At 53.3% G+C, this 57,671-nt stretch carries 46 protein-coding genes (1 of these 46 running past the window's edge); 25 read left to right on the top strand and 21 right to left on the bottom strand.

Annotated elements, in window-relative coordinates; translation table 11 throughout:
• Positions 1 to 488, top strand: the 3' portion of a protein-coding gene (locus tag MK110_19055; protein ID MCH2213405.1) for a c-type cytochrome. 2,593 nt of this gene lie to the left of the window's left edge; the window shows 488 of its 3,081 coding nt (coding positions 2,594-3,081); the start codon falls outside the window, past its left edge; its stop codon occupies positions 486 to 488.
• Positions 489 to 804: 316 nt separating this feature from the next.
• On the opposite strand, the gene MK110_19050 is transcribed toward MK110_19055, so the two are convergent.
• Together MK110_19050 and bioB are read right to left on the bottom strand one after the other, a co-directional pair.
• Complete coding sequence (locus MK110_19050) at positions 805 to 1,809, bottom strand: zinc-dependent alcohol dehydrogenase family protein (protein ID MCH2213404.1); 1,005 nt, start codon at positions 1,807 to 1,809, stop codon at positions 805 to 807.
• A gap of 124 nt (positions 1,810 to 1,933) precedes the next feature.
• Positions 1,934 to 3,016: a biotin synthase BioB gene (gene bioB / locus MK110_19045; protein MCH2213403.1), complete on the bottom strand. Its 1,083-nt coding sequence runs from the start codon at positions 3,014 to 3,016 to the stop codon at positions 1,934 to 1,936.
• 543 nt (positions 3,017 to 3,559) lie between these two features.
• Between bioB and MK110_19040 the strand changes: the two genes are divergently transcribed.
• A complete protein-coding gene (locus MK110_19040; GenBank protein ID MCH2213402.1) occupies positions 3,560 to 4,723 on the top strand; it encodes a site-2 protease family protein in 1,164 nt (387 codons plus the stop codon).
• Between the two features lie 34 nt (positions 4,724 to 4,757).
• Here MK110_19040 and MK110_19035 read toward each other — a convergent pair whose 3' ends face one another.
• The 5 genes from MK110_19035 to MK110_19015 all read right to left on the bottom strand — a co-directional run bounded on the left by MK110_19035 (position 4,758) and on the right by MK110_19015 (position 13,152).
• Complete coding sequence (locus MK110_19035; GenBank protein MCH2213401.1) at positions 4,758 to 5,489, bottom strand: HAD family phosphatase; 732 nt, start codon at positions 5,487 to 5,489, stop codon at positions 4,758 to 4,760.
• A 97-nt stretch (positions 5,490 to 5,586) separates the two neighbouring features.
• On the bottom strand, positions 5,587 to 6,093 hold the full coding sequence (locus tag MK110_19030; GenBank protein ID MCH2213400.1) for a CoA pyrophosphatase: 507 nt from the start codon (positions 6,091 to 6,093) through the stop codon (positions 5,587 to 5,589).
• Positions 6,094 to 6,495: 402 nt separating this feature from the next.
• On the bottom strand, positions 6,496 to 9,972 hold the full coding sequence (locus MK110_19025) for a hypothetical protein (GenBank protein MCH2213399.1): 3,477 nt from the start codon (positions 9,970 to 9,972) through the stop codon (positions 6,496 to 6,498).
• Between the two features lie 603 nt (positions 9,973 to 10,575).
• Complete coding sequence (locus MK110_19020; protein MCH2213398.1) at positions 10,576 to 11,058, bottom strand: phytanoyl-CoA dioxygenase family protein; 483 nt, start codon at positions 11,056 to 11,058, stop codon at positions 10,576 to 10,578.
• Between the two features lie 522 nt (positions 11,059 to 11,580).
• A complete protein-coding gene (locus MK110_19015; GenBank protein ID MCH2213397.1) occupies positions 11,581 to 13,152 on the bottom strand; it encodes an exo-alpha-sialidase in 1,572 nt (523 codons plus the stop codon).
• 358 nt (positions 13,153 to 13,510) lie between these two features.
• Here MK110_19015 and MK110_19010 point away from each other — a divergent pair, with 358 nt between their 5' ends.
• The 5 genes from MK110_19010 (at position 13,511) to MK110_18990 (ending at position 17,228) form a co-directional block, all read left to right on the top strand.
• On the top strand, positions 13,511 to 13,912 hold the full coding sequence (locus MK110_19010) for a hypothetical protein (GenBank protein MCH2213396.1): 402 nt from the start codon (positions 13,511 to 13,513) through the stop codon (positions 13,910 to 13,912).
• Complete coding sequence (locus tag MK110_19005) at positions 13,912 to 14,370, top strand: hypothetical protein (GenBank protein ID MCH2213395.1); 459 nt, start codon at positions 13,912 to 13,914, stop codon at positions 14,368 to 14,370. Before MK110_19010 ends, MK110_19005 begins: the two co-directional genes overlap by 1 nt.
• A 226-nt stretch (positions 14,371 to 14,596) precedes the next feature.
• The gene (locus tag MK110_19000; protein MCH2213394.1) at positions 14,597 to 15,694 is read left to right on the top strand and encodes an amidohydrolase; all 1,098 of its coding nucleotides are present in this window, start codon (positions 14,597 to 14,599) and stop codon (positions 15,692 to 15,694) included.
• Entirely contained in the window at positions 15,675 to 16,046 is a 372-nt protein-coding gene (locus MK110_18995) for a Rieske (2Fe-2S) protein (protein MCH2213393.1), read from the top strand. Before MK110_19000 ends, MK110_18995 begins: the two co-directional genes overlap by 20 nt.
• A 114-nt stretch (positions 16,047 to 16,160) precedes the next feature.
• Positions 16,161 to 17,228: a cobalamin-independent methionine synthase II family protein gene (locus tag MK110_18990; GenBank protein ID MCH2213392.1), complete on the top strand. Its 1,068-nt coding sequence runs from the start codon at positions 16,161 to 16,163 to the stop codon at positions 17,226 to 17,228.
• A gap of 19 nt (positions 17,229 to 17,247) precedes the next feature.
• Here the strand turns inward: MK110_18990 and MK110_18985 are convergent, their stop codons facing one another.
• Positions 17,248 to 18,216 carry a hypothetical protein gene (locus MK110_18985; protein MCH2213391.1) on the bottom strand — a complete coding sequence of 323 codons (969 nt, stop codon included), beginning with the start codon at positions 18,214 to 18,216 and terminating at the stop codon, positions 17,248 to 17,250.
• Positions 18,217 to 18,373: 157 nt separating this feature from the next.
• Here MK110_18985 and MK110_18980 point away from each other — a divergent pair, with 157 nt between their 5' ends.
• Together MK110_18980 and MK110_18975 are read left to right on the top strand one after the other, a co-directional pair.
• Entirely contained in the window at positions 18,374 to 19,279 is a 906-nt protein-coding gene (locus MK110_18980) for an acetamidase/formamidase family protein (protein MCH2213390.1), read from the top strand.
• Positions 19,280 to 19,397: 118 nt separating this feature from the next.
• Positions 19,398 to 20,582 carry a RidA family protein gene (locus MK110_18975; GenBank protein ID MCH2213389.1) on the top strand — a complete coding sequence of 395 codons (1,185 nt, stop codon included), beginning with the start codon at positions 19,398 to 19,400 and terminating at the stop codon, positions 20,580 to 20,582.
• Positions 20,583 to 20,646: 64 nt separating this feature from the next.
• Here the strand turns inward: MK110_18975 and MK110_18970 are convergent, their stop codons facing one another.
• On the bottom strand, positions 20,647 to 21,939 hold the full coding sequence (locus MK110_18970; protein ID MCH2213388.1) for a Gfo/Idh/MocA family oxidoreductase: 1,293 nt from the start codon (positions 21,937 to 21,939) through the stop codon (positions 20,647 to 20,649).
• A 303-nt stretch (positions 21,940 to 22,242) separates the two neighbouring features.
• Here MK110_18970 and MK110_18965 point away from each other — a divergent pair, with 303 nt between their 5' ends.
• Positions 22,243 to 23,646 carry a DUF1501 domain-containing protein gene (locus MK110_18965; GenBank protein MCH2213387.1) on the top strand — a complete coding sequence of 468 codons (1,404 nt, stop codon included), beginning with the start codon at positions 22,243 to 22,245 and terminating at the stop codon, positions 23,644 to 23,646.
• A 17-nt stretch (positions 23,647 to 23,663) separates the two neighbouring features.
• Here the strand turns inward: MK110_18965 and MK110_18960 are convergent, their stop codons facing one another.
• A complete protein-coding gene (locus MK110_18960; GenBank protein ID MCH2213386.1) occupies positions 23,664 to 25,130 on the bottom strand; it encodes a PQQ-binding-like beta-propeller repeat protein in 1,467 nt (488 codons plus the stop codon).
• Between the two features lie 51 nt (positions 25,131 to 25,181).
• Positions 25,182 to 26,513 carry a M24 family metallopeptidase gene (locus MK110_18955; protein MCH2213385.1) on the bottom strand — a complete coding sequence of 444 codons (1,332 nt, stop codon included), beginning with the start codon at positions 26,511 to 26,513 and terminating at the stop codon, positions 25,182 to 25,184.
• A 261-nt stretch (positions 26,514 to 26,774) separates the two neighbouring features.
• Here MK110_18955 and MK110_18950 point away from each other — a divergent pair, with 261 nt between their 5' ends.
• The 3 genes from MK110_18950 to dprA all read left to right on the top strand — a co-directional run bounded on the left by MK110_18950 (position 26,775) and on the right by dprA (position 29,088).
• Positions 26,775 to 27,281 carry a hypothetical protein gene (locus MK110_18950; protein ID MCH2213384.1) on the top strand — a complete coding sequence of 169 codons (507 nt, stop codon included), beginning with the start codon at positions 26,775 to 26,777 and terminating at the stop codon, positions 27,279 to 27,281.
• Positions 27,282 to 27,438: 157 nt separating this feature from the next.
• Positions 27,439 to 27,927 (top strand): hypothetical protein, encoded by a 489-nt coding sequence (locus tag MK110_18945; protein MCH2213383.1) that lies wholly within the window; start codon positions 27,439 to 27,441, stop codon positions 27,925 to 27,927.
• A gap of 39 nt (positions 27,928 to 27,966) precedes the next feature.
• A complete protein-coding gene (gene dprA, locus MK110_18940; GenBank protein ID MCH2213382.1) occupies positions 27,967 to 29,088 on the top strand; it encodes a DNA-processing protein DprA in 1,122 nt (373 codons plus the stop codon).
• Between the two features lie 190 nt (positions 29,089 to 29,278).
• Here dprA and MK110_18935 read toward each other — a convergent pair whose 3' ends face one another.
• Complete coding sequence (locus MK110_18935; protein ID MCH2213381.1) at positions 29,279 to 30,151, bottom strand: TIM barrel protein; 873 nt, start codon at positions 30,149 to 30,151, stop codon at positions 29,279 to 29,281.
• A 147-nt stretch (positions 30,152 to 30,298) separates the two neighbouring features.
• Between MK110_18935 and eda the strand changes: the two genes are divergently transcribed.
• Positions 30,299 to 30,961, top strand: a complete 663-nt coding sequence (eda, locus tag MK110_18930; GenBank protein ID MCH2213380.1) for a bifunctional 4-hydroxy-2-oxoglutarate aldolase/2-dehydro-3-deoxy-phosphogluconate aldolase — start codon at positions 30,299 to 30,301, stop codon at positions 30,959 to 30,961.
• 138 nt (positions 30,962 to 31,099) lie between these two features.
• Positions 31,100 to 32,191 (top strand): sugar kinase, encoded by a 1,092-nt coding sequence (locus MK110_18925; GenBank protein ID MCH2213379.1) that lies wholly within the window; start codon positions 31,100 to 31,102, stop codon positions 32,189 to 32,191.
• 22 nt (positions 32,192 to 32,213) lie between these two features.
• Here the strand turns inward: MK110_18925 and MK110_18920 are convergent, their stop codons facing one another.
• The 5 genes from MK110_18920 to MK110_18900 form a co-directional block, all read right to left on the bottom strand.
• On the bottom strand, positions 32,214 to 33,353 hold the full coding sequence (locus MK110_18920; protein ID MCH2213378.1) for an AI-2E family transporter: 1,140 nt from the start codon (positions 33,351 to 33,353) through the stop codon (positions 32,214 to 32,216).
• 101 nt (positions 33,354 to 33,454) lie between these two features.
• Entirely contained in the window at positions 33,455 to 34,246 is a 792-nt protein-coding gene (locus MK110_18915) for a hypothetical protein (GenBank protein MCH2213377.1), read from the bottom strand.
• Positions 34,243 to 35,211 carry an ABC transporter ATP-binding protein gene (locus tag MK110_18910; protein ID MCH2213376.1) on the bottom strand — a complete coding sequence of 323 codons (969 nt, stop codon included), beginning with the start codon at positions 35,209 to 35,211 and terminating at the stop codon, positions 34,243 to 34,245. Before MK110_18910 ends, MK110_18915 begins: the two co-directional genes overlap by 4 nt.
• Positions 35,212 to 35,242: 31 nt before the next feature.
• Positions 35,243 to 36,211, bottom strand: a complete 969-nt coding sequence (locus MK110_18905) for an ABC transporter permease (protein ID MCH2213375.1) — start codon at positions 36,209 to 36,211, stop codon at positions 35,243 to 35,245.
• The gene (locus MK110_18900; GenBank protein MCH2213374.1) at positions 36,198 to 37,127 is read right to left on the bottom strand and encodes an ABC transporter ATP-binding protein; all 930 of its coding nucleotides are present in this window, start codon (positions 37,125 to 37,127) and stop codon (positions 36,198 to 36,200) included. The genes MK110_18905 and MK110_18900 overlap by 14 nt, the downstream gene beginning before the upstream one ends.
• Positions 37,128 to 37,915: 788 nt before the next feature.
• Here MK110_18900 and MK110_18895 point away from each other — a divergent pair.
• From MK110_18895 to MK110_18875, 5 genes are all read left to right on the top strand, one after another.
• Entirely contained in the window at positions 37,916 to 38,905 is a 990-nt protein-coding gene (locus tag MK110_18895) for a DUF1571 domain-containing protein (GenBank protein MCH2213373.1), read from the top strand.
• A 232-nt stretch (positions 38,906 to 39,137) separates the two neighbouring features.
• Positions 39,138 to 42,464, top strand: a complete 3,327-nt coding sequence (locus MK110_18890) for a PSD1 and planctomycete cytochrome C domain-containing protein (protein MCH2213372.1) — start codon at positions 39,138 to 39,140, stop codon at positions 42,462 to 42,464.
• A gap of 308 nt (positions 42,465 to 42,772) precedes the next feature.
• Positions 42,773 to 44,158, top strand: a complete 1,386-nt coding sequence (locus tag MK110_18885) for a DUF1501 domain-containing protein (protein MCH2213371.1) — start codon at positions 42,773 to 42,775, stop codon at positions 44,156 to 44,158.
• A 338-nt stretch (positions 44,159 to 44,496) separates the two neighbouring features.
• Positions 44,497 to 45,222 (top strand): peptidylprolyl isomerase, encoded by a 726-nt coding sequence (locus MK110_18880; GenBank protein MCH2213370.1) that lies wholly within the window; start codon positions 44,497 to 44,499, stop codon positions 45,220 to 45,222.
• 98 nt (positions 45,223 to 45,320) lie between these two features.
• Positions 45,321 to 45,854 carry an adenine phosphoribosyltransferase gene (locus MK110_18875; protein ID MCH2213369.1) on the top strand — a complete coding sequence of 178 codons (534 nt, stop codon included), beginning with the start codon at positions 45,321 to 45,323 and terminating at the stop codon, positions 45,852 to 45,854.
• 48 nt (positions 45,855 to 45,902) lie between these two features.
• On the opposite strand, the gene MK110_18870 is transcribed toward MK110_18875, so the two are convergent.
• The 3 genes from MK110_18870 to MK110_18860 form a co-directional block, all read right to left on the bottom strand.
• Positions 45,903 to 46,106, bottom strand: coding sequence for a hypothetical protein (locus tag MK110_18870; protein ID MCH2213368.1), 204 nt, complete (start codon positions 46,104 to 46,106; stop codon positions 45,903 to 45,905).
• A gap of 45 nt (positions 46,107 to 46,151) precedes the next feature.
• Positions 46,152 to 47,582 carry an adenylosuccinate lyase gene (gene purB / locus MK110_18865; protein ID MCH2213367.1) on the bottom strand — a complete coding sequence of 477 codons (1,431 nt, stop codon included), beginning with the start codon at positions 47,580 to 47,582 and terminating at the stop codon, positions 46,152 to 46,154.
• A 540-nt stretch (positions 47,583 to 48,122) separates the two neighbouring features.
• A complete protein-coding gene (locus tag MK110_18860) occupies positions 48,123 to 49,301 on the bottom strand; it encodes an HRDC domain-containing protein (protein ID MCH2213366.1) in 1,179 nt (392 codons plus the stop codon).
• A gap of 348 nt (positions 49,302 to 49,649) precedes the next feature.
• Between MK110_18860 and MK110_18855 the strand changes: the two genes are divergently transcribed.
• Together MK110_18855 and MK110_18850 are read left to right on the top strand one after the other, a co-directional pair.
• A complete protein-coding gene (locus MK110_18855) occupies positions 49,650 to 50,690 on the top strand; it encodes a hypothetical protein (GenBank protein ID MCH2213365.1) in 1,041 nt (346 codons plus the stop codon).
• Positions 50,691 to 50,847: 157 nt separating this feature from the next.
• Positions 50,848 to 51,084 carry a DUF1501 domain-containing protein gene (locus tag MK110_18850; protein ID MCH2213364.1) on the top strand — a complete coding sequence of 79 codons (237 nt, stop codon included), beginning with the start codon at positions 50,848 to 50,850 and terminating at the stop codon, positions 51,082 to 51,084.
• Positions 51,085 to 51,210: 126 nt separating this feature from the next.
• On the opposite strand, the gene MK110_18845 is transcribed toward MK110_18850, so the two are convergent.
• Complete coding sequence (locus MK110_18845; GenBank protein MCH2213363.1) at positions 51,211 to 52,548, bottom strand: amidohydrolase; 1,338 nt, start codon at positions 52,546 to 52,548, stop codon at positions 51,211 to 51,213.
• A gap of 227 nt (positions 52,549 to 52,775) precedes the next feature.
• Here MK110_18845 and MK110_18840 point away from each other — a divergent pair, with 227 nt between their 5' ends.
• The 3 genes from MK110_18840 to MK110_18830 form a co-directional block, all read left to right on the top strand.
• Entirely contained in the window at positions 52,776 to 53,774 is a 999-nt protein-coding gene (locus MK110_18840; protein ID MCH2213362.1) for a Gfo/Idh/MocA family oxidoreductase, read from the top strand.
• A 105-nt stretch (positions 53,775 to 53,879) separates the two neighbouring features.
• Complete coding sequence (locus MK110_18835) at positions 53,880 to 56,963, top strand: PSD1 and planctomycete cytochrome C domain-containing protein (GenBank protein MCH2213361.1); 3,084 nt, start codon at positions 53,880 to 53,882, stop codon at positions 56,961 to 56,963.
• Positions 56,964 to 57,019: 56 nt separating this feature from the next.
• On the top strand, positions 57,020 to 57,671 hold a 652-nt coding region (locus tag MK110_18830; GenBank protein MCH2213360.1), incomplete at its 3' end, for a DUF1501 domain-containing protein.

Genomic DNA, 57,671 nt, shown 5'->3' with positions numbered 1-57,671 from the left:
CGTTGTCGGACGCCAAAGCCGGAGAGAAGCTTTCGTCTGTCAGTGAATTGATGGATCGCAGGGGTGACCCCCAAAATGGCCGTCTGATCTACAATACAACCGGTACCTGCCACAAATGCCATGTGGTCAACAACATTGGTCGCAATCTCGGTCCCGATCTTTCAGAAATCGGCCGCAAGCTCAGCCGACAGGCGATGCTGGAATCCGTCCTGTTTCCCAGCGCCGGAATCAGTCACAACTACGACACGTGGACACTCCTGCTGGCCAATGGCACCACTCTGACAGGACTGATCTCCAGCGAAACCGATGACAGTATCACACTGATCGACAACGAAGCCCGGATGCATACGGTGTCAACGGCTGATATTGAGGAAAAGATTCGCCAGTCCGTTTCGCTGATGCCGGCCGACCTGCAGAAGATCATGTCATCACAGGAACTGGTCGATGTCGTCGCGTATCTGCAAACGCTCAAAAAAGCGGCCGAGTGATTCACCTCGCCTAATTTTTACGGAAAACCGCCGGTCAGCCGACGATTGGACCCGTGGATCCGAATCCGAGCGTCGGATGACACAGTGCTCGTCAGTCGGACTACGGCTTAATTCCGCCTCACCGGGCTCATCACACCGCAGCACAGAGTGTGCCGTTAACATCTCCGGATATTAATGCGAACACAGGACGACTTCGATTCGCTGCGCACAAGCCCGACTGACCTTCTGTTCACCAATCGGCATTGAAGCACCCGTCCGGGGTCGGTATTCAGACGCGGGACATGATGTGCGCCGTTCATCAGCCACAGCGTTGTTTTCACGAACATCGCAGCACGATCTTTCCGGTGACGTTCTGGTCCTCGGAACCTCGCACTGCTTCGGTGATCTGATTCAGTGAATAATGATGGGCAATTTCTGTGGCCAAAATCCCGGACTGGATGAGTCCGGAAATTTTCCGTACCAGTTTCAACTTGAACAACAGCCCCTGCCGCGCCATAAAATTCCCCAGCCAGAATCCGGAAACGGATGCGTCGGCTTCCATCAGTGAACGCGGAGCGAATTCAACCGGCTGTCCACTCAATGTCCCAAACAACAGCATTTTCCCGCGTTCACCCAGGCATGTCACCACAGCTGAAGCTGTCCTTCCACCGACAGGATCCACGGCGTAACGTAAATCATCCGCTCCTGTAACAGCACGGACACGTTCATAAAGTGCCTCCGGCGGATCTGTGGCGGGATCGAATACCACGACAGCGTCTGCGCCGGCTCGAGTGAGTGATTCACGACTGGCCGATCGACGGACGACACACAAGGTTCTGAATTTACAGTGTTGGCCAAGCCTCACAATCATGTGTCCCAAAGCGGAACCGGCAGCCGTCTGAAGTAACCATGCATCCTTTGGAACTTTGAGAACTTCCTGCGTCATGATCCATGCCGTTGCCGGGTTAACGAAAAACGTCGCAGCCTGATCATCCGAGAGACCGCCGGGGATCGGAATGATCTGGGTTGCGGGCACCACAGCCTGTTCGGCCCAGTTGCCTCCGGCCGAATTCATGACGACCACACGTTTGCCCTGAAACAGCCTGCCTCTCACTCCTCCGCCGGATGCTTCCACGACACCAACACCCTCGAAGCCGGGAGACTGCGGACATTCCGGCCTGACGCCGTAAATGCCGCGCACAAACATCATGTCCGACGGATTGATCGGGCTGGCAATCATGCGAACACGCACTTCACCGTGCCCAGTTGACCGCAGTTTGGCGTCGCCGCAGCCAAGAACCTCGTGAGGTTCGCCTGGAGAATCAAAGGTAACGGCTTGCATCAGTGAAACGGTTCCGGAATGAAGTCGTGCAACTTTGGATTTGCAGATCACCTACCGTGTCACAACTGATTCAGTGACACTCCAGTTCTAAAGCTGCAAAAGAACATGAGTCTTTCCCTGGGATTCAACGAGGATCATGAATCTCGTCGGTATTGCGATCACCGGCGGTTTTTCCCAGCCGTTCCATCAGCTGTGCTGACTCATAATCACCAGCAGTGATTTCGAACCCAAGATCCTGAATCATACGAAAGTCATCTTCAGCCGTTTGCCCGGCGGTGGTCAGGTAGTCACTGACGAACATCGAATTAGCGGCATACAGTCCCATCGCCTGCATTGACCGCAAATTTCGTTCCCGACCTCCGGCGACGCGAATTTCGGTATCGGGATTCGTCAAGCGGAACATGGCCAGAACCTTGAGACAGTATCGAGCGTCCAGATTTTCCTGCCCCTCCAGCGGTGTCCCGTCAACCGGATACAGAAAATTGATAGGAATCGATTCGACTCCCATGCCGGCAAGCTTGATCGCAACATCAACAACATCTTCCCGCGTTTCACCCATCCCAACAATCATCCCGGCGCACAGTTCCAGCCCGACATCACGACACGCCTGCAGGGTATCGAGTCGATCCTGAAACGAGTGAGTTGACACAATGTTGTCGTGAAAACTCTGGCTGGTGTTCAGATTGTGGTTCACGCGATCAACACCCGCCTGTTTGAGCCGCATGGCCTGATCCGGCCTCAGCAGCCCCAGACAGGCGCAAATGTGCAGACCGAATTCCTGCTTGATGTCTTTAACCACACTGCAGACATGGTCCACTTCCCGTTCGGATGGTCCTCGTCCACTGGCCACAATACAGTAGGTTCGAGCGTTGCTCTCATATGCTTGGCGTGCTCCTTCAATCAGTTTTTCTGCATTCAGCATGACATACTTGTCAATGGGTGCAGTACTGTCCTTTGACTGTGAACAATAAGTGCAGTCTTCCGGACACAGGCCGCTTTTCGCATTCTTCAGGTAGTACAGCTGTACAGACTTGCCAAAATAGTGACGTCGCACGCGATAAGCAGCATCCAGAATTGAAAGCAACTGATCGTCATCGGCTTCAAGAATCTGCAGGGCGGATTCTCGTGACAGCGACTCGCCGCTGAGGACAGCATCAGTCATGGACAACCAGGAAAACTCGCAACTCAGAATGTTCTCGATCGACATCCCGGATAACTCCAGACAACCAGGCGGAAATGGGCCCAAAGTCTATCGCTGGACCGGCCTGCTCAACAGCGTGTGTGATAAATTCAGTCAATTCCGACAGGATTCCTGTGGGAAATATTTCATCAATACTCCGTATTCTGCGTTGTGACGTGAAGTACGGCCCCTCCCGTGAACTCACATTGTCTTATCTGAGCCAACTGGATCATAAATTCGGCAACGAAACGCCGGAATCGAACAATGAATTCGCATCAATCACGAATGGCAGGAAGTACAAAATGACGGTTTAAATCGTCACTGTCTCCGGGTCTGATTTGTGACGTTCGCCATTATCAAACCTTGCTGTGGTGATGCACAAGAGTAGGTCGAACACCGAATCCTGATTGATTCTCCGACCGGATGGCGACTGGTATTGCAGAGAAACACCTATTAGAACACGGTGACTGCTCAGCCAACCACTTATTGCGTGGTTCTATTCGCTGCAGTCCGCGATCGGAGCCAGTCCGACCACAACGACAGTACCAGCCTGAACGACTCTCGTTATTTATGTCTGACTCAGATTCTCCCCTGCCACCGAATGAGCCTGCCCCGGCTTCTGCCAAAAGACCGGACGAAGACCTGTCCAGCCTGTCGCCGCAACTGAATCCCGGAAAGATGGAGGAAAGTCGTCAGTTTGAGGAACGCGGGTTTACGGAAAACTCCTTCCGGGTGCCTTCGGCACCGGTTCTCAGTCATCACGAAGCAGCGACTAAGTACCGTCACAGACGACGTCGACAGCTGCGACTTTGCATCTTTCTGTTTCTATCTACCTGGGTAAGCACCACACTGGTTGGTTCGGGATTCGTCCCCTTAGTTGCATTGCCAGGATTCTTCGACACAGAACTTCAGGAAACAATTCTGGCCGATTTCAGCAAAGGTCAGATTTCTCCGTCCGACCGGAATCAGGTTTTCAGTGAGTGGTATTCAGGTCTGCTGATGCAGGGATTTTCCTACAGCATTCCATTGATGCTGATACTCCTGTGTCACGAAATGGGACATTTTCTGCAGGCAGTGCGGTATCGCGTCCCGGCATCGTTTCCATTTTTTATTCCACTGCCGATTCCACCACTGGGAACAATGGGGGCCGTCATCGCCCAGGGACGCGGAGCAGCAGACCGCAAACAGATGTTTGATATCGCGGTGAGTGGTCCTTTGGCCGGTCTGTTTGTGACACTGCCGATCCTGTATTTCGGAATTGAAGCGTCACATTTCGAATTCGAGTTCCTGATGGCCGGCAGATATGTGGAATTCGGAGAACCACTGATTATCCAGTGGTTCATCACATGGATTCACGGCCCGACACCAAATGGACAAATCCTCGTGATGCATGGGATGGCTCATGCCGGATGGGTTGGCATTTTTGTGACCGCACTCAACCTGATTCCGATCGGACAGCTGGACGGTGGTCATCTCGCGTATACGCTGTTGGGAAAGCCTGCTCACTGGATTGCCTTCGCTGTCGTCTTTGCTGCGGCGGGATACATGATCGCAACGGGAACTTATTCGTACATTCTGTTCCTGATCCTGATCCTGGTGATGGGAATGCGCCATCCCCCCACGCGTGATGATACGGTTTCACTGGGAACTTTCCGACATGTTCTGGGCTGGCTGACACTGGCCTTCCTGTTGATCGGATTCACCCCGACCCCCATCGTCATCGGACAGGGATAATTTCGGTTTGGTCAGGGATTACGCAGACATCCGGTCAATTTTTCGAATCGAGCCTCCGGGAATCATCATTCGGCTGTACAACGGTTTGGGCAATCAATAAATGCAGTTCCGAACTGCCCAAACTGTTGATTCGCATCGACGCCTTACTGAAATCACCGAATGCCGTGTGTCGATTCGGAACCGCCACAACAAACGCACCGGCAGCTACTGCGGCTCGGGTTCCTGCTTCGCTGTCTTCCAGCACCAGCATGGACGACGGTTCAACATTCAGACGTTCAGCGGCACTGAGATAAATCTCCGGATCAGGCTTTCCCCGAATCACGTCTTCCGACGTCAGAGTTGTGTGGAAACGCTTCAGAAGGTCAAACTGCGACAGCAATGATTCCATATGGTCACGAGGCGACGACGTCGCCACTGCCAGAAGCAGCTGACGATCCTCAATCGCGTCCAGTAAATCAAAAAGTCCAGGCATACAGGCCAGATGCACCTTCGCAAATTCTGCAAAAATCTCTCGGGTTTCGTGCATCAGGTGTTCAACAGGTTCGGTAATTCCCGTGAGTTCCGTCAGTGCCGCGAATGCTTCAGCCGGGCGTCGACCGATCATGCGACGGCGAATCCGGTCAGTCATTTGTTTTCCGCGACGTACCAGAAGCTCCTGACCGGCCAGCTCAAAAACGTCTTCCGTATTCAGCATCAGCCCGTCCATATCAAAGACCACAGCTTTGATGGACACCGGAACGTCGGAAGCAGCAACTGGATGATTCATTGTAAACGGACCGCACAGTCAGCCGGGTAAATGATTTGCGACCAATGATACGAATACATTTGTTCAGCTGCGGTGTATTGGCATATGAAGTTGGAGTTCATGATTCGCAGGCCGGAAACGGCTGGTGCATCAGCCGTGCAAAACTGTGAAGTAACTGCAGCGTCAGACCCCAAATCACGTGATCATCAAACCGAATGCCTGGTAAATCTTTCTGATTTCCCTCATGTGAATATTCAACTTCGGTCACAGCAAGCGGGTCAAACAGATGTCTGAGCGGAACCCAGAACACACAGGCAACTTCCTCCGGATTTCCGACGACAGCCTGTGTCCGCATGGAGTGCTCTGCGAAATAGACAAATGAAAAAAGTGTCAGACCACGGCGTATCTTCTGCATCATCGGCAGAGTTCCAATACGGTGTGAGGCATTTAGAGAAAGACCGATTTCTTCACGTGTTTCACGCTCGGCAACCTCGTATGCAGTCCTGTCACCGACCTCAGCACGTCCGCCAGGAAACGAAACATGACCGGACCAGGGATCGCTCTGTCTCTCTGCGCGGCGAATAAAGCAGACGTCCAGACCATCGGCACCTTCAGCAACAATCATAGCCACGGCGGCATGACTGATGGTGGGCGCAAATGTGTCCGGGTCATATCGAACCTGGCTTAACGCACTGCTTATTTGATCCGGGTTGAACACACAATAAGATTGGCGATACTGGATACACGCGTCAAGCTGGATTCCCCGGAGGACAAAGTCTCACCAGGGCTCATATTTTCTCAGGTCCTGCCGGTCTCAAATTCAGGTTTGATCGAGTGACTGGGGGCCAGACGTCGTGTTTTGAACCCTCAGCACATGCCGGGCGTGGATATTCCTGTTTGCAGAAACATGCCTGATTCGAACAAACGGCCAGGACCCGGTCCGCTCATTTCACAGGTCACAGAAGGTCATTCAAACCTGAAGAAATCCCTGTACCAATCGTTCGTCAGAACCAGCATCACCTTTGATTCAACTCAATCGATCGGCCCCGAGAGTGCCGTGAAGGTCCTGCAGGTAATCCGAACCGGAGACCCTTTCAAGTTCCCGCTGAGCCAGTTGCAGTCGGGCATCGAGGTCGAGTTCTGCAACATCGGCTGAGAACTCCGGCTGATTCAGAAAACTCCGCAGATACTTCACATGGTCCTGCCAGCGTGACCGGTCGCGTTGGCGGCGAGTCTTCAGCCGCTCCTTATACCACTCTGAACTTAACATCGACGGTAAAGTAAACAGCTCACGAATCTCCGGATCATGCACCGTTTTCCCGCGATAATTTCCTTCCGCCATGATATGGATCAATGCTCGCAAAGGGGGACATGCCAGATCAACAGATCCGTCTTCCAGATAATTCTTCGATACCCGTTGATGAGCTTCCGTGATGTACAGAATGCCGTCGGCAAAGGCGGCTTCATCCTGACTTTCCGGTCGCAGAATTGCATCATCGAATACCTTACGAGGATTATCAAAAACCCGCCCCGCGAAGGTACGGATAAACCGCGATGTAATACGGTACCCCAGTCGGCTGGCTTGAATGCCTCTGCCGTCAAATTCGTAGTCGTCCAGTTTCTCCAGCAGACCTTCCCGAAGAAGTGAACCGGGCTCACGTTCTTCAGGAGTCAACCGACACCAGATCTCAGGAATTAACAGACTGATATCATGATCGACACGAACATTGGAACCGATGTGTCCTGCGGGGGTTGAAAAACCGGCGAGTCCGGTCAGCAGGTAGCTGACCAGTGCTGCATTGAGGTCCGTGATTGGTAACAGAGCATTGAACGGTCCCTTGGTCAGTGCGCCTTCACTTCCGGCACCTGTTGTGGAAGGACTCTTTCCCGTCAGTGCACAAATGAAGTCCATAAACAATTCGGGCAGTTCCTGATAGTGAATCGGATTGTAAACAGCCAGCGGCCGGATTCCGTTGTCGTAATCCGCAGGGTTGTTTCGACGTCCGATCAAAACAGAGTGAACGGGCTGATACACGGGTTCGTCCGATGGGACCGCTCTCGACAGTCGAGCGCCAATTTCACCGACATAGCGGTCAAACGGGTTGATCAGGTCCAGTCTTGACTGCAGGTAGCGAGGATTTCTACTGGGCTTCCCGTCGATCATGCGCGGAGTTGCCGAACAAACCACATAGCCGTGATCTTCATCCCGGGCATCCCGCAGCAGTTTCTGCATGGGCTGCGTGAATTGACTGAGATCAACGGCCCGGTCGCAGATGTCTCGTATGCGATCGCGTGACAGCGGCTCGAAATTCACAATAAAATTATCGTCTCGCGCAAGGTCCGCTTCGGTCTGCCTGTCCAGACCTCGATGAATCGCATCGTCAGGACGCTGAAAAAGCCGGTACTCACAGTTCCGAACAAATTTGCAGCTGATTGGGTCCCCGGTGCGAGGCCCGAGATCTTTCAGCTGATTCAGAGGCACCACCACCGATACACTAATATCGTCTTCTGTCTGAATTTTCTGAGCCGGTGCAAAATCCTGGCGCAGTTTATAGGTCCGCCATTTCTTTTCACCGAGTAATCCAACTCGCAGATAGGTACCAACCAGTTTTCGGCCACCGTATTTCAGCTCATGTCCGGAATGACCATTCACGATGTCCACAGTGAACTGTTGTTTCCAGTCTGTATCATCACCACCACGATGCATCCGCTTGATGATGAACACAATGGCATAGATGTAACCCGGAAGTGACTCAAGCCAGCCATTATATTCGTCCGTGTAATCGACCGAGGGTGTGAGCAGTTTAACCACGCTTCCCAGGGAACGTTTGGGATCGAGCAGCGAGCGTGACGGTTCGGTCTCGTAGTCCGGATGCACTGTCCCTGACGGACTCCAGCGGTCCGAGTAGTCACGATCGAAAATCTGCTGTACCAGCTCAAGATCCGAATCAACATCTGCCACGAAAATCGGACCGTGGAGCAGATAGTCAGCAATCGACTTGCTGATTTCACTTTTGCCGCCTCCGCTGACCGTACACGGTTTGTGACAAAACACACCTTCCGCCACCGTTCCGATCAGCCTCCACGTGGGAGCTGCCGGGTGTTTCTCAAGATGAACCTTATAACCGGACGGAGTGATATAAACGCTGTCCGGCATCAACGGAATCGAATGGCGGCCACTTTCATTTGTCCATGACACGGTCTGATCGTGTACGGTCGCAACACAGTTCTCCGGAACATAGATAAGTTCCGGATACGTTCGATCAACTGCCCAGCCTTCCCTTCGCACATCCAGTCGGTCGCCATAGTCATCGATCACATTCTGAAACGTACGTGTGTTACCACGATGAGCTTCGGCAATAAACTCGTCTCCCAGACTGAAGCTGGCGAAAGCCAGTGTGCCACCTGCATGTTCTTCTTCGTAATTTCCCGCAAGATTACTCGCATAACTAATTTGTGTTTTGACTTCTTTTTTACAGTAGCCGAAATAATTGTCGGCAATCAGCGTGACAATCACACCATCGGTGTTCCGACAGGTGACCTTGAAAGGAATGCCATCATTGTAGCATTCATCTTCCGCCGTCCAGCACATGCCGTCACGGCGCTGTCGTTCACTTGCATCATCGTGATGAGGAAGCCCGAGATCCTTCTTTGTCAGACCGGTCAGATGCGGCGCGAGAATGACGCATCCGGTGTGACCACTCCAGTGTTCAACGTCCAGGCCTGCATCGTTTGCCGGAAGAAACGGATCACCCGCATTACCAAATATAGATTCGACAAAGTCCAGATTGCTGACCAGTGTACCCGGAGCAAAAAAACGGATCTCCATCGTCTGTTCACTGCAAACGTTTTTAACTTCCGGGCATACCAGTGGACGCATCATTAAAGACACAAACACTTCGGCCTGATTCTGTTCTTCAACGGTGAACGGCAAATGCATCAATTCGGCAGATGGATTCACTGCCGCCCGAAACATATGCACAAAGGTCTGTTTTGGTACCGAACGTTTGTCATTCGGGACCGGAAGTCCTCCTTCGACGACGTGAAACGTTCCTTTCGTGGTGCGTCGGTCATGTCGAGGATTATTAAGGACACCGTTCCGAACACGATATGACGAGACAAGCTCGTTGACATAATGATCGCCGTCAAAGGGCAATGACAACTCGCGGGCAATCCCGTGACGATCCAGCACAAATGTCGTATCCGGCAGTTTCAACTCCTCGACAAACTCGAAACCCTCAAAGTGTCGGGCCAGGTAACTCTCGATTCTTTGGTCTGCCGGACACCGGAGATTTTCCAGATGCCTGAGACGCTGGAAGTGAGTCGCCAGAATCCGTTCGGCGCCAAGCGGATCGGATGTCTTCAGGTTTTGCGGGACCGGCTGTCCTGCCGCAATGAGTTTCAGTGCAATGAACTCAACAATGTCTTTTCGATGCTGATCACGTTCCCGAGTCGTACGCCGGGGAACGAATCCAAGTGACTCCTCCAGGTTACAGACTGTCATGAGTTCCCGTTTTGCGGCCGCAGACGGCACAATAACATAGTTGGTGACGAAGTGTGTTGAGTCTCAGTTGCAGTGATGGACCAACATATTAACAAAAACACAGGGTTTGACAGCTCTCACTGATCATCTGAGGAACGTGTTGACAGGATCCGGTGAAACAACAAGGAACCCTGCTGTCCACACAGAGCAAACTCTGCAGGTCTAAAGTACTCTGTGATGAACCATACTCTGCGATGAACCATACTCCGCGATGAACCATACAGTGAAAAGAATCCGTGTGATGTTCTTCTGTCAGGCAGTCCGAACACGTTCAGCTGGTCACTGATTTGCCAAGGTTTATCAATATACGAACGTATGTCCCTCGTTTCCTGCATCAGCTGTCAAATGCGGAAGCCGCGCGTCCCATGCCTCTGATCAACGGCTTTAAATTCTCACGAAAATCCGCGTAACTAATGCCACTGACAGTCGTGAGTACGGCCACCGACCGCTTGAGTAGCCAACACGGAGAAACAGTACCGGAAGAAATGGACAAACATCACACCAGATGGCCTTAACATTCCCTGTGTCTGTCATTTTCGTTCAGGGCCCGCTGAGTATCAAAACCTACATCACCCCGAATTGTTTGAAAACATTTTCCTTATACGCCTCCTGCTCTGCACTGGCGTTTTGGTCCGGTTCCGCGCTGCCGGCCCTGTAATCCATTACGAACCCACGTCGATTATGGTCTGTCCGGTTTGGTCCACTGCGATGAACGGTCAGAAAATGATGCAGTGAAGCATCACCTGGATTTAAAAGAACGGGTGTTTCAGGATGGTGAGTCGGATCGGGTGTCGTCATAACAGCTCGGCCAAAACGTGGATTTCCGGTGTGATTGTGGGGCAACTGGCCGAGCCGGTGCCATCCTCTGGAAAAATGCACGGCACCGTTGGCAAGAGTCACCTGATCCAGGGCAATCCAGACAACAAACCCGTACGGCGGCAGGAAATTGAAATAAGCATTGTCCTGATGTGGAAGTGCCGGACCACCTACGTGGGCCGGCTTGTAAAACACGCGGAAGTTACCGGCTCCACGGAAGTACCACGGCACACCTCAGCCAGTTCTATCGTTCTGGCGTGTTGAAAAAATCCTCTGAAAAAATCGTCGTACAACTCCATTCGGGAGAAATGCTTCAACGGCCCGCTGCTGCCGGATTCATAAAATTTGTGAGTCCGCGGTACGGACGGCAGAACCTCTTCGATCTATCGACGGATCTGCCGATCCAGCTCAGCCAGTTCGTCTGCTTCAAGCAGCGAGCGGACGATGACGAATCCATCCTCCTGAAACGAGGACACAGTATCAGCAAGGTTACAGGCCACAAGAATACGGATTCTTCCAGGACATGATCTCGTCAGCTCATGACTTCAGTTATTGAGAGTACATCAGCATGATATCGTTGAGTCAACGTGCCCGACGCCGGATCGAAACAGACAGCCTGGGATACCAGTGGAAGTACGAAGCTGGTTTCATAAAGCAAAACGTACGGTTCGGATTTCCCGCTGCATCACACAGGCACGGCCTCTGTGCCTCGAGATATTCCACAGCGTGGTCCGGACTTCGCAGGTAACTGTGTCAGCCCTGAGGCTTCAGCAGTTCGTCAATCGAAAGCTTCTCAAATACCAGGTGCGAACCACTCCCTTCATATACAATCCCGATGTGTCGGTCATCAACGCGACTCAAACTGGGGTAACCGGCACCACGCCCCTCGTCAAGCAGCGTTCGGTACTCCGGTGGCCATGTTCTTCCCTCATCGAAACTCAGCTGAATGCTGTGATGCGTCCGACTCTTCTGTGAATGCGGATTCGCGAACAGCAACACAGACTTTGTTTCACTGCCGTCCCGGTAGTCGAACCGATAGGTACTGCCGTTACAGTTGGGCTCAATAATATCCTTACGACTGGTGGAGTGCGGATTCCAGGTTTGGCCAAGATCGTGTGTAACAGCCACTGTGCGAAATTTTGTAGGCCTCTCTGTGCGACAATTCAGCATGATCGAACCGTCTGACAACTGAACGGCCTGGCATTCCGTATTGCCATAAGACGCCGCGGAACTGACGGTCCAGGACTTCCCATGATCCTGACTGACAAGCAGGTTGGAAAAACGTCGATCCTGTGAGTCGCGTCCCTGAGTTGGCATCACCAGTGTGCCGTCTCTCAGTGCAATACCCTGTTGCGGCGATGGTGCGTACAAAATCCAGCTGGGATCCTTCCAGATACGTGTCATATTCTGTGGCTGCGACCACGTCTGACCATCGTCTTTCGAAGTCACCATCATGAACTGGACACTTTGATCAATCTCCAGACCCGTTTCAGAACCGCCTTTTGTCCACTGATGCGTACCGGCCCTGCCGTTCGTCCAGAGTGCAAAGCAGAAGATTTCACCGGTCGACGGATCGACGATGATCCCCGGATCACTGCATCCGTTCAATTCCTGTGGCAATCCGCCAAACGTATCCATATCCATGATGACCTGCGGAACTGTCCAGCTACGACCACCGTCAGTGCTTCGTAACAGACCAATATCAATATCCTCCTGCAAATCCCGGCTCATTCGCCGCCGCATGTCATACACGCAAAGCAAAGTGCCACGGGGAGTTGTGGCCAGCGCCGGGATACGGCAGGTGTGCACGCCATCGTCCCAATGCCGCCGAAGGGCTACACCGATCCGTCTGCTCACTTGAGGGGTTTCTTCACGGGGCACGATTCGACCGGCAGACGTCTCAACAGCTTCAACGGAAGCACTCACTCGTCGCGACAGATCTGCATTCGTCCTTGCGCGACAGGACAGCCAGAAATGATTTGTCCCGGCGTTGAGGCGTGCGTGGCCTCCGAACACGATCATCGGTTCCGGTTTAACCCGATCGCCAAACGTCTTCTCGCTCGAGAATTCAGGCTTATCGCCGGAGAAATAAAACTGAACAGATTCAAGTTCAGCAGCCCCTTTGAACGCAATCGTAATGGAGCGGACCTGAACAAACGGCTCATCTGTATCGATCGTCAGCTGCAGTAACGTGTTGTGCTCGTTACGGACCAGCACGGGCCTTACCATCTGCCGAACGACAGCGTCAGGACTCGCTGCATGTGAAAATCCTGGCACCAGTAAGATCATCGACAGGATGATTACCTTCAGAAATCTGTTTCTCATACTGGTTCTTCTCGCTCCATGGCAAAACAGACGGTCACCGAGTTTCGGAGGAACCATCTGGTGTATCAGTTCGGGTGGTTCGATCAGAATTCCCGCGATACCAGGATGGCTGCGGATTTACCCGTTTTTTTTCTACACCTTCACATTTGCAGTCAAACCAAATCGGCAGATTGCATTCCCAGTATACTGTGTGCACCGATGTATGTTGAACAGCTGTCTGGAGAAACGATAACAAACTCAGTCACTTTCATTGTTGGCGGTTTCACGTCTGCGATTGTGCCTTCGGCGGTGTCAGAAAACGCAGACGCGCCAACCGTCAACCCATTTGATCGGCCTGATCATTGGTCGGTCAGATCCGGTGGAAGATATTGGACCATTCGATGTCACAATTGTCGTCATCTACCTGGTGTTTGCAGCCATGTTGGGACTGTATTTCTCGCGGCGGCAGAAGCCCACAGAAAACTACTTTCCTGCAGGTCGGAATATCCCGGGACGGGTGGTCGGGGTTTCGTGTCTGGGGACCATCGTCAGTAGTGCGACTTTTGTGGGACATCCGGACAACGTGTATCACAAAAACATGTACCTGGTCCCCACGCACATTGTGCCGTCCTTCGTGATACTGTTCGTCACAAAAGAGTTGGTCGTTTTTTACCGCCAAACACTGAAGAAGACAGTCTATACGTATGAAGTGCTGGAGGTCCCGGACAGAATCCTCCCCTATTTCATCAAGACACGTTTCCCGGGGACCTGCAGGTATTGATGCTGGCGGCGTGGATTGCAGCGGCCATGTCTTCGCTGGATTCAGATCTGAATCCAGCGGCCCAGGTTGTTGTCAGCGACTTCTACGGCCGGTTGCGTCCCCAGGTATCCGACCGACACCGCCTGTTTACAGGAAAACTGTCCGTGATTTTACTGGGCGTCGCTTCCGTCGTGTTAGCACTGCAGTGGACACAACTTGAAGATCCATCGCTTGTGGAATTTATGATAACAATGGCTATGATCGTGACCGGAGGTATCCTTGGACTGTTTGCCCCTGGAATCCTTTTTCCCTGGACAACGGCCCGTGGTGCCTACCTGGGAATTCGGGCTTGTTCGATTTTCACCCTGTGGGCCACATTGACCACCATCACGCTGCCCGGCAAAGATTTACCGGTTTTTGACGTGGCAGATTCAATTGTCCCCTCAGTCCCTTTCTCATCGGTATTTCCGGACACGTGATTCTGGTGACCGTGGGATTGATGGCAAGTGCATTCCGGCGGGGTTCACCACCGAACACGGCAGGTCTGACTTTCAAAGATGTGATTGCGAGTCAGTCAAAGGCGGTTTAGGCAACTGCCGTCCGAATCACACATACGCCCTGACAGCGAACCGGAAAATGAATTTTGAGACCCGGTTAGCTGCAGAAGATTATTTCCACCATTGAATCGAATAGAGGATTGAGTAAATGGAACAGACCGTCGATACGGCAGCCTGCGATCCTGCAGGATCTGCAGTAACTCTGATCGACTGCGACGTTCACAACGCTCCGAATTCGATCAGCGACCTGCTGCCATTCCTGTCAAAAAGATGGCAACAATACATCAGTGATTCGGGATTTGATGCTCCACCGGGTCCCACCTATCCCAAGGCGTTTGCAAGGGCCGCACGTCGTGATGCGTGGCCGCCGGATGGTGGCCTCCCTGGAGGCGATCCGGATTTTGCCCGCCGCCAACTGCTTGATGCCTGGGGAATTAACTTCGCGATCCTCAATCCGCTTTACAATGTTGCAGCTGTACACAACATCGATTTCGCAGTGGCCCTGATGCAGGCCGTCAACAACTGGACGGCCGAAATATGGCTGTCTGATGATCCTCGATGGCGGGGCTCAATGGTGATCACGCCGCAGGATCCGGCTGCCGCGGCGACGGAAATTCGGCGGCTGGGACGAGATGGACGGTTCGTTCAGGTGTTGTTGCTGGTCCGTTCGGAGGCGCCTTACGGCAGGCGTCAGTTTCATCCGATCTTTGAAGCTGCGGAGGAAGTCGGCTTACCAGTCGGTATTCATTTTGGAGGCAGCGGACATCCCATCACACCTTGTGGGTGGCCGTCGTACTACCTGGAAGACCACACAGGGATGTCACTGGCCTTTCAGGCTCAGATGACCAGTCTGATTGTCGAGGGTGTGTTCGAAAAATTTCGTGGCGTTCGCGTAACTCTGATCGAGGGCGGATTTGCCTGGGTTCCGCCACTCATGTGGCGGCTGGACAAGAACTACCGTGCACTCAGAGATGAGGTCCCCTGGCTGACTCAGCTACCGAGCGAATACATCCGTGAGCACTTCCGTTCAACCACACAGCCGATCGAAGAACCTCCCAATCCGCGACACCTGATGGAGATCCTCGACATGATCGGGTGCGACGATTTCCTCATGTTCGCCACTGACTATCCTCACTGGGACTTTGACGCGCCGGACCGCGCGGTTCCCTCCGCTGTTCCCGACGACCTGCGCAGGCGCATCATGGCCACCAACGCAACGGATTACTATGACTTCGCACGAACATGACATCGGTCACATCACGGACTATGTTCAGGGAACAGTTCGCAGTGTCACAGTGGCGGGACGGTCTCTGGCAATTGTGCGGAATCATGACGGATTCTATGCTGTCCGCGACACGTGTCCTCATCAGGGCGCTGCTCTGTCAACCGGGTCAGTTGCCGGCGACGTGTCGCACTGTCCGGTCGGTGAAACACAGCAGTACACCAGAGAGGGTGAAGTTCTGCGCTGCCCCTGGCACGGCTGGCAATTCGACCTGAGTACAGGCAGATCACTGGTCGACCCCGAACGTACACGGGTCCGCAGCTACCCTGTTCGGGTCGAGCATGAACGAGTGCTGGTTGCGCTCCGTCAATCGTGACATTGTATCGAAGACAGTGTGTTGTGGTGACGTCTTTGCGACTGTGCAGACCTGCCGTTATTTTTCCACTCTCCAAGTCTTTCACAACGGTCACGAATTTCCGGAACCACATCCATGTCAGATCCTCTACCACTGTTTCCAACCGCCGTAATCGGAAGCATGCCGCGTCCCCGATACGTGAAGGATCTGCTGGCGGCCGGGACACAGCACGGGCAGGGACTTAACTCCGATCTCAAACAGCGAACCGATGACGCCGTTCGATTTGTTGTTGGCCTGCAGGAGCAGGCAGGCATCGACATTGTCTCTGATGGCGAGTGGCGCAGGGAGACTTATGTGGACATCATCGCAGAAGTGCTCCACGGGTTTAGCTGGATCGACCGCGAACTGTTTGGTTACCACCAGGTGGTCACTCAGCGTGTCTCAATGAAACGTCCAGGTGTGGCTGCAGATGAAGCTCATTTTCTTCGTCAGTGCACTGATCGTCACATCAAAGTCGCCTTACCATCTCCCTATCTGATCGGGCAGCGGATGTGGGAACCGGATTATTCCCGCGATGCCTACCCGACCCGGGAAGCATTCTGTGAAGCTCTGGTGCCCGTACTGCGTCAAGAATTACTGGCGATTCGCGAGGCCGGCGTGGATATGATTCAACTCGACGAACCACACTTATGCGTGCTGGTCGATCCCGACGTCCGAGCTCAGTTCGACGATCCCGAAGCCGAAATGCGACGTGCAGTGGACTGGATTAATGAAATTGTTGACGGCGTGGAAGGCGTGACACTCGCCGTTCACTTGTGCCGAAGAAACTGGGCCAGACGCGGCTGGGGTGCAGCAGGGGGTTACGAGGCGATCCTTGATCACCTCAAACAACTCCGAGTCGAACAATTGATGATGGAATTCAGTATCCCCGTCGCCGGTGACGTGGCGGTTCTGACAGAACTTGCAGACGATGTGCAAGTCGGTCTCGGTTGTGTTGATGTGCGTTTTCCCGAAATCGATTCGGCGGAACAAATCGTCGAACGCGTGGATAAAGCATTGCAGTATGTCGCCGCTGAACGGCTGACTCTGACTCCCGACTGCGGATTCTCTCCCAGCAAAGATCATGGGATTCCGCTGGATGAATCATTTCAAAAACTGCAACGTCTTTCGGAAGCGGCCGTCCTGCTGCGTCAGCAGGCATGAGCCGTCGCGTTCAAATGACTCATGTCACAATATTTCGTGGCCGGCCTTCCAAAAAAGCAATGACGTTGTCCACGACCCCTTCGTTCAGAAGATCCAGCCCTTCCGGCGTTTGATCAGCGGCGTGTGGTGTGAGAACGAGCTGTTCGCAATGGAGCAGGGGATCGTCACTCGGCAGCGGTTCAGCTTCAAAGACATCAAGCGCTGCCCCCGCCAGTTGACCGGAGTTCAAAGATTCAACGAGAGCGTTCGTATCGACGACCGCTCCACGAGCTGTGTTGACAAGTAAACCACCAGGCTTCATCAGCTCCAATTCACGTTTACCGATCATGTGCCGGCTTTCTTCCGTCAGCTTAACGTGCAGGCTGACGACATCGCTGGTCCGCAGCAGTTCGTCAAGCTCAACGAACCGCACTCCCAGATCTTCAGCTCGCTCGTCCGTTGGATTAAACGTCCAGGCAATGACGTGCATTCCGATTGCTCTGCCAAGCTTCGCCATATGACTGCCAATCGGACCGGCACCGACAATCCCGAGCGTCTTTCCTGCAAGCAGAATATTTTCCTGTCTGGTCCATCGGCCCTCCTTAAGCTCCGCAGTTTGAAACGCAACTCGTTTCGCCGCTGCGCACATCAGGCACAACGAGTGTTCAGCAACCACCGGCGCCGTTTTGCCTGGAATATTGGAAACAACGACACCCTGTTTACGAGCTGTCTGCAGGTCGATGGGATCGGTCCCGATACCACAGACGGTGATGAAACGCAGTCGCGGCAGACGGTTTAACACGCTGCCAGGCCATTTGACGGCCCCGCGCGAGTTGATCAGCACGTCGGCATCGTGCAGACGGCGGACCTTTTCTTCATCCGTCTCGGGCCGGTCGGAAAAGATGACAATCTCACCAAATTCTGACAATCGGTCGAGGTGCGGAGACCCGGTGATTTGCACTGGATCATCACCGGGTACTACGATTTTGGGCATTGATTTTGTTGTCACGGGCAACTTTCTCAGAGAAAAGTCAACGCTAAACGCTCATGTGGTCAAACGTAGCGAATTTCGCACTGACTTTCGATCGCATCGCGATCCTGTTCCTCCTGACTGCGGCAACCACTTCAGATCGACCAAACCGTCAGTCGCAATCGGAGTACTCAAAATGGAACATCGATTTACGCCATCCCGTTACTACACCACGATGGGACCACACGAGCCGGTGCTGCACGTTGGCAACGGAGACACCATTGTCACAACAACGGTCGATGCCCGCGGCTTCGATCAACATCGCAGGCAGGTGACACCACGAGGCAATCCTCAAACCGGGCCGTTCTATGTTGAAGGCTGCGAGCCCGGAGATACTCTGGTCGTCGAAATCAATGAGGTTCGGCCCAATCGTCGATACGGTTTTTGTCGCAGCGCAGTTGCGCCAAATGTTGTTGACCCGGACTACGTCGTTGAATTGCCGCAGACCGAACAGGCAGACTGGGACGTGGACGTCGATACAGAGACTGCGACACTGATTGCCCCCGAGTCCAACCTCGGACGACTGAGTATCCCTCTGGAACCCATGCTGGGATGTTTTGGTGTGGCGGCCGCCAGAGGGCAGGCGATCTCGACCGCGACCTCTGCCGAACACGGCGGCAATATGGACTACCGTGGTTTCGTTGCCGGCACGACGGTTCATTTCCCGGTGTTTGAACCCGGTGCTTTGTTTTTTCTGGGGGACGGACATGCAGCTCAGGGAGACGGCGAAATTGTCGGATCAGGCGTCGAAATATCCATGGACGTACGCGTAACACTGCGACACATCAGGAAAAAATCCATCGGCTGGCCACGTGCGGAAAATGAAGACTGGATCATGACGGTCGGCAACGCCCGACCACTGGATCAGGCCGTGCAGCATGCCACCACCGAGATGCTCCGATGGCTGCAGACAGACTACGGCCTCGACGCCGTCGGCGCCAACCTGCTGCTGTCGCAGTGTGTTCGATACGATTTGGGAAATATTTTCGACCCCGCCTACACAATGGTGTGTAAGCTGAACCGAAAGTGGCTTCCGAAATAGTCAGAAATCGTGGGCACTCATATCGGCCGGTCGCCGCAGCCACACTGGTCGTCTGCAGCAGCACGTCATCATCACAAATTCGACTCACGCCGAGTGAGATACAATAAAGAGCACCAACATGTCTGACAGAAATCCGGCAGGACAGTCCTTATTCGCCGTTTGGGCAATCATCGGCTGCCAGCTTTCGGTACTGAATCATCAGACCACAGTTGCAGAGGAGACCCCGGTTTTCAGAGCGACGGTTCGCATCGGAGAGACTCTGTACGTTTCGGCACAGGGCAGTCGAAATCCGCAAACAGGTGAACAACCCGCAGACATCGAGTCAGCCACCACGCAAACGATGTTGAACATTGATCGTGAACTCAGTCGAGCCGGTTTTAGTTTTTCGGACGTTGTTTCTGTCCAGGTGTGGCTTACAGATCTGGAAAAGTATCACGAAATGAATAGTGCCTACCGGTCATTCTTCAGGCAGCAGTTTCCCACAAGAACAACGCTGGGGGTCACAGCCCTGCCGGACGGATCGATGGTACAAATTGCGATGGTGGCCGTGAAAGGCCCAAAACAAGTCATCCGTCCCGCAGGGACGACTGCGTCAAATCTTCCGTTTAGTCCGGGAATTCTGGCAGGCGACACTCTGTATTTGTCGGGGCATGTTGGAATCAATCCGGAGAGCGGAAAACTGATCGAAGGTGACATCGGTGACCATGTTGTGCAGACACTCAAAAACATCCAGGATGTCCTGAAGGCTGCCGACATGGATCTTTCACATGTGATCTCTGCGTATCTGTACATGAAGAATGTGGAAGAGTTTGCTGCAGCCAGTAATGCATACCTCACCATGATCACTGAGGAACCACGACCGGCGCGGCTTCCTATGGGTGTGGCAAAATTGCCGCTCGATTCCCCTGTAGAAATCACGATGATCGCCAGCCGAAAGCCCCGCCGGGCTGTTATTGGAGAAGGCCAGCCTCCCAGCGGGAGCTACAGTCGAGGACTCCTCAGCAACAACGTGATGCACCTGGCAGGCGTGTTTCGCAGGGAAGGCACAGTTCAACACCAGGTCAGTGAGGGGATCGAATGGCTGACTGCAATTCTTAAGGCTGGAGAGATGCAGCTTAAGGATGTGGTCGAGGTGCGTGTCTATCTGTCCGATATCGGTGATCACGCGGCATTGACCGCAGCATGCCGGCAGTATTTTTCAGACAGCGGTCCGACGCTGGCGATAACTGCCGTTCCGCAACTGCCTGCCAGGTCAACCATCATGCTCGGACTTGTTGCCGCGAGGCGCCCGGTTTCAGAGTGACACAGGCATGGCACGGTCAACCTATTGCCATGTTTCGAAGAAATGACGTTTAAGCCCCTGCGAATTAGCTAACGTCAGGCAGTTCGTAACCTCGGCGATGCTCCCGACCGAGATACTGGTTGGCAATCGGGTCATCGAACATTTCTGTCTCCGCATCCAGTCGCAGTTTTTTACCAGTTCTCCAGGAAATGTTGCCGGCATGGCACATCAGGCTGCTGACGTGCCCGGAATAGATTTCCTGATTCAGTGATTCACGTTTTCGGCTGCGGATGGCATCGAGGAAATTTCGGGCATGAGCCTGCATGCCGTTGTCACCGGTTCCCTGAGCAACCAGCTTACCGTCAGCATCCCAGGCCTTCCAGGCCCGGTTGGTCACCAGGACCCAGCCGTTCTCCCCATAGATCGCTGCCCCTTCGGAAACACCGAACAGTTTCGGGTGGGACCACAGCCGCATTTCGTACTGCAGTATCCTGCCTGGGTATTCGTAGTTGATGAACATGGTATCGGGCCACTGCTGATCATCTTCAAAGAAGAACTTACCCCCGGAACAGGAAATCGCCTCGGGCATCGTTTCCAGCCCCATCACATATCGGCAGAAGTCGATGCGGTGGACACCGTCATTCCCCAGATCGCCTGTACCGTAGTCAAACATCCATCGCCAGGCGCTTCGGACAATGGCCTCGTTGTAAGGTCGTTCGAGTGCAGGGCCCTGCCAGATTTCATAGTCGATAGCTGCTGACGGCTCCCCGTCCGGCGGAAGATGAACAGGGCTGTTGCGACTGGTCTCCCAGGCTTTCCCAAAGATCACTTTGCCGAGCGCACCGCTTTGGACGTAATCGGCCGCCTCTCGCAAAAAGGAAGCACTGCGAATTTGTGTTCCCATCTGTACCATACACTGGCGGTTACGTGCGGCCATCACGGTCGTTTTGCCTTCAACGATATTGTGACTGGCAGGCTTTTCAACATAAACATCCTTGCCGGCCAGACAGCCTTCAATCGTCAGCAGGGCATGCCAGTGGTCCGGTGTTGCAATCATAAACGCATCGATCGATGGATCATTAAGCAGATCGTGATAGTCGTGGACCAGTTGGGGCATACGCCCCGTCATCTCCTTCATTTCTGCGCCCCGCTGCTGGCGCACTGATTTCCGGATATCGCAAATATGGGTGATGTCGCAGTCAGCTTCCTCAGCAAAGCTGCGCATCACCGAATTACCACGTCCGCCAACACCGATACAGGCCACACTGATCCTGTCGTTGGCAGCCACATTGCCACGACTACTGCCGGCAACCAGGCCCAGACCGCTTCCAAACACAGCAGATTTTCGGAGAAAGCTGCGGCGCGTACTTCGAGACATGGGAAATTTTCCCGATATGGTAAAAACAAGTCCTCAGTAGCACATGACCATATCGTGACGAACATAAACATCAATCATGAACCGAAATCTCTCAGGCCGGCGGCAATCGATATTACGCAATCCTTTTTCAGCACGTAATTACGGTTCCAAACACTCAGGAGCGTTCCTGACAATATCAGTGAACATGAGATCTGTGTGCGATGCCGCCGATTCTTTTTCACGCTGGACGTCAGACACCGACAGCACTCATAATAGAGTCTCAATTGATTAAAATTCGTTCACAGATACGAATTGCGGTATCCAATGAATCTGTTTGAATCTGCGACCAGTTCACGGCGTGACTTTCTGCGTACCACCGGCACCGGCCTGGGTATGTTGGCATTGCCGTCGCTGCTGCAGGCAGCTGACAGTCCGCTGATTCCAAAGACTTCGCACTTTCCGCCACGTGCTAAACATGTCATCCATATTTATCTGAATGGTGGCCCGTCGCAGGTGGATACATGGGACCCTAAACCGGAACTCACTCGATGGAACGGTAAGCGATTGCCTTTGGGCAATCTGACAACGGAACGAAAAACAGGAGTAGCACTCGCATCACCATTCAGATTCGATCAGTACGGAGACAGCGGACTTTGGTGCAGTGAAATATTCCAAAAGACGGCCGCAGACCACGCTGATCGAATCTGTGTAATCCGGTCAATGTACGCTAACACGCCGAATCACGAGCAAAGTATGAGGCTCATGAATACCGGCGATGAACGATTGTCGCGTCCGAGTTACGGATCGTGGCTGACATACGGACTCGGATGCGAAAATCAGAGTCTGCCTGGATTCGTGGTCCTGTGTCCGGGGTTGCCGGTCGCTGATTCATCCAACTGGCGCAGTGCATTCCTGCCGGGGATTTTTCAGGGCACTCACCTGGACACTCGGAAGATCAAAGTCACAGAACTGATCGCAAATATAAAAAATTCCCGTCTCGATTCCGCGGAACAGCGCCAACAGCTGGATCTGCTGGCCACATTGAACCGACAGCATCAGGAAACCCGCAAAGAAGATGCGGGCCTGGAAGCCCGGATTCAGTCGTTCGAACTGGCGTATCGAATGCAGATCCAGGCTACCGACGCTTTGGATATCACAAAGGAAACAACCAACGTTCAGAAACAGTACCGGTCCGACACCATGCACGGGCGGCAGTTGCTGATTGCTCGCCGACTGATCGAACGTGGTGTGCGAGTCGTCCAGTGTTATCATGGTAACGGACAACCATGGGATTCTCATGGAAATATCGCCCGGGAACACAGAAACCTGGGTCAGCAAGCGGACGGTCCGATTTCAGCACTGATCACGGATTTGTCTCAACGTGGGCTGCTTGAAGAAACGCTGATCATCTGTGGCGGCGAATTCGGCCGGACTCCCGCCGTGGAAATCCCCCTAAAATCCAATTCTGTGCCAACCGGCCGTGACCACAATCACTACGGCTTTACAGTCTGGCTGGCGGGTGGTGGAGTGAAAGCCGGCATGGCTTACGGAAACACGGATGAATTCGGGTACCAGGCTGTGGAAAACCGGGTCCACGTACACGATCTGCACGCCACGATGCTGCATCTGATGGGCTTCGACCACGAACGACTGACGTACCAACATGCCGGCCGTGACTTTCGACTGACGGACGTGCACGGCAAAGTTATCCAGGAGATTATTGCCTAGGCCACAATCTGACTGAGCTACTGAATTCTCATCAGTGCCCTGCGAGTTCTTACAAACAACGCACCATCGGCAATGGCCGGATTGGCCAGGATGGAATCCCCCATATCGTTGACCGCCAGAACCTCCAGCTCCGGTCCTTCCCTGAGAACAACAATTCTGCCGTTCTCACTGGCCACGTAGATTTTGCCGTCGCCGTAGACCGGAGACGCAAAATAATTTCCTTCATTACGAATACGAACCGGCCCAAAGACTGATGATCCGTCTTTGGTACTGAAGCATGTGGCGATGCCCCCTGCTTTGATAAGAAGCATGCGATCGTTGATGACCAGAGGGGAAACAATGTGATCCGTATGTTTGGTGGGGTTCTTCCACAGTACGTGTGAATCTGTGACATCGCCCCGCCCCCCGGCCTTGACCGCCACGATAAACTCATCCGCCGGATCTTCTACATCGAACGACGCCCCGGCAAAATTGGCGGGATGCAGGAACGCGATATCAAGTTCTTTGCCCTCCAGATCCCCGTCGTTGTCAAGGTCTCCCCGACCAAATGTCTTTTGATAAAAGCTGTCCGGCACCGGACGTGTTCCGACGAAGGCCTGCACTTCGTCACGTGTGATCCTGTCATCGTTGTTTCCGGTTTCTGCCCGATCAACGGACGCTAGCCACTGATTGGCAATCCCGCCGCTTTGCAGCGAAATGTAAATCGTTCCGTCCTGACAAACAGGAGTTGTCTTGATGTTTCTGAGCAACGTGCGAGCCTGCCACAGACGTTTTCCGGTTTGCGGGTCATAGCCAATAAGAATTCCGGTCCCGCCCACCACCAGTTCGTCACCGGTATCCGTACTACAGATCACCGGATGTGAATAGTTGACAGCCATGTCACTCCGGTCATCTTTCCAACGCTGCTCACCTGTAGCACAGTCGAAAGCATAAATTGCAGGATACAGATCATCATCCTGAGCGAAGATGACCATGTCGTCGTACAGGACCGGTGACATTCCGGCACCCCACTTAAATACGAAATACGGTACAGGCAGTTCCCTGTGCCAGACATCCGCTCCCGTCTTTGCGTCCACGGCAACCAGGCCCAGTGTCCAGAAGTAGAAATAGACACGATCGCCGTCAATTGCGGGTGTTGTTGAAGCATAACTGTTTGTCTCATGGGTCTGGTCGATGTCACCGATCGGCCATTGCCGCTTCCACAGAAGTTTCCCGGTCACCACGTCATAAGCTGCAAGACCAATTTGGTTTCCGTCGAAAATCGATGATGTCACGACTCGTCCGTCTGCAATCACAGGGCAACCGATCCCATCACCAAGCGCAGCACTCCAGACAACATGATCGGTTCCTGAAAACCTGACAGGCAGGGCGCCGGAGGCATCCGCAATTCCTGTACAGTTGGGACCACGGAACTGCGGCCAGTCGGCTCCAAACGCCGGAACAAAACTCATGGAAAGCAGGCAGAGCAGACTCAATCGATTCATTAGACATTTTCCTGGAATGGTTTAGCAACGTTTTGATTTTCGACAGTCCTGCTATTCCAGAACAGATTCTTCGGAATAGGCCTTGTCGTCTTCTTCAAAAACCGAACGGTCCGAAGTCACCTCAAGTTCCCAGACGGACTCAAGACGTGAAACCGGTCCTTCATCCAGCGCCAGTGAACGCTGGACCGTTCCACCGGGTTCTTCCCCTGCAGCATGACTGTTTGGTGGGGAAGCCGGGACACACAGAATACCGGGGCACGGAACAGTCCTCCCTTTGACCTGGATCGTCATCATCGGCCAGGAACGCGGAGCCGTAAGAATTTGAGCAGACCTGTTCTGTACCAAAACCGTGTCACCACACATGGCCGGCCCCACCGTTGGATGCCAGTAAACGGCCGAGGGAGATGCAAGAACAACGGGGGACTCCGGATACAGCTGATGTTCGCCAGGTGTGAATCCGATCAAATCTGCCTGATCGGCCCGCTGCCATTCGCATGGCAAACCGAATTTCTCGTAGATTCGATGAACCTTCTTCCAGACTTCACCAAGCTGAGATCCGTTGCGTGAAAAATACTGACCCGTTGCATGGATCAGTAAAACCTTCTGATAAGCCTGTGCCAGGTCATCGGGAATGCTTCCCAGACATACGGTGCGACAAACTCCAACATGCAGCCCCCAGCGCCGTGCCATGCAGGAAATAACCGCGTAGCGTTCGATAGGGCTTTCCCCGTACATCCAGTGACGAAACCGCTCATTGCGACCGTCGGCACAGACCTGAATTCTCACCGGTGTTACGGTGCGTTTGATCAGACGATGACTGACTTCCCCTGCGACATCGGCTTCCGTCATGCCGGAGCGAACACCATGAGCAGTCGCTTCCACAGCATGCGTGACTACTCTTCCAAGTTGCTGAAGACGTCTGACATCCAGATCTGTGAGTGGCAGTCGGAGGTCAGCAATCCGTTCCGGTGAACCGACAGTGTCAGTAACGCCCGAGTCACTGATGACTCGACGAGCACGGCACAGGTCAGAAATCAGTTCCTGATGCGGCTGAAACCATTCCCGCTGCTTCAGCTGAAATCCAAGGCCGAATGCTTCCCGTTCAAAAATCTGGGTCGAATCAACCGCATTCGTTGCAAACAACCGTGCGTCGCGCGTCACAAAAATGCTCGTCCGACTCGTATCCGTCGTGCAGCGGTGGAGGTCGGCACCAGCGGTAAACCAGGCAACGTTGGCCGGATCCTGAAGCAATACGGCATCCGCACCCACCCGAATCAACAGATTCTGAATCTGCTGCTGTTTCGCTGCAACATCTGTTTCCCGGGCAGCATCCTGAACCAGCAAACGCTGAGACGATCCATGATGCGAGTCAGCCTGTCCCATATGCGGGTCCTGGAGATTCGTAAAGCGGAACAGGAACTACCCCTCGTCCCTGGAAATCGAACCGTCGTGGACAGCAGATCCGCAAAACAGCATGCTACCGTCAAAGCTACAGAACTCCGGGGCAAAACCACCGTGAATATGCTGATTTTCGGTGTTTGTGCAGCAGGTTTGTGTCGCTGACGATGCCGTTCTGTCAAAATCGGTGGAAATGGACGCACAAATTGCAGGATTACCGGACAGCCGACAGGGGCTGAGCATTTGATGCGACAGGAATCAGACAAAGAAGATCTTATCAGGGACGCGACAGCACTGGTTGAACGGGCCGAGATTGTCTGTGACGGATGGTCCGCAGTCATCACGATCGGCTTTTTCCGAAACGGTCGCTGCTCCGTCTACTTCGATCAGGATCCATTCTATCAGTTTGATGAACACGGCCTGTTACGCCGCGCATTTGAAGCCGGTTTTCTGTATCGCAGTCAGGCATCAACGCTGGCTCGACTCGATCGATGTCGTCCGACAGACAAACACATAGACACGTCCGGCGTCGTACTGCAGCGATCTGACCTGACAAGGTCCGACCTCAGACAATTTCATGAGCGAATGACCTGCCTGATCAAACGCCTTCTCGGGGCAATTACAGAGCAGCAATACCGTGTTCATCGGGCAGTCACCCCCGACAATCAAATCCCGGCACGCACGTTGTTACTGCTCAATCTGGTATTGCAGCACAAAACAGAATTCATTGCACCACCTGCCGGACCACGATGAGATCTGTCTGAAACTCCGGGGGATTATGTATCCCTGCAGTTCATACTTCCCCGCTTGACTCGCGCCCCTCAGGCATTAACGTGTTACTGACAATTAGATTGTCATTGTTTCCTCCAGAAACCCGATACGATCCCTGATGACCTGTACACTCATATTAATGAGACATTCGCATGCTGTCGGCGAATACAGTTGTCGGGACTTCGACCGACAACTCACAGAACCCGGCAGACAGCTTGCCTGCGAAACAGGCAGGCTGCTCAATGACCTGCATATCGTGCCGAGTGTTATTGTCACATCTGCTGCTGCCAGGACTCTGGCGACAGGCCGGTGTGTGGCCGAACAGTTCAAATCAAACATCCCGGTGGTCCCGCGCCACGACCTGTATCAGGCGGCTCCCGCTGCCTACCTGCCGGCAATTCAGGCTGAGGCAATGCCGGATTCTTCAACACTGCTCGCTATCGGACATAATCCGGGCATCGGATCGCTGATCTCAGATCTTGCCGGACGCAACCTCGCTGTCCCGCCGGCTACTGCCGGCGTTTATTCAATTGCCGCAGATCACTGGACTGAGTTTTCGGTCCTGAGCAGCATGGTGGCACGGCTCACACATCTGATCATTGACGCACAACAACAAACAGACGTTTAACGTGATGTATTTCAGTTCACGATTTCGACAGGCAGCAGCATGCAGTCGGATCAATCAACACAACCGGAATCTTTAATTGCAGCGATCATGCTGTCGCGTGTTCCCGGGCTGGGGCCACGACTGACAACTGTACTGCTTGACCGGTTTGGATCCGCCGGAGCCGTTTTGCAGCAGCCCCGTGAGATTCTCCTGCAGATCAACGGACTCGGCCCTGCAGTTGCAGATCGCATTGTACAGTCCGATCGGTGTGATGCCCTGCAATACCTGAAGCGTTGCAGTGAAAGTGGTGTCGATCTGTATCAATCGTGTGACGAACAGTATCCCGCACTGCTGCTGGAAATCATTGACTCACCGGCACTGCTGCACTGCCGGGGTTCTGTGCTGGCTCAGGATCAATTAGCAATCGGAATCGTCGGTTCACGGCGGTGCACTGCATACGGAATTCAAAACGCCGGTCGCCTCGCCGGGGCGCTGGTGAGAGCAGGATTCACCGTCGTAAGCGGACTGGCCCGCGGAATCGATGCTGCGGCTCATCGCGGGGCGCTGGCAGCAAACGGTCGCACAATCGCCGTACTGGCGACCGGTGTAGAATCGATCTATCCTCCGGAACACAGTGAACTTGCACTGCATATCGCTGACCACGGAGCTCTTGTCAGTGAATGCCCGCTGGACCAGAAACCTCGCCGAGGGCTGTTCCCGCAACGAAATCGAATCATCAGCGGAATGTGTCAGGGAGTTATTATCGTTGAGGCTACTCGAAAATCCGGTGCACTGCACACTGCCCGCCATGCGATGGAACAGGGCCGTGAAGTGTTCGCAGTTCCTGGTCCGGTGGAAAGCCTGACCAGTGAAGGATGTCACGATCTGATTCGCGACGGCGTGAGTCTGATTCGCAACGTGGATGACGTACTCGACCAGCTGGGTCCGCTGGCCACACCGGCAAAAACTGATGCAGAGAGAACCGTGCATCACCCGCGTGAAATGGTTCTGAATCCTCAGGAATCTGAAATTCTGAATGCAATCACAACGACAGGTACTCCCATTGATGACGTTGTGCGGGCGACTCAGCTGGACCCTTCGCGCGTTCTGGCAACGCTGACCGTCCTCGAAATGCGCCGATTTATCCAACGACTGCCTGGGAACATGGTCATCAGAACGTGACAGCTGTGTGTGTGTGTGTTGAGATCTTTACACACATCCCAAGCACGATGAATCAGAATTTTCAGCTGCCTGATATTGTTGACGATCGCGTCAGCGCACAGCCCCCGGTCAATCTGACCACTGCATAATGCAGATCAAATTCGGCGTAACCGTACGGATTGTTTCCAAAGGGAGATTGATCGGTCCCCGCTTAAACATCACACAGTTCAACCGCCTCTGCAAGACTTGTCAGCGGATCTCTGGTGGGCCGGAATTCCTGACCGAAGAAGCCGTCATACCCGGTTTCGACAATTGCTCGGCAGATCGCGGGATAATTGAGTTCCTGCGTGTCATCCAGTTCATGACGTCCGGGATTCCCGGCCGTATGGTAGTGACCGAAGTAATCGTGATTTTTCTGAATCGATCGAATGATGTCACCTTCCATGACCTGCATGTGATAGATGTCATAGAGCAACTTAAAATGATCCGAACCTACCTGTCGGACCAGCTCGATCCCCCATTCGCTTCTGTCACACATATAATCAGGATGGTTGACACGGCTGTTAAGCAACTCCATGTTGATAACAACTCCCGCTTTCTCCGCAACCGGAAGGATCTTCTTCAGCGCTGTCACGCAGTTTTTCATCCCCGTACGGTCATCAAGTCCCCGACGATTTCCTGAGAAGCAAATCACATTTCGAAATCCGGCGGCAGCATTTGCCTCGATCGCGGAATTGATGGCCTCCAGGCACGAATCATGGTTTGCAGGGTCATTCAAGCCATCTTTAATCCCGTGAGTTTTTGTCATCGTACAGACGAGGCCATACTTCTTCACCACGGGAAATTCGTCGGGTGACAGAAGATCCACCCCAACCATACCCATCTTGGCAGCAGCCGCTGCCAGGTCGTCAAGTCCAATCGTTCGGAAACACCAGCGACAAACACTTTGTTTGAGGCGTCCGTTTTTGACTGATCGTACAGGCGACTGATCACGTCCCGATGCCGCAGTCCCCACAAACGCTGTGGCTGCTGTGGCCTGGAGAAGGGCTCGACGTGAAGGCTGACAGATCGATTCAAATTCCATGAGTCGATTTCCTTGTACGGATTCGGGACAGGCCGGCGCCTGACTGTTGGAATCAGATTTGCTTGAGGTATTCTACGTACACGCGCTGGTTAAATAACGGTACGCCGGAACTTACCGTGTACTCAACAATACAAAGAAAGTCCTCTCGTGGAATCTCAGTTTCCGCTCAAAATGCTGCAAAGAATCGAACACAGCGGGGTGATCGCCGTTCTGATCCTGGAAGACGCCTCCGATGCGGTCCCTCTGGCTCAGGCACTGCTTCGAGGCGGGGTTGATGCAATGGAACTTACTTTGCGCACCGAATCAGCGATCGATTCACTGAAACAAATCAGAGAACACGTCCCCGAAATGCTGGCAGGCATCGGGACCGTGCTTCGTGTCGACCAGATTGACGAAATCCTCGCAGCCGGAGCTCACTTCGCCGTTTCACCTGGACTCAACCCGGACGTGGTCAGAAAGGCACAGAAAGTCGGACTGCCGTTTGCCCCCGGGGTCATGACACCTTCAGACATCGAATCCGCCATTCAGCTGGGCTGCCGAGAACTCAAATTCTTTCCGGCCGAACCAAGCGGGGGCCTCAGGATGCTCAGCAGCATCCGCGCCCCATACGCCCATCTGGGAATTCGGTTTATCCCGCTTGGCGGTGTTAATGCTGAAAATATGGCATCATGGGTGAGCCATCCTGGTGTATTTGGAGTGGGTGGATCCTGGTTAACGCCAAAAGATGCGATTAAAAATAAGAATTGGGATGAGATTACTCGTCGGGCTGCGGAAGCTCGCGAAATCGCGGACGCAAACAGAAGCGAATAACATCAAAAACAGGGTCGACATCGGCCCTCAGCACACATTCTCCACGATCCCAAATAAAGACAACAGTTGACGGTCCCGGTCAGTGATCTTCCATCCGGTTTGATGCTGGAACGCCCTTCTTGACGAAAGACAGCTCACATGCCTGAATTCATTACATTCGGTGAAATCATGATGCGAATGGCTCCGTCCGGTTTCCTTCGCCTGCAGCAGACACTTCCTGGGTCCATCGACGTCACGTTTGCAGGGGCAGAGGCTAATGTAGCGGCATCCCTGTCCATGCTGGGAGCAGATGCTGGATTCGTTACAGCACTCCCGGACAATCCACTGGCAGACGCCTGTCTGAATACACTGCGAGGACTGGGAATCGAAACAACAGGTGTGATCAGATCATCCACCGGCCGGCTGGGGATCTATTTCGTCGAAGCGGGAGCCAACCAGCGTCCAAGCCGCGTCACGTACGATCGCGATGGTTCCAGTATTGGTCTCACATCACCCGATGCGTGGAACTGGGACCAACTCTTTGCCGGTGCACGGGCATTCCACGTCACTGGTATTACCCCCGCGATTTCAAAGCACGCTGCCGATTCCACGCTGGCAGCTGTTAAGGCCGCACAGTCACACCAACTGCAGGTTTCCTGTGATCTCAACTACCGGGCCAAACTCTGGAACTGGCAGCCTGGTACCGACCGCAGGACCCTGGCAGGTAAAACAATGGATCAGATTTTACCGTATGTCGATGTACTGATCGCCAACGAAGCCGACTGTGGCGACGTGCTTGGAATTCACGCAGGGCACAGCAATGTCGATTCGGGTAACGTGGAGGTCGATGCATATCCGGATGTTGCCCGGCAGGTTGCCCAAAGATTTCCGAATGTAAAATTCATCGCAACAACTCTGCGGGAAAGTCTCTCCGCAAGTCACAACAACTGGGGAGCCATGTTGTTTGATGTCGCCGGTGACAAAGCGTATTTCGCTCCGGAAACGGACGGCACCTACCAACCCTATGAGATCAGAAATATCGTCGACCGTGTCGGGGGAGGGGACTCATTTTCCGCCGGGCTGCTGTTTGCACTGAACCACAAGGACTACCCCGGACCTCAGGAGGCACTTCGGTTCGCTGCGGCAGCTTCCTGCCTGGCACATTCGGTTTTGGGCGACTTCAACTTCAGTGGACGAAACGAAGTGGATGCGCTCATGGGGGGAAGTGCAACAGGGCGCGTCGTGCGATAGTCATCGGCAACGAAGTTACAATTCAGACTGACTGATCGCTTCGAATCCGGCCTCCCATAAGAGTTGCGATCCAGCGTGTATCGTCAAAGCAGTCGAGCACAATATGTAACGTCATCGTGAGCGGAACAGAAAGCAGCATTCCGACCGGCCCAAGTACCCATCCCCAGAACACCATGGAGCAAAAGATCACAAGCGGGGAGAGTCCAAGCCTTTCACCCATGAGACGTGGCTCCAGCAGATTTCCGATCGCCACATTTACAATCACATAACCAATGGCACAACCCGCTGCCGGCTGAACCCCCAATTCCAGCCAGGCAATCAATACGGCAGGAACGGCGGCAATGATCGATCCAATATTGGGAATAAAATTGAAAAGAAACGCCAGCAGTACCCACAGTGAGATGTAGGAAACATCAAACAATTTCAACCAGATTCCGATCAACATCGCAGTTGCGATACTGATCACGGTCTTGATAGCAATATAACGCTGCACACTGCGAATCATCTGAGCCGCCTGCTCCGTAGTGCCGGCACGCTGTGGAAATGCCCGAGACAGCTTCTCGGTGAAAGATCCTGCCTCAAGCAGGATAAAAACGGCCGTCAGCAGAATCAGCAAAACATTACTCAGCAAAGACTGGATGCTGCCAACAAGGCGCACAACCAGTGAGATGACAGTACTGACATCGAACTGATCATAAATCTGATCGAGCCAGGTCGGCGATTCCTCGGCGGGCAAAGTTCGGAGTGCTGCATCTTCCGAATCATCAGGCTCTGATTCTCTGTGGGATTCCGGATCCGGCTCCCGAGGTTCGACAGACCATGCAGTGATCCATCTGCGGAGCTCCTCCTTCCGCTCCGGAATCTGTTGCCGATACCGCTCCTGGTTTCCGTTGAAACCGGAAATTGACTGCATCACAACAGCCAGCAACAAAAATCCGACGGCCGACAATCCTCCGGCAACGATCACCAGTGACAACCACTGGGAGACACCACGCCGCAACAGTCCCAAATACACGGGCGCACACATTACGGAAAGAAACACGGCCAGCAGCAGAGGATTGAGAATCGATTCAGCCGCCCGAATCCCGGCAACGACGACGATGAACGCAGCCAGCAGATAGAGGTATCTCGCACCGTCGTAACGATCCGCAGGTGGTGACATTATGGAAACTTCAATAACGGATAATGATCGGCAGTCTGAGCAACGACGGAGGGGAATCAGTGATTTTTGTCAGCCTGACGGACTGTAAGTGCGAAAGATCATCATACGTCACTCTCAGCTGCCCCGGTAAACTCCCTCTGATGAGCAATCACCTGGGCGACAGTCAGGTAAATCGAGGTAAGTGCAAGCAAACAGAGAATCTGGAAATACCAGGGACCATCAGCCAGTGACATCGCAAACAGGGGATTATTCTGAATCTCATCACCTGGCTGAACCCAGTCCACAAACAACGCCCGCAAACGATACTGTATCGTCATACGGTTGATAATCGCGGGAATCAGACTGATCAGTCCCTCCACACCTGCGGTCCACACCACACAAAACAACATGGATCGGCGAGGTGCGATCGCTCCAATCAGCAGGAAGACCGCTGCATACGACATCGAGGAAAGCACACACAAAGCGGCTGTCCCCGTCCACATCCGTAAAATCGTATCCTGTCCTGTGAACAGTACGGCAATGGTCAGTCCCGCAATCGCCGCCGTGGATGACCATACGATGGCCACCAGATATTTACCCAGCAGCAGCCAGAAAATTCCATTGGGGCGTACTGCCAGATAAACCCAGCTGCGCTGTTCCAGTTCGGTGGCAATTGCCGACCCGGCACTGAGCAGCACCCCCATCGCACACGTAATACACGGGACCAGCAGATAGATTGCTACAGACCAGACCTGATGCGAATCAAATTCCTTACCCGCTTCTGCGAGTGGAAACAGACGAATCAGGCCGGCAATCAGAATCGGAAATCCCGCCAGCACAAACCACCATGTGATTCGGCCGGCAGTAATGATTCGTGAAAACTCAAACCGTACAGCTGCCAGTAGTACACTCATAGTTCACCTCGATGAATTTTCATGAGTGAACTAAACAAAGTCTGCAGTGAATCGTCAGCTGTTGTCAGCTCATCCACCTGCAGGCCGTGATCAATAATCCACTTTGGCAGCAGAGCCGAAAACTCTGCAGTCTGCCGGGTGGCAACACGCAAAATTTCGGCTCCGGACGGACTGTGACCAATGCTCACACTGTCGGCCAGTCCGTGATCCAGCACGAGGCTGCCCAGCCGGTGAGGCCTGTCGCAGCGAATCTGAACTTCGACCGGCAACTCACACAGCAATTTATGAACATCTTCTGTCGTTCCGGATGCCAGTAATCGACCTCCCGAAATCAACAGGAACGAATCTGTCACCGCTTCGATTTCGTGCAGCACGTGACTGGCAAGAATGATACTGGCCCCATCCGCAATTCGTGTTTTAATCACTTCAGTCATTTCAGACCGACCAACAGGGTCCAGGCCACTGAGAGGCTCATCCAGTATCAGCAGCTGCGGATCATGTGCGATGGCCTGAGCGATCTTGGTGCGCTGACGCATTCCCCGGGAGTAGGAACCAACAGAACGATTCATTGATTCCTGCATACCGGTGATCGCCAGGCATTCGGCCGCACGTTTGCGAGCCGCACGTCGCGGCACACCATGCATTTCCAGAAGAAAACTAACCCAGTTCAGTCCGGTAATCGATGAATACAACCCTTCGAACCCAGGACAGAAACCAATACGACTCATCAGCTGATGGTTATTTCGGGGATTCTGACCAAAGACCAGAACTGTACCGCGTGTGGGCACCAATCGACCAATGAGCAGATTCAGAAGGGTACTCTTTCCCGCACCATTTGGCCCCAGCAACCCGTAAGCCCCCTGCGGCAGACTTAAACTGATGTCGTTGACTCCCAGTACTTTACCGTACAGCTTCGTAACAGATTCAAACTGAATCAGTGGAATGTCAGTCCGAGCTTCACTCATCGTTTCTCCGCCGTTTCCCGCCGGCAGCGTGTCATACGCTCAAGGGCGATGAAACCCGCCTGTAAAGAACTGCAAGTGATAATACGGTCACCCCGAAAAGCACGGCCACCGGGGCAGCAACTTCAATTTGCGTTTCCGGACGAATATCCAGCAGCCATTCCTGGACCCTGGAGATGACATGAAACAAAGACAACATCTGTCCCGGTGTGTCGCTGCCGAAACTGGTGAATGAAGAAGTAACGAAATAGGAAAAAAAACCGAAAACCCAGACAGAAAACCAGGCAAACGAAGCAAAACGGGTTTCGGTTGTCAGCGATGACAGCATCAGGCCAATACAAGTGGTTGGTATAACCATCGTGGCGGTTGCTGCCAGCACACGAAGGGGGATATCCCACGTATCAAGCACAATTGAGATTTCAGGCGACAGCAGCACACCGGTGCAGTACAGCATCATTCCAGGAAGAAGAGAGATCAACAGTACATAACACGCAACAGATGCAGCCTTTCCACAAATATACTGAGTCCGGCTGATCGGTCGGCTAAAGTAAAGCAGAAACGCTCTGGAACGCATGTCCTGAGAAATCAGCGGAGGCGCCGTGATACCGATCACCGGAATCAGCATGATTGCCTGAGAACGCTGATACAGCACCTGCAGCAGCGAACACCAAAACTCATGGCGATATTTCACAAGATCCTGCGAAACCCCCTGGGATGCAGCGAGGCTCTCCTGCAGGGACCGACGTTCACCGCCTTCCAGAAAAAAACGTACCATTCCGCTGCTGATAAAAGTGCCTGCCTGACCTTCGGAGGCAGCCTGTTCAAACAGGTAGATCAGCAGTGCCATCAATACACCGGGTACCCATGAGAAAAAGACTATTCTGCGCAACCACATACTTTGCCAGGCTCGGCGGACGCCGATCCAGGCGATCACGGTCCACCGCGACTCAGCAGAACTCAGCGGCCCCGTCCATTCTCGATATCCCAGACTATGAATTGGCATGGTCGCATTCCTGAACGGTCTTCAGGAAGACCGTTTCCAGTGATGTACGTGACGGAACGACACTGCGAACGGCAGTGCTCGTCTCCGCAGCCGCCTGCCACACTGCAGCTGATGCAGATTCTTCGCGTCCGAAAACTCGAACCGAACAGTTGGAAATCGATTCGATTCTGGCGCCTCGTTTTTTGAGAGATTCAGTAAACAATCTAATATCCCCCTGGACAGTAACGGTGAGCGACGGCTCCGGCGACCTGCGAAGGACATCCAGATCTTCTGACAGTGTGACACGACCGTCTGCTAAAATCACAACACGGTCACACACCAGCTGAACATCGGGCAGAATATGAGTGCAAATAATAATCGCCTTGTTCATCTGTTCTGCCAAAACCTGAATCCGATTGAGCATCGATTCTCGTTCTTCCGGATCCAGACCTGATGTAGGCTCATCGAGAATCAGCAGTTCCGGATCATGCACTATCGCCATTGCAAACCGAATTTTCTGCCGCATACCCGTTGAATACGTCTCGACATTGCGATACCTCTCCTGGCCCGTACCGCAGAAATCAAGAATCTCGTGTCCGCGTCTTAAGGCCTCCGTCGCCGGAAATCGGGACAGTTGAGCTGCCACCTGAACGCATTCCACACCGGACAGACCATGCAGATAGCAATCGTCTTCCGGCATGTATCCGACTCTCATCCGGATCGCACCGTGTTCCTTCAGAATATCGTGCCCCAGTACCCGACCGGTTCCCGAAGTACAGCGAACCAGCCCCAGCAAAACTTTGATCAGCGTACTCTTTCCTGCCCCATTCGGCCCAAGGAGCCCCGTAATTCCATCGTGAATCTGCAGTGAAAGATCGTCGATGGCACGAAACGATCCGTAGTCCTTGGTCAGATTGTTCAATTCAATCAGCGGCAATGCTGAATCCTGTGGATCTGGAGGAACAGGCGGAAAGTTGGAGTGTATGCAATGTTACCAACCGGCCGTCACAAAGACGCCCCGATGCATTGTTAAAAAATCGCCTCAGCCTGCTAAATGAATCAATTAATCGCCCAGCCTTGTTTTTGGATTCTTCACGTTCCGCTCCAACTGACCAATTTGTATTTGTTCCACGACAGCAGCCGTTTGAAATGCAGACGCCACTTCCCAGGCCTTCGTCAGACCGAAATCCAGCTGAACCGCAAAAGACGTAAGCCTCCCATACCTGCATTAGCCAGAAAAACCTGACTTTTAACACAACCGGCTGGCCGGCATGCTGTTCCGCTTTAAACAATTCCTCACATTTCACGGTCAATCTGCAAATTACCGTCCGTCTGCATCGCCTGCGAAATACGGACCGGAAACGCAAACCCAAACACCAAATCCGGCAAACATGGTTCTTGCATTAAACCGTCTGCTTTTGTCCTGTGCCGCAGTATTTCTCAGACTGAGAATCGGGCCTTCCGCAACGAATGTCCGATTCAACTCCTGACACTCCGGACACGGTTTCAATATCTGGCAGCTTATTCTTCACTAATGCGGCCTGTGTTTGCGAGTTCACTGTGTCCCAAGCGACCCGGCAGTGTTTGTCCTCTTTCTCCCCGGCAAGTTTATCGCTTTCCAAGACATCAGGTTCGGTGTAACCGAATCTCCTAAAAGGATTCCTCAACGCACACAAGCAGCGGTTAAAAACCGACTGACGAATGTGTCAACTGAGGCTTCACTTCATGTCCCGTATCTCATCCCGTTCTAAAACACCGAATCTGATCGCGGGGGCAATCCTAGGAATCGCAGCCGGTGTGTTGCACACCGCCTTCGACCCTGTTCCTGCCGGTGAATCGCCAGGATCCGCAACATCCTCGAGCTATGAAACATCGGCCGTCGAAAACTTCACCGTACCGGTGCCCCCTGAAGCAGCCGACCTGCCGGTCGCTGAATTAAGTAATCAGGAATCACCGGCAGCGGAAGTCGAAACCGATCCGTCAGCACACGTGCTGTCCAATACGGAACTGATCGAATACTCCATACTGCTGCTCAAAGACGGAGTAGAATACCTCCGTCAGTTTGAGACGTATTCAGCCGTATTTCATAAACAGGAACGGCTCGGAGGCGATCTGTCTGAACTGCAGACGGTCGACCTGAAAATACGGCAAAAAAAACCATTCGCGGTGTATATGAAATGGCGCAACGGTGATCGTGGACGGCAGCTGCTTTACAGTGATGAATACGAAGACGGTAATATGGTCGTCAAACTGGGAGGTTTCAAAGGCCGACTTTTGCCCAGTCTCAAGCTGGATCCTGCAGGCAGCAGGGCAAAGGAAAATGCCCGACACTCGGTCACGAAGGCAGGAATCCGCAAGATGGCTGAAAAAATCATTACTCACCGGAAACTGGATCTCGACTGCAACGTCGGTATGCAGTGCACTCGACTTCCAAATCAGGAATTCGACAGCCGCGACTGCCTGTGCTTCCAGTACGAATACGAATCACCGGAAACCTCCAGTGATTATCGCAAGAGCATTATTCTGATTGATTCAAATTACCATATTCCGGTAATGGCACGTAACTACACCTGGGCAGCAGAAGCCGGTGATCTGTCACCCGAAGAACTTGACGCCCGGACACTCATCGAAAACTATTCATACACCGACATTGACTTTTCAAAAAAACTGGCCATCGCCGACTTCAGTCGGGAAAATCCTCGCTACCGCATGTAGTCCATAACAGACATGTACCGGTACGCAAATTCCGTGACTGAATCAGTATCGACGGCACGGCCGAATGCTGTCGAATCACAATCACCCGGACAATCGGGCACAGATTTGATTGTTTCAACATCTGCGGTCCTGAACCATCAGCACTGTCTCGGAGCTGCGAACCAGTCATTGCTTCATACAGCTTAGCAGCCATAATGCCGGCTCCCTCCATGATTCTACGGAGCTCTCTGCTGTGCTCAGCCGATGCAAACAATTCGATTCTGTATTCCTGCAGGCAGTCGTCATTTGTACATCCGCTTCAGCAGTCTCATCTGCGGATGAACACGAACGATTTTTCGAATCGCAGATTCGCCCGATCCTCGTCAATCACTGCCTTGAGTGTCACGGTCCGGCAGTACAATCCGCCGGGCTGCGACTCGATTCGCAGGACCATTTGATCAGGGGCGGTACATCCGGACCGGTCGTCACTCCGGGTAATCCCGACACCAGTCGGCTCATTCATGCTGTGCGGAGATCAGAAGACCTGGCGATGCCACCGGATGAACCACTCTCCGCTCAAGAGATTTCAGCTCTCGAGCACTGGGTGCTGCTGGAAACTCCCTGGCCGGCAGCCTCGGGACCGATCACTGATTCCTCCGGTGATTCAGTTGGCAATCACTGGGCATTTCAGCCGGTCCAGGATGTGACTCCACCAACATCAGATCAATCTCCAACTCGAACCCCCGTCGACTCATTCATCTTTCGACGACTGAAACAGCAGCAATTGTCTCCTTCTCCTGCAGCTGACCCGAGGTCGCTGATTCGCCGCGCCACCATTGGACTCACCGGCCTTCCACCGTCCCCCGACGAGGTAACCACCTTCGTACAGAGCAACGATTCGAACCGCTGGGAACAACTCATCGACCACCTGCTGGAGTCACCTGCCTACGGTGAACAATGGGCACGACACTGGATGGACATCGCTCGTTATTCAGATACCAAGGGCTATGTGTATGCCAGAGAGGAACGCCGATGGGTCCATTCATGGAGTTACCGAGACTGGGTCATCGATGCACTCAACACAGATATGCCCTACAACCGCTTCCTGCTGCTGCAACTGGCAGCGGATCAGATTGACGATTGCAAACCTCACGACCTGGCAGCGATGGGCTTTCTGACACTTGGGCGACGGTTTCTGGGTGTCACACGCGACATCATGGACGACCGCATCGACACGATCACGCGAGGCACCATGGGACTGACGGTGGCCTGTGCCCGCTGCCACGATCATAAATATGACCCCATCCCCACAACAGACTACTATGCACTGTATGGAGTTCTTAACAGTTGTGCTGAACAGCGTGTAGAATTGCCGCCGGTACGTAAGGCCACCGCCGACTGGCAACGCGAACTGGACATCCGTCGAAAGAAATTTAAGGATCGCTACGACAGTGAGCGACTGATCGCCGGCGAACGCTGCCGCGACAAAATCGCTGATTACCTGAAAATTCAAAACAAACTGGAATCGGTTCCCGTGCAGGGATTCGATCAGGTCCTGCTGTCCGGTGATGTTATCCCGGAATTCGCCCGGCGCTGGGACGAGTACCTGAGATATACCAGACGTACCCGTGATCCGGTTTTTCGCCACTGGCATGCATTCGCCGCTCTGCCGGATGAGACATTTGCTGTTGAAGCGACCGGTGTTCTGAAACACCTGAATTCTCAGCCGACCGGTCACGTCAATGCTCGCATTGCTGCAGCGTTCACCCGGCCGCCAATGAACTTTGATCACGTCATTGAGACATACACGGCTGCACTTGGCACGATCCGTGATGAATGGTATCGGATCATCGCTGAATCAAAGACGAAAGGAAAAACACCCCCCGGAAGGTTAACTAATCCGGTTAACGAACAGCTGCGTCAGGTCCTGTTCAGTCCTGGATCACCGTGCGCGGTACCGGATGAACGTCTTGTGCACAATGAATACCTGTTCACGACAGAGGTTTGCCGTGAACTTTGGGGCCTGCAGAAGGAAATTGATCGCTGGCTGAATTCAGCGCCACACCAGCCTGGCTATGCCCTCACCCTGACCGATCGTCGTATTCCGATCGAACCACGTGTCTTCAGGCGGGGAAACCCCAAATCCCCGGGACAGGATGTGCCACGAGGATTTCTGACCGTCCTGTCCGGTGATCCAAAATCTTCCTTTCGGTCGGGCAGCGGAAGGCTCGAACTGGCGAGGGCAATCATCGACCCGGCCAATCCGCTGACTGCCAGAGTCATGGTGAATCGAGTCTGGGCGTGGCACTTTGGTCGCGGCCTGGTGACAACACCAAGCGACTTTGGTGTGAGAGCCGGACAGCCAAGTCATCCTGATCTGCTGGACTGGCTGACAGGGGATTTTATTCGGCACGACTGGAGTATCAAACATCTTCACCGCAGGATCCTGCGTTCTGCAACCTACCGCCAGTCATCCGCCCAGCCAGCAGATTCGGAATTGGAACAACGCATTCGTGTTCATGATCCGTCGAACCGCCTGCTCTGGAAAATGCCGCTGCATCGCCTGACTTTTGAGGAATTTCGCGACTCGATGCTTGCGGTATCCGGTGAACTGGACCGGCGCGCCGGCGGTCGACCGGAAGAACTTTTCGGTCAAAAGGCTTCATTGCGTCGAAGTGTCTACGGTGAAATCGATCGCCAGTTCTTTCCAGCTGTACTGCGTATTTTCGATGTCGCCAATCCCGACATCCATATCCCTCGTCGAAGTGAAACCACAGTTCCTCAACAGGCATTGTTCTACCTGAATCATCCGCTTGTTCAGCAACGCGCACAAAAACTGACGGCATTGACAGCAAACATCTCTTCTCCGAGCGTTCGCGTACGGACTCTGTTTCAGCGAGTTATTCAGAGAACACCACAACCGGATGAGCTTAATCAGGCTCTGGCAATGGTCGCGAAAGCCGAATTGACACCTTCATCTGTCCCTGTCCGGATGAGAGACTGGAAATATCTTTACGGAACATTCGATGAAGAGCAGGGCAGGGTCGTCGACACAAAGCCCATGCCTGTCTTTACTGAATCAGTGTGGCAGGGTGGAACGGACTACCCCGACAGCACTCTGGGCCAGGTGCAGCTGACAGCGACCGGAGGACACCCCGGAGACGACCGACAGCACGCCTGTATCCGGCGCTGGACCGCTCCCCGGGACATGAAGATAACCATTGTATCCACCATGGTTCACGAATCGAAACCAGGAGACGGGATACGAGCATTCATTGTCAGCGGCCAGACAGGAAAACTGGCGGGACAAAAAGTACACCAACAGACGGTCGACCTGAATGTTGGAAGTTTCCTGGTCAGAAAAGGCGATACAATTGACTTCGTGGCAGACTTCGGTGAGATCCTGAACAATGACCAGTTCGTCTGGGAAGTCAACATCCACGAATCTGACACCATCAAAGAAGGTATGAGCTGGAACTCCGTGAGAGACTTCAGCGGACCAGTCCCCGAACCGCTGAGTCCCTGGGAACAACTGGCTCAGGTCCTGCTGTGCAGTAACGAATTTCTGTTCGTTGACTAAGTTGACAGTAAACCGGAATACAACTGTCCGGGCGGCTTTGGCCGTAGACTGGAGAATTGCTGGTAACCGTTTCTGATTAGCGTATGCTGAAAAGTGTTAATATCGATCAGACTGGTCATGATTAACACATCGTCGCAGTTGCTGTCGGAAACTTAAACGCGTCCTGATGGACACAGACTGTAGCGTAAGTCGTGTCGGGGAGTTCCGGTACAGAGATTGATAAATGATAGATCCAAGAGATGTGACTGGAACAACCTGTGATTAACCCGGACAAACACATCGCAGTCGGCAGACTTTCACGTCGAACCATGCTTACACGTTCCGGTCTGGGTCTGGGCAGTCTGGGACTTGCTGAAGTCCTGGCCAACGACGGACGATCAGTGGCAAACGACACTGCGACAACCGGCAGCCGACTGCGTCAACAATCACCTCACGGCTTCGGTCGTGCGAAACATGTCATTCACTTCTTTCTGAATGGAGGCCCGTCTCACGTCGATACTTTCGATCCCAAACCTGCGCTTCAGAAATATGCCGGTAAATCGGTTCCCGGTACTCAGCCTACAGAACGACGCACAGGTGCTGCACTCCCGTCTCCGTTCCGATTTCGACAATACGGTGAATCCGGCCTGCCGGTAAGTGACCTGTTCTCAAAAACTGCAGCCCACGCTGATGACATTGCGGTGATTCGATCGATGTACGCTCAGGTGCCGAATCATGAACCATCGCTGATGCTGATGAATTGCGGTGACAGCGTGCAACCTCGGCCAAGTATGGGAGCGTGGGTGCTGTACGGTCTGGGATCTGAAAACGAAAACCTGCCAGGTTTCATTGCTATGTGTCCAAAGGGGCTTCCCATCAAGGATTCGGAAAACTGGCAGGCCGCCTTTTTGCCGGGCGCCTATCAGGGCACTCACATTGATACTCAGTATACAGAACTCAGCAAACTCATCGAAAACATTGAACACCCCAATGTGGCAACAGCTGACCAGCGTCGACAGCTCGACCTGCTGCGACACTGGAATCTGAAACATCGCGAATCCCGGGAGGATGACCGTCTGGACGCCCGAATACACTCTTATGAACTCGCTTTTCGCATGCAGGAAGCCGCCGCCGAAGCGTTTGACCTGTCCAGTGAACCAAAACACGTGCAGGACAGTTATGGACTCACGACACATGGTCGTCAGACGCTGATCGCACGACGTCTGGTTGAACGAGGCGTACGCTACGTTCAATTGTGGCATGGAGCCAGCCAGCCGTGGGATACTCATTCACAAATTGCCGACAGACTGCCGCAACTATCTGCCGATATCGACGGCCCGATTGCTGCACTGATGACAGATCTCAGACAACGGGGACTTCTCGATGAAACATTAATTCTCTGGGGTGGAGAATTCGGAAGAACACCCACGGTGGAACTCATGGGTGAAGACAAACCAGGTCTGGGTCGCGACCATAACCACTACGGCTTTTCGGTGTGGATGGCTGGTGGCGGCATCCGCGGTGGCACGATTTATGGAGCCACCGACGACTTTGGTTTTGCGGCAGTGGAGAATCGCACCAGCGTCCACGATCTGCACGCCACGATCCTGCATGCCCTCGGACTGGATCACAAACGACTCACGTACCGCTACGCCGGACGAGACTTCCGTCTGACCGATGTACACGGCCAGGTCATCCACGACATTCTGTCTTAACAGAACAACCTGCCTATTACAGGCTCAAAACGTAAGTAAGTTAGGGCAAACACACTCACTCGTACCTGGTGACGTCGGGTGTCGTGATTTCTGTCTCACTGACACCGGTGGATTAGACTCATCACCAGATTACATTCGGATTTCAGCACAAGCCGTGCTTACCAAAGCTACGATTTCGATTAGGTGTACGGAAATTTTTTTCAGCTGACAGCTGAATTGAAATTACGGGTATCACGAAAAACACTCCGCTGCGCTTGAGTGTGGACGAAAATCCACTCAAAATCCGGTGCAGTTCAGGTTTCGACAACGGAAGTCACTGTTTTTACTTGGATACGATCATGTCGCGTTTGATTTTTGGACCGGTCTGGGTCTGCTGGATTGTCTTTGCCGGATGCACATCGGGAACGGACAACGCAGTACCACCAACCTACCATGGACCGAATGAACCTGCTGAAATCCGACCGGAGTCGCGTACTACGCAGGAACTGTCGCCGGACATAACCACAACAGGCATTTTTCAGGCAGAGTTTGTGACCACCGAAGGAAAATTTCTGGTGGAAGTGAATCGTGAGTGGGCTCCGATTGGTGCCGATCGTTTTTACAGACTGGTACAGGATAAATTTTTTGACGATTCAGGCTTCTTTCGTGTTGTTCCGGGATTCGTGGTGCAGTTCGGGCTACCGGCGGATCCGGCACAAAATGTGAAATGGTCAAATGGACTTCAGGATGAGCCGGTTCTGCAGGGTAACAAGCGTGGTTTTCTGACATTCGCCAAGTCCAGCGCCCCGAACTCGCGGACGACTCAGCTGTTTATCAGTTACGGTGACAACAACAATCTCGACGGAATGGGCTTTTCGGCATTTGGACAAGTGATTCAGGGAATGGAAGTGGTTGACAGAATCAACAGTGAGTACGGAGAGCGTCCGAATCAGGGGCACCTCAAAAATCAGGGGAATTCCTATCTCAGCAAGGAGTTCCCAAATCTGAGCTATATTCAGACGGCCAGGATCACTCTGGATGATCTGCAATCTGAAGAGACGGCCCCGGACGGAACAGTCCCGTGACTTCCAGATGATTCGGTGTCGATTGGTTAAGCTGATCAGCTTCCAGCCATTTGCGTGTGATTCCGATCCGCGTCAACTTTTTAGCTGCTGAGTTCCGGATGAATCTTAAAGAACATATCCGTTCCATTCCTGACTTTCCAAAGCCAGGCATTATGTTCCGGGACATCACCCCGCTGCTGAAATCAGCTGCCGCAATGAAGGAAGTGATCCAAAGGGTCGCTGCCCCGTTTCGAGATTCCGGAGTTACGTCAGTACTGGCGGCTGAAGCCCGGGGTTTTGTCTTTGGGGCACCTTTGGCGATGGAATTAGGGGCAGCCTTCGTTCCGGTCCGAAAACCCGGCAAGCTGCCGTTCGAAACACAGTCATTTGAATACGACCTGGAATACGGAACGGATACACTTGAGATTCATCGAGACGCGGTTGAAGCCGGAGAGCATGTGCTACTGGTTGATGATCTGCTGGCGACAGGCGGCACTATGGAAGCCTGTCTGCGTCTGGCAGAACGACAACACGCCAACATCGTTGGACTGGCATTTGTCATTGAGCTGACATTTCTGAACGGTAGACAGCGCCTTGCACCGTATGATGTCCACAGCCTGATTTCTTATCACACCGAAGATGCGGATGAATGACGACTGTACGTCACGGCCGACTCATCGCTGATCCGACGGCCCGCACAATCATCGGGCATTTTCCGTCATGGCGCGCTCAGCATCTGCATTGACCGGATCAGTGGCACCTGCTTCGTCCCGGGTTTCGATGCAGCAACTGATACCCGACTCCACACCGACCTGCACCCGTCTCTCGTTCAGAAACGTTGAATTCCTCAGGCGAGACTGCGTAACACGATACTGATCCAGCGATTCACCTGTCTGTTGCATCATGCCCAGACAGGAGCTGAATCAATTGCAACATGCAGTTTACATAATTCAGACTTTGACGTCTTCAGCATCCGGTGACAGGTCCTCAGCGAGTCGCGTCCGGACCGGGTTGACCTGCTCTGCAATGAACGCATCGACCTGTTCCGGTGCTCGTCCGATATACAGTGACGCATCGAGTGTGCCGTCCAGATCCACACCTGCAAAACTGGTGTCCTGTTTCAAACGATTAATGAGGTCGTTTGGCTTCCCATGCTGTTTTACGATGTCTGCTGCCTCCTGACTGTGAACCCGGATTCGTTCATGCAGTGTCTGTCGATCACCTCCCGCCCGAACACCGGCCATCAAAATTTCCTCTGTAGCCATGAACGGCAACTCTGCACCGAGATGCTGTGCGATCACGTGGGGATAGACGACCATTCCATCAGCAATACTGCGATACAGGATCAGACACGCGTCGACTGCCAAAAAACCCTGGGGCAGTGTGAGGCGTCGAATCGCGCTGTCATCCAGTGAACGTTCCATCCACTGAGTGGCTGTTGTTGCATCAGCGCCCGCCTGCATGCTCATCGCAAATCTCGCCAGGCCACACATGCGTTCCGAACGCATGGGATTCCGCTTATAGGCCATCGCAGAGGATCCAATCTGCTTCTTTCCAAACGGTTCTTCAACTTCCTTACGATGCTGCAGAAGTCGAATGTCAGATCCTGCCTTATGACATGACTGGCCGATGCCATTCAAGGTCTGGAGTACATGCGAGTCCACCTTGCGGGAATACGTCTGCCCGGTGACTGCATGACGTGAATCAAAGCCCATCTTTTTGGTGACCATTCGATCAAGCTGTTCGACCTTCGCATGGTCGCCGTTGAACAGGCTCAGAAAGGTTGCCTGCGTCCCGGTGGTTCCTTTGACTCCACGAAATCGCAGAGTTGACAGCCGGTGTTCAATTTCTTCAAGATCAAGAATCAGGTCCCAGCACCACAACGTAGCTCGCTTTCCAACCGTCGTTGGCTGAGCCGGCTGCATGTGCGTGAATCCGAGACAGGGAAGGTCACGATATGCGATCGAAAATTCCGCCAGCCGGTCGATCACCTGGACAATCCGGCGACGTATCAAAAGAAGACTCTCGCGGATCTGAATCAGTTCTGCATTGTCCGTGACATAGCAACTGGTCGCTCCCAGATGAATATCTTTACGGGCGGCCGGACACTGCTCTCCCCATGCATGAACGTGTGCCATCACATCGTGACGAAGCTCTCGTTCGAAACGGGCGGCAACATCAAAATCAATATCGTCAGCGGTGCTGCGCATTTCGTTCAGTTGCACGTCAGTGATATGCAGTCCAAGTTCCTGCTGCGACTCCGCCAGTGCAATCCACAACCGCCGCCAGGTGGAATGTTTTTTTTGAGCCGACCAGATAGCCGACATTTCTCCGGACGCATAACGGGTGTTCAACGGGTTACGATAAATTTCGTGTGACACCTGGGCTCACCTGTCGTGCTGGGAAATCGGCTGCCGAATCCACTTTGACTGATACGAATTAAACAGCCGCTCAAATTCTGGGTTAAAACCGAAGTCTTTGACGGACAACGGCACCATCATCGCCGGTATCGACGATTTCGCCAACAGCCCCGGGCTGAAATCCGAATACCGAGAGAGACCTGAAAACATTCAATTCTCCGTCAACAGTCGAAAATCCTGAATGACTGTCAATCGGCAGGCGTCACATCACTCACCGCGGCTTCAGACTGTTCTGTTTCGTGCCGAACCTGATCCAGTGTCATTTTGAATAGACAGATGAGAAACAAATCAGCAAACCGATGTCCGTAAACCATTCTGCACAGTCAAACGGAAAAAACTCCGATCAAACCGGATTAGAATTCTGCATCCGCCGAATCTGATGCAGAATTCTGGTCGCTCAACAGTGGTCTGGTAAGGGTTACTGCCGATGAATCTCAGAATGCTGCAAAAAGGTGCGGTAATGTCGGCAACGCTGCAGCCGGTGAATGCCCGGATGTCGCCCTATTCGAAAACCAGCGGCGCACCTGTCCCTAGCGGAGCGACCCGAAATGCTACTTTTCCGTCCATCACATCTCGCAGCAAATCACCAAATAATTCGTTGCGCCACCCCTTCATCATACGCGGTGTATCTCCGTTGCGTTCACCAAGTCGGTGATGGCGAACCAGCTCCAGCAGATCACGATTGTTGGCTACCAGGGTGTAAGCCATGTCAATCTCGGCGCAGCGATTCGAAAGTGACAGCGCCAGCAACTTTGCCACAACCTGTTCATCTGACGATGCATCTTCGCGACGACTGCGACGTTTGGGAGGCAGATCCTGTTCCCCGATCTTCTGTGCTTCCCGAATCACATCAACCACATCCTGCATATATCGACGATACTCTCGTCGGTTGAGATCACGGGTTGCCAAAGCCTGTTTTTCTGAACCGGGCTGACGCCGTGCCAGATCGACCAGCAGATCGTCCCGCAGGATTCGACGGACGGGGCGGTTCTTTCTGCCTGCCTCGTTTTCCCGCCACAGGGCGAGACGCTGCAGCACAGCCAGATCACGTCGACTTAATTTGTGAGTTCCGGAAAGTCTCTCCCAGGGTTCCGCTTCATCATCATTACAAATGTCTGCAATCAAACGAGAGACTTCCTGCTCCGCCCAGACCAGACGCCCCAGTTTTTCCAGCGAGGCAGCCTGTTTCTCATGGATTTCAATCAGGTATTCAACATCTTCCAGTGCATAACGTAACTGAGCTTCGGAAAGAGGCCGGCGAGTCCAGTCGGTACGAGTCTGGCTGCCATCCACACGCTGATTGATCACCCGTTTCACAATTGCGGAATACGAAAGTGGATAACTGGAACTGCGAAATCCCTCAGCCAGCTGGATATCAAACAGACGCTGTGGAGGACGCCCCAGAAGCTGAAGACAAAATCGGATTTCTGCCTGTCCTCCGTGAACAACGACAGTCGTTTCATCATCTGCCATGATCTGCCACCACGCTGAAAGATCAGTGACAGCCAGAGGATCCACAACGGCAGCACAGCTTTGCGTAGCGAACTGCAACAGTCCCAATGCAGGGCGGTAGGTATTGTCCGAGACAAATTCGGTATCGAAGCCAACCAGTTGTTCGCTGCGAATGTGCTCACACAGATCGTGAAATTCGTCGTCTGTTTCAATAATTCTTGGCTGCATCCAACCCACTATAGCATTTTTTGCAAACGATTCATTGTCGTATTTGAACGTGTTGACTGTTCCTGACAGGCCGGAACCTCCCGGCTCCGGTGTGTGCAGGATGTGCCCAAACTTTATGCGAACCGATTCGCCGTAAATTCCGAATCCAAAGGAATTACAGCAATCTGTATGCCTCGGTATTTCGTTCAGGAGGGTGACCGATACGATCTGCCTGTGGAGCAGTCAGCAAAACAACAGTGTCCAGGACACGGCTCGTATCGCGGTCTGCTGACGGGTGAGCGGGGCTATCGTTGAACGGCAGATAGATCAAACGTCCTTCACAGAATAGATCACAGGAGCACCAAACAGATGAAGATCTCGTTTAGAGTACTGGCACCAGCTGCACTGCTGCTGACAACCGGATGCGGTGAAGACACACCGGAACAGCCGGTTAGCGTCAGCCAGCCGGCACCAGTCGAAGTTGTTCCGGATAAAGACACGGCCGAATCGGCTGTTCAGGCAGTCATTGACGGACTATCTGCCGGAAAAGCAAATGTCGTCTGGAAGGCATTGCCCGTCGGATACCAGCAGGATGTCAACACCGTTGTTCAAACATTTGGCAACGCAATGGATCCAACTCAATGGAAGCAGATTCACGGTGTGGTCGCACAGATCCACTCAGTTCTCAGCACCAAGGCGGATTTCATCGTCAATGTCCCGTTCATTCAGGAATCCGGACAAAGTGAAAGTCTGGGGAACACGATTCCGCATATCACGGGTCTTCTAAAAACCATCATGGATCATACCGATCTTGAATCACTGAAGCAGTTTGAAGGCGGTAAATTCTTTGCCGGACCGGCGTCGAACCTGATCGGTCAGCTTGACGAACTGTCCAAGTTGTCACCGGACGGTGTGGCACTGTCGTCACTGAAAGACGCAAGAATTGAGACGATTAGCTCTGCAGATGACACAGCAACTTTGAAAATCACAAATCCGTTAAACAGTACGGAATCTGAGGAAGTCGATTTTGTAAAGGTCGATGACCGCTGGATTCCGGCCGACCTGGCCAGCGGTTGGGACAAAAGCATTGCCGATGCCACGGCCACACTGTCGCAGTTGCCAACATCTGCTGAGGAAAATGCGATTATGGTTTCTGTGATGACAAGTATGGTCATAGGTGCCCTGCAGCCTCTTGAAGCTGCAGAAGACCAGGAGCAGTTCAACAGGGCAGTTGAACAGATGCAGGCTGGTATTGGCGGAATGCTTGGACCAATGTTCGGAGGTATGCAGATGGAAATGTCGCCGGAAAACGGTTCAGAACATGAATCGTCATTGTTTGAAGATGAGCCACTGCTAAATGAAGAACTGCCGGACGATGGCGAAGATCCGGATCCTGGTATCGAAGAATAAACCTACCAGCCGGATGTTCGGATCAGAGGGGGCCGAAACCGTTTGCGCAGCTCGGCTGCCTTACGGTTCAAAAAATTTCCGTGTCTGATGGTCTGTCCGGCACGGTGCATTTGGCCTCAAAAGCGGAAGGACTCTTGATAAAAGAGTGACACTCCGAATGTTTGATGACACACTCGTCGTGTTCTGCACTGAGTTTGGACACACGCCGGGAGTAGAAATCCGCGGCAACCACAAAGAACACACCGGCCTTGATCATCATCCACACAGTTTCACGATATGGTTCGCGGGTGCCGGTGTGAAACGCGGCTTTGTCCATGGCCACACGGACGAACTGGGCTTCCACGCTGTCGAAGATGCTCACTATGTCACAGACATCCACGCCACGGTCCTATAATTGCCCGGACTTGACCCGCATGTCTGGACATCCCTGGTCGCAAACGGCTCGATCTCGATCGCGGCAACCCGATTGCTCAGATCATGACGTAGTAGACCAGCTGAATCCGTCTAACCACCATTCCTCTTACTTTGTCCCGTCGAATAGCTCTTTATTAAAGACCGATGTCTGCCGCCGGAGATACTCGTCTTTTTTCATTGCGGGACTGTAACCGTCAAGAATATTTCGGGCTTTCGCCGCATCATTCATCAGAAGTTCTGCCGCCATCAGAGCAAGAGTCGCGGCAGGGGTCACATAACCATGCTGATGATCGGCTATGCACCAGTCCGTCTGGTGATGGGCTCCGGACGCCCCCGTCATATACGGATGAAGTACCGGCATGATCTGGCTCAGGTCACCGGCATCCGTGGACCCTGGTGCGTGAGTGTATTCACAGTAACAGTCATCTCCGATTAGCTGGCTCGCCGTATCGCGGAAGAGCGCCGCCAGATCTGCGTTGTTAATGAGCGGAAGATCTCCCGGCACGGTATCGATTTCGACCTGACACCCCATCGCCACCGCAGCACCGCGAAGAGCACGATCAACTTTCTGAGATGCATCCTGGATCGCTTCCGGTGTTTTAGCCCGCACGTAAGTTTCCATGCAGACTTCAGCCGGAACAATGTTCACAAGGTCTCCACCTTTGGTGATAATCGGATGCACTCGCACGAAATCTTCATCTCGAAACGTTTCTCGTTGCGCGTTGATTCCGCTCAGAGCAAGTTGTGCGGCATAAAGGGCGTTGATTCCACGTTCCGGCATCGCACCGGAATGGGCTGCCCGGCCCAGAAAACGAATGCTTTTTGCCAAAAACCCGTTGGATGACGGAGAAAGTCCCACCTGGCCTTCCGCAACTTCCGGACTTGTGGAGTGAATCATCACAGCCATATCAACATCATCGAAGTGCCCAAGCCTGATCAGTTCCTGTTTACCGGTCAGAAATCCCGTTTTTCCTTCCCTCACCAGACCGATCCGATAGTCGATCTCGACAAACTCTTCCGCGGGAACTGCGAAGAAGACGATATTACCCGCAATATGCTGTGCGATGTCGGCATCGCACAATGCGGTGGCTGCACCGAGTAATCCTGCAATCTGAGCATTGTGACCGCAGGCATGTGCTGCCCCCGTGTCCGGATCTGCCCGCGGGTGACCGGGCACCTGCAAAGCATCCAGTTCCCCCATCAAAGCAATTGTCGGACCTGGTTTTGCACCGCGCAGAATCGCTTTGACACCAGTCAGTGCCAGTCCGTCTTCAAACGGAAGGCGGCACTGACTGAATAACTGCCGCACACGCTCCGCAGTTTGAGTTTCCTTGAAACCCAGCTCCGGTGCATCCATGATCGTTTCCCCGATGTTGATGATCTCATCGCGTTTCCGATCGACGTTCCTGCGGATTTGTTGCTTCAGCGTTTCAGAGTCTGTCATCGTCATAGTAGGATCCGTTTCCGGTAATCGCTCCAAATACAGGCAACTCAAACCATTGTTGGACAGCCGGAATGTAGTTTCTGTGATGCGCTCCGAACAGGGCATCGTTGAACGGAATGCGACAATCGGCGTCCGTTTCCGGATCCGGCCTGGATCAGTGGAACATCGGACGCCACAAAATGTGCCTGGTCAGAACTTCTGTTTTTTCCATGGAGTCACTTATAACAATGATCCCGAATCATTCTGCACCTGTGAAGCTGGGTGTGATTGGCCTCGGCCGTTTCGGACGCCTGCATGCTCTGACAGCAGCCGGAATTGCAGAAGCGGAACTGGTGGCACTGGTGGCTCGACGACAGGACAGTCTGGACAAGATGGCCCGGGAACTGCCCGGTATTCGCGGCTGGACCAGTCTTGAGCAAGCTGTTTCTGAATCCCCGGCGGAAGCATGGATCGTTGCCAGCAGTACGGCCTCACATGTCTCCATCACCACGCTTCTGCTGAAGAGTGGAAAAACCGTCCTGCTGGAAAAACCGATTTCGGACAACCTGGACGAAAGCCGGAGCCTGGCAACTCTGGTGAAGGCAGACTCGCGCAATCTTATGATCGGACACATCCTGCTGTTTAACAGCGAGTATCAGCAGTTACTCAGTGAGGTGCAGCAGCGCGGATCAATTTCATACATTAACTGCGTACGGCATCGCCCGGCCAGCATCGTCAGGGACTTTCCTGGAGAGAATCCGCTGCATGCGGCAATGGTCCACGATCTCTACTCGGTGCAGGTATTGCTCGATCGCGCTGAACCAGATCACTTCAGTGCGCAATTCCATCGCACGGCTGACGGAGAGATCGATCTGGCATTGGCGCAGCTCAGGTGGGATCGAGGCCCGCTTGCATCGTTCGCAGCGTCGTACCTCACTCCATCAGGAATGCCACCACGAGGATTTGATCGAGCCGAAGTATTCGGGGAGGGATGGTCAGCCAGACTGACGCCAAATCCAAGGCCCATCGAAGTCTGGGACTCGCAGGCGTCCTGGCCATTGGCACTCGAAATACGCTCCGATCCACCCAGCGGAATGATGGCCGAGGAACAACGGTGTTTCTGCCGAGTCGTACGCGGCTTGCAGTCCGTCCCGGTCGGAGCAACGTACACGGATGCAATGCAGGTCCAGCACTGGATGGAAAAATTCAGCTCCGTTGCAAACGCACAGGAAACACATCATCCATGAATTTTTCTTTGAATCTCATTTGTGCGTGTGGTCGTGGAACATTCGATCCGCGTCCCGGCGGCAGGTTCAATTGAATTTACTCTGCCAGGCAGACAGACTGGTGACATGAAAGACACAATCCTCATGACGACCGTGCTGCTTGCCTTTGCCGGCGAATTTTGTCAGGCAGCTGATGTCAACTTTAGCCGTGATATCCGGCCGCTGCTTTCTGACAAATGCTTCCGTTGCCACGGACCGGATGATGGGAATCGTCAGGCAGATCTGAGGCTGGATGTTCGCAGCGACGCCGTCGCCGCCGGTGCGATCAAACCGAATAACCCGAAGTCCAGCGAGCTTTTAAATCGCATTACGTCAGACGACCCAAACGTCAGGATGCCACCACCGTCGACTGAAAAAATGATCTCCGAGGAAGAAACAGAACTTCTCTTGACATGGATACAGGAAGGAGCCGAATACTCCCGGCACTGGGCGTTTGAATCACCGGAACGCCCGGAACTTCCGTCAGTCCGGAACAACGAATGGATCCGTAACCCGATCGACCGGTTCGTTCTGGCAAAACTTGAATCTCAGAAGATGAGTCCGTCGGAACCAGCGGATCGAGTGACCTTGATTCGTCGACTGTATCTCGATTTACTCGGACTGCCACCTTCTCCTGCAAGCGTCGATACTTTCCTCTCAGACACGCGAAACAACTCCTTTCAAAACCTGCTCGAACAGATATTCAAATCTGAGCACTTCGGAGAACGATGGGGACGCTGGTGGCTGGACGCGGCTCGATATGCTGATTCTGATGGCTACGAAAAAGATAAACAGCGAAGTGTCTGGTTCTACCGCGACTGGGTGATCGCTGCGATGAACGACGATATGCCCTATGACGAATTCGTAATTCAGCAGATTGCCGGAGACCTGTTACCAGCCGCAGGTCAGTCGGAACTGGTTGCCACCGGGTTTCTCCGAAACTCCATGGTTAACGAAGAAGGAGGCGCCGACCCGGAACAGTTTCGAGTTGAAGGAATGTTTGACCGAATGGATGCAATCGGTAAAGCGATTCTTGGGATCACGACTCAGTGCGCTCAGTGCCACACGCACAAATATGACCCACTGAGTCAACGCGAGTATTACCGAATGTTCGCCGCCCTGAATAATTTTCATGAAGCAACGGCAACGGTCTTTACTCCGTCTCAGGATCAGCAACGTCAGCATGTGTTGAACGACATCGCTGAAATCGAAACCGATATAAAACGGCGCGTGCCGGACTGGAAGGATCAACTATCGAAGTGGACCCAGCATGAAACAGAAAAACTGGTGGATTGGCGAATCGTCATCCCCACAGATCGCCCGTACTCAGGACAAAAATTTCGAATACTAAATGACGGATCGATCATCAGTGAAAGCTACGCCCCTACGAAGACTAACGATACCTTTAGCCTCAGAACGACTGCGGAAAACTTAACGGCATTTCGTCTGGACGTACTGACGCATCCGCAACTGCCTCGGAGCGGTCCCGGTCGGTCGGTCTCAGGAACTGGTGCACTCTCCTCATTTGAGGTGTCAATTGCTCCGGCTGATGCTCCCGACGAGCAGCAGAAAATCAAACTGGTACGAGCATGGGCAGACATCAATCCGGCACATTCAGATCTGCCGTTGATCTATCGCGAAAAGGATGCGGACAGCGACACTCGTGTGACCGGACCGATTCAATATGCAATCGACGGCGACGACAAGACGGCATGGACCACAGATAATGGTCCGGGTCGGCGCAACCGAAATTGTCATGCTGTGTTTTTTCCGGAACACCCGGTTTCAGCCTCCGGTGAAGTGATTCTGTCTTTCACACTGCGGCAGCGCCATGGCGGCTGGAATTCAGACGACAACCAAAATTATCTGCTGGGGCGATATCAATTTTCGGTGACCGAAAGCGACACCGCTGAAGAATCGAAGCTACCCTCTTTGATTGAGGCCGTGCTGCAGATTCCGAAACCGGAACGGACAGTGGAACACAATAATCAGTTGTTCAGCTACTGGAGGACAACCGTTTCTGAGTTCGCCGAAGACAACACCAAAATTGAACAACTGTGGAAAAGGTTTCCGGAAGCAGAATCACAACTTGTGGTGCGGTCGCGTTCGACGACCCGAACGACCCATATCCTGACACGCGGAGACTTTTTGAACCCCGGTGAACAGGTCACATCAGGAACACCGGCGTTTCTGCACGCATTTCCGAAATCCAGTGAGCCCGACCGACTACGATTCGCGAAGTGGCTGGTCTCGGATGAGGCTCCAACGACAGCCCGTGTCATCGTAAATCGCATATGGCAGGCCTATTTCGGACGGGGAATTGTATCAACTCCCGAAGACTTCGGTTTTCAGTCTCCGGGTCCTACACACCCAAAGCTGATCGACTGGCTGGCTGTCGAATTAATGGAGAATCAGTGGAGTTTGAAACACATTCACCGTCTGATCGTGAATTCAGCAACATATCGACAGGCAGCCGGTGGATCGCCCGAACAGCGAGAATCGGATCCCTACAACGAGTTGTTGGGGCGTGCCCCCCGCACTCGCGTGGACGCAGAATTGGTACGGGACATCGCACTGACTGCCAGCGGACTGTTGAACCGCGTGATTGGTGGTCCGAGCGTCTATCCACCGGCTCCCGAGTTTCTATTTCAACCTCCCGCGAGTTATGGCCCCAAGCACTGGTACCTGTCTACCGATGATCAGCAGTATCGCCGAAGTCTGTATATTCACGGTTACCGCAGTGTTCCCTATCCGGCAATGCAGCTGTTTGACGCTCCCAAAGGGGACACCTCCTGCGTCCGTCGGCCGCGAAGCAACACTCCACTGCAGGCACTGGTGCTGCTTAACGAACCGCAATTCGTTCAGTGCGCGCAAGCCATGGCGGTTCGGGTGCTGCGGGAGTCTGATCCGGAGGATAGCCAGCGTCTGAGTTACGCTCATCGGTTGTGCGTCAGTCGGTCGCCAACTCAAGCTGAGTTGCAAATCCTGCAAACACTGCTCGATCAGCAGCGCACACGTATTTCAGCGAACGAAATCGACGTCGACAAACTCATCAACGGATTACCTGGCACTGAACGCCAACTCACCACAAAGCAAGCCAGGAACCTGGCACCGTGGATTGTGGTATGTCGGGCAATTCTGAATATCGACGAAACAATAACCCGGCAATAGACGTGTTCGATGCAGGGCCATAACCGGACCTGCACAATTCAACCGGAATTCGGATAATGATTGTTCATAACAAAACAGCGGTGTCAGTCGCAAGAACGGCAGCACCGGCAAAACGCCGCTGGTTCTTACAACAATGTGGACTTGGACTGGGCCGGATTGCCCTGACCGGCCTGATGGCGGATTCGATTAGCAGAGCTGAGGCTGCCGTGAATCCGCTGGCTGCCCGACAACCACATTTCCCGGCCAAAGCAAAAAACGTCATTCTGCTGTTTATGGGGGGTGGTCCGAGCCAGTTTGAAATCCTGGACTACAAGCCGACGCTGCAGCGACTGGACGGTACGTTGCCACCGTCCGATCTGCTGGACGGCTATCGAACTGCCTTCATCAATCCAAACTCCAAATTACTGGGACCAAAGTTCAAATTTTCCAGACACGGTGAATCCGGTACGGAACTCTCAGAGCTACTACCACACACGGCCGGCGTGGCAGATGACCTGTGCATCATTCGATCCATGACCACAGACGCCTTCAACCACGCCCCGGCGCAGCTGATGATGAGTACCGGGTCCCCCCAGTTTGGCCGGCCCGCGATCGGCTCCTGGGTGACATACGGACTGGGAAGCGAATCGAGAGATCTTCCGGCTTTCATTGTCTTCAATAGCGGAAAGAAGGGCCCCAGCTCAGGTAATGGCAGCTGGAATTCCGGGT

This window comes from Fuerstiella sp., assembly GCA_022447225.1.
In the GTDB taxonomy this organism is placed as follows: Bacteria; Planctomycetota; Planctomycetia; order Planctomycetales; family Planctomycetaceae; genus S139-18.
Note: the sequence above shows the minus strand (reverse complement) of the source record. Positions and strands in the feature narration are given on the sequence as shown.

Excerpts from the sequence above, each read along its gene's own strand:
- dprA (MCH2213382.1), top strand. The coding sequence starts at position 27,967 with ATGCAGTCGGATCAATCAACACAACCGGAATCTTTAATTGCAGCGATC.
- MK110_18995 (MCH2213393.1), top strand. The coding sequence starts at position 15,675 with ATGACTTCGCACGAACATGACATCGGTCACATCACGGACTATGTTCAG.
- MK110_18960 (MCH2213386.1), bottom strand. The coding sequence starts at position 25,130 with ATGAATCGATTGAGTCTGCTCTGCCTGCTTTCCATGAGTTTTGTTCCG.
- MK110_19035 (MCH2213401.1), bottom strand. The coding sequence starts at position 5,489 with ATGAATCATCCAGTTGCTGCTTCCGACGTTCCGGTGTCCATCAAAGCT.
- MK110_18905 (MCH2213375.1), bottom strand. The coding sequence starts at position 36,211 with ATGCCAATTCATAGTCTGGGATATCGAGAATGGACGGGGCCGCTGAGT.
- MK110_18880 (MCH2213370.1), top strand. The coding sequence starts at position 44,497 with ATGTCGCGTTTGATTTTTGGACCGGTCTGGGTCTGCTGGATTGTCTTT.
- MK110_18840 (MCH2213362.1), top strand. The coding sequence starts at position 52,776 with ATGATCCCGAATCATTCTGCACCTGTGAAGCTGGGTGTGATTGGCCTC.
- MK110_18910 (MCH2213376.1), bottom strand. The coding sequence starts at position 35,211 with ATGAGTGAAGCTCGGACTGACATTCCACTGATTCAGTTTGAATCTGTT.
- MK110_18970 (MCH2213388.1), bottom strand. The coding sequence starts at position 21,939 with ATGTCTCGAAGTACGCGCCGCAGCTTTCTCCGAAAATCTGCTGTGTTT.
- MK110_18945 (MCH2213383.1), top strand. The coding sequence starts at position 27,439 with ATGAGACATTCGCATGCTGTCGGCGAATACAGTTGTCGGGACTTCGAC.
- MK110_18850 (MCH2213364.1), top strand. The coding sequence starts at position 50,848 with ATGTTTGATGACACACTCGTCGTGTTCTGCACTGAGTTTGGACACACG.
- MK110_18950 (MCH2213384.1), top strand. The coding sequence starts at position 26,775 with ATGCGACAGGAATCAGACAAAGAAGATCTTATCAGGGACGCGACAGCA.
- MK110_19025 (MCH2213399.1), bottom strand. The coding sequence starts at position 9,972 with ATGACAGTCTGTAACCTGGAGGAGTCACTTGGATTCGTTCCCCGGCGT.
- MK110_18925 (MCH2213379.1), top strand. The coding sequence starts at position 31,100 with ATGCCTGAATTCATTACATTCGGTGAAATCATGATGCGAATGGCTCCG.
- MK110_18895 (MCH2213373.1), top strand. The coding sequence starts at position 37,916 with ATGTCCCGTATCTCATCCCGTTCTAAAACACCGAATCTGATCGCGGGG.
- MK110_18955 (MCH2213385.1), bottom strand. The coding sequence starts at position 26,513 with ATGGGACAGGCTGACTCGCATCATGGATCGTCTCAGCGTTTGCTGGTT.
- MK110_18860 (MCH2213366.1), bottom strand. The coding sequence starts at position 49,301 with ATGCAGCCAAGAATTATTGAAACAGACGACGAATTTCACGATCTGTGT.
- MK110_19030 (MCH2213400.1), bottom strand. The coding sequence starts at position 6,093 with ATGATTGTTGCTGAAGGTGCCGATGGTCTGGACGTCTGCTTTATTCGC.
- MK110_19015 (MCH2213397.1), bottom strand. The coding sequence starts at position 13,152 with ATGAGAAACAGATTTCTGAAGGTAATCATCCTGTCGATGATCTTACTG.
- MK110_18915 (MCH2213377.1), bottom strand. The coding sequence starts at position 34,246 with ATGAGTGTACTACTGGCAGCTGTACGGTTTGAGTTTTCACGAATCATT.
- MK110_18835 (MCH2213361.1), top strand. The coding sequence starts at position 53,880 with ATGAAAGACACAATCCTCATGACGACCGTGCTGCTTGCCTTTGCCGGC.
- MK110_19050 (MCH2213404.1), bottom strand. The coding sequence starts at position 1,809 with ATGCAAGCCGTTACCTTTGATTCTCCAGGCGAACCTCACGAGGTTCTT.
- MK110_18875 (MCH2213369.1), top strand. The coding sequence starts at position 45,321 with ATGAATCTTAAAGAACATATCCGTTCCATTCCTGACTTTCCAAAGCCA.
- MK110_18885 (MCH2213371.1), top strand. The coding sequence starts at position 42,773 with ATGCTTACACGTTCCGGTCTGGGTCTGGGCAGTCTGGGACTTGCTGAA.
- MK110_18980 (MCH2213390.1), top strand. The coding sequence starts at position 18,374 with ATGGAACATCGATTTACGCCATCCCGTTACTACACCACGATGGGACCA.
- MK110_18965 (MCH2213387.1), top strand. The coding sequence starts at position 22,243 with ATGAATCTGTTTGAATCTGCGACCAGTTCACGGCGTGACTTTCTGCGT.
- MK110_18935 (MCH2213381.1), bottom strand. The coding sequence starts at position 30,151 with ATGGAATTTGAATCGATCTGTCAGCCTTCACGTCGAGCCCTTCTCCAG.
- MK110_18975 (MCH2213389.1), top strand. The coding sequence starts at position 19,398 with ATGTCTGACAGAAATCCGGCAGGACAGTCCTTATTCGCCGTTTGGGCA.
- MK110_19040 (MCH2213402.1), top strand. The coding sequence starts at position 3,560 with ATGTCTGACTCAGATTCTCCCCTGCCACCGAATGAGCCTGCCCCGGCT.
- MK110_18990 (MCH2213392.1), top strand. The coding sequence starts at position 16,161 with ATGTCAGATCCTCTACCACTGTTTCCAACCGCCGTAATCGGAAGCATG.
- MK110_19000 (MCH2213394.1), top strand. The coding sequence starts at position 14,597 with ATGGAACAGACCGTCGATACGGCAGCCTGCGATCCTGCAGGATCTGCA.
- MK110_18855 (MCH2213365.1), top strand. The coding sequence starts at position 49,650 with ATGAAGATCTCGTTTAGAGTACTGGCACCAGCTGCACTGCTGCTGACA.
- MK110_19005 (MCH2213395.1), top strand. The coding sequence starts at position 13,912 with ATGCTGGCGGCGTGGATTGCAGCGGCCATGTCTTCGCTGGATTCAGAT.
- MK110_18845 (MCH2213363.1), bottom strand. The coding sequence starts at position 52,548 with ATGACAGACTCTGAAACGCTGAAGCAACAAATCCGCAGGAACGTCGAT.
- bioB (MCH2213403.1), bottom strand. The coding sequence starts at position 3,016 with ATGTCGATCGAGAACATTCTGAGTTGCGAGTTTTCCTGGTTGTCCATG.
- MK110_18870 (MCH2213368.1), bottom strand. The coding sequence starts at position 46,106 with ATGATGCAACAGACAGGTGAATCGCTGGATCAGTATCGTGTTACGCAG.
- MK110_18920 (MCH2213378.1), bottom strand. The coding sequence starts at position 33,353 with ATGTCACCACCTGCGGATCGTTACGACGGTGCGAGATACCTCTATCTG.